The organism is Bacteroides sp. AF25-38AC (assembly GCF_003602995.1).
In the GTDB taxonomy this organism is placed as follows: domain Bacteria; phylum Bacteroidota; class Bacteroidia; order Bacteroidales; family Bacteroidaceae; genus Bacteroides; species Bacteroides uniformis.
Genome location: NZ_QTMD01000026.1, coordinates 1 through 57,671 on the forward strand (window position 1 = coordinate 1; position 57,671 = coordinate 57,671).

Here is a 57,671-nt window from a genome sequence, read left to right on the forward strand (position 1 = left end):
CCTACCCCCATGTGGTATGGTGAAGGCGATGACATGTGGTTCATCGACGGTGAAAAACAAGCTTCCTTGATAGGAACCGGTACGGAAGACTTGTTCAACACCGCCTGGTGTCCGAAAGAGCCCTACCAGCATATCTACTTCGGCTATCCACGTGTGAATAATGATGTCGGATTCTTGGGGCGTACACATGTCTATCGGTTCTTTATTCAGGATCCCGTCTTCTTCGAGAAAGGGCTGAAAGCCACCATCGAGCATGGACACAACAATTGCCTGACGCTCGACCTGGCTACCGTTGCATACTGGTATCAGGACAAGGCGACGGCTGTCCCGGCCATTCCCGACAAGGAGGGCCGTAAGCTGAAGCCGATGGTAAACAATGTGATGATGCACAAATGGCGTCATGAATGGAGAAAGAACAAGGGGAACAAAACGGACCTTTGGGGGGACGAATAATAATTATTATCTATTATAATTTCAAAACATCATGAAACAAAAAATCTTAATGACAATCATGTGCCTTTGCTTGTTTTCTTGGGCAAATTCACAAGAGAAATTTAATGGTATCGATAGCAGTATGGGTAATCTTTACCGCTTATCGGACGCAAAAACACGTTCGATAAGCCCTGAAAATTTTACGGGGGAGAAAGGTAAAGGGGGAATGGCTGACCCTAAAAATGAAGAGCGCAATGTAGCCAACGCACGTCATGCTGCCCGTGATTTGGGACAAGGATGGAAGGTGAACCCGTTCATCATTATCAATCCTAAAGAGACATTCACCTTGGCTGAAATCGATGAATCAGGATGCATCCAGCACATTTGGATGACTCCTACGGGCAATTGGCGTTTTTCTATTCTGAGAATTTATTGGGATGATGAAAAAGAGCCTTCGGTAGAATGTCCGGTGGGAGACTTCTTCGGTATGGGATGGGGAGAGTATGCCCATCTAAACTCACTGGCTGTATGCGTAAATCCGGGAAGTGCGTTCAACAGTTATTGGCAGATGCCTTTTCGCAAAAAATGCAAAATAACGATGGAAAACTTGGCGGATGCCCCGATGAGGCTTTATTATCAGATAGATTATAGCCTGACGGAAGTTCCTGAGGATGCCGCCTATTTCCACGCACAGTTCCGCCGCACCAATCCGGTGCCTTATAAGGATGTCTACACCATTGTAGACGGAATCAAAGGGAAGGGGCATTATGTAGGTACCTATATGGCATGGCAAGTGAACAACAATCGATGGTGGGGTGAAGGCGAAATCAAGTTCTTCATGGATGGTGACAAGCAGTTCCCGACCATTTGCGGTACAGGTACCGAAGATTATTTCTGCGGTTCTTATAACTTCGATCGCGGAGGAAAGTACATAGAGTTTTCCACTCCTTATGCAGGATTGCACCAAGTAATCAGACCTGATGGTACTTATCGCGCCAACCAGCGTTTCGGTATGTACCGGTGGCATATTACTGATCCGATACGTTTTGAAAAGGATTTGAAAGTGACTATTCAAGACCTCGGTTGGAGAGCTGACAGAAGATATTTGGCACAGAGAAGTGACATTTCGTCTGTAGCTTTTTGGTATCAGCAAGAGCCGCATCGGACTTTTCCAGAATTACCTTCCAAGGATGACTTGGAAGTAAATTGAAAAAAGGGTGTAAAGTTGCAATAAGCAAGGTAGACAAACTTTCCAAGGGTTGTATCATTAGGGATACGCCCTTGTTTTTTTATCTGATGATGATATTCTTTAATGTGTCCGATTAGTTAGTTGGATTATAATAGACCTATCCAATCAAGTTATTGGGAAGATATGAAAACCTACGGGGTTTATTTCTCATTTATTTTTTCCTTTCCTGAATTTTACATAGATTTGTAATATCTATTAGATACCTTTGTAATCTAAAACCAAGAAAAAGATATGTACGTAGCAGGACCTCCTAATGATGAACGTTCGCTTGTTCTTCGTTTGATAGACGGAAATGAAGATGCATTTTGCGAACTTTATGCAGCTTATAAGAATCGTTTGATATACTTTGCAATGCGTTTCTTAAAGTCACGTGAGTATGCCGAAGATGTATTTCAAGATGCTTTCACTATTATTTGGCAAGGTCGTCGCTTTATTAATCCGGATGCTTCTTTTTCTTCTTATCTTTATACGATTGTCCGTAACCGAATCTTGAACCAATTGCGTGATTTAGTAAATCAAGACAAATTGAAGGAACAGATTTTACAGCAGGCTGTGGACTATAGTAACGATACCCAAAACGAGATTCTTGCGAATGATTTGAAGCAACTTATTTCATGTGCCATGCAGCAATTGACACCTCGCCAGCGTAAAATCTTTGAGATGAGCCGTGAACAGCAAATGTCTCATAAAGAAATTGCTGATGTGCTGGGCATTTCAGTCAATACTGTACAGGAGTCGATTTCCACTTCACTAAGAACTCTCCGTTTCTATTTAAAGAAGAACTTTATGGTCGGTACAGATCTCATTCTACTGTTCGTCTGCTTGGGATTATAGTGCACTATACGAAAAGCTGGCACCTTATTGACTATAGAAGGAAAGGTTAAAAAAGCACAAATAGACCCTACTCTTTTTTACTTGGTGTGTAATGTATAAACAAGATGTAGCTTTTGATATGTTTACTTCAAATTAAAAAAGAAGATGAAAAAGGCAGATTTATTAATACGTCGTTATTTGGATAATTTGTACACAAAACAAGAAGCTTTCAAACTGATGAATGAAATTCATTCTTCAAAGCATGATAATGCGTTAAAGACATTTGCTTCTGATGTTTGGGAAGAATCTGCTTTGCAACAGACATGTACCGATTTAGAACGTGAGCAATATAAAAAGGAGGCATGCCGGATTTTACAACGTGTAGAACACAGAAAACGTATTTGGTTTCGTCGTGTTGCCACTTATGTAGCAGGCACGGCAGCAATAGTATGTTTACTTTGGGGAAGTATTAAATATTGGAATTATGCGGACGAACAATCTGTGTTCTATATAGAAGCGTTCACTTCTTATGGAGAAAGAAAACACATTTGTCTCCCGGATGGTACACAACTGGTTCTGAATTCATGCTCCCGTATTCGTTATCCTAACCATTTTACGCAGAAAGAACGTAGGGTTGAATTGGAAGGTGAGGGATATTTCCGCGTCCAACATAATAAAAAACAACCTTTCATTGTTGATACACAACGTTTCGATGTTCGTGTATTGGGTACTTGTTTTAATGTGAAATCTTATTTTTCAGATGAAATTGTATATGTAGAAGTAGAAAGTGGTAAGGTACAAGTCGATTTGCCTGAAGCTATGATGCGGCTACAAGCTCAAGAACGGGTCCTTGTTAATACCGTTTCCGGTGATTATAGCAAGGGGCGTGATGGACATTCAGTGGCTTTATGGCGAAAAGGAAGCTTGCGTTTCAGTAGTACTCCAGTACGTGATGTGGCCAAAGAGTTGGAACGTATGTACAATTGCAGGATTACATTTGCTGAAGGACAAGAATTCAATAATTTGATTTCGGGTGAACATGACAACAAAAATTTAGAAGCTGTACTTCAGTCCATTGAATATACCAGTGGTATTCGATATAAGAAAGAAGGAAACCAAGTGTTATTGTATAAATAATAAATATTGTTAATGAAACCCTAGCCCATTTCTGCATTCGTGTATAATAAATATGGATATCCCCAAATAGTTCTCTTGAGAACTATAATGATAAAGAAATAATAATATTGATAAAAATGAAAGCACCTACTTAGCCTTTTCTCCAAAAAATAGGAGCCATCTCTCAGAGCAGCCCCTATTCCCGTAATCCGGACGAATATTCATTTGTCTCGACCCATGTGAATAACGTATCGCGTATTACTCCTTTGTTTTAATTAATCAAATTCAATTACTAAAACGCACAAATTTATGAATAATCTTCCTACATCAAAAGGAAAATGTAAAAATAGCATTCTGTTTTTAGCTTTTTTACTAATATATTGTTTGGGAATATCATCGTTGTCTGCTCAAAATTTGAAAGAGAGTAGCATTACCTTAAAGGTTCGGAATGAGAGTGTTGAAAAAGTATTCAATCAACTTACAGAACTTACAAATTTTAAGTTTTTCTATGATCAAGAAGTCATCAGCAAGGTTCCACAAGTTTCATTAGATGTTTATGACGCAACTTTAACGCAAGTGCTGGACAAAATAACTTCCCAAACAAAATTATATTTCAATAGGGTTAATAATACAATAGCTGTCAGTACTAAAGTAATACCAACTGAGCAGCAGACAAAAACAATATCAGGTATTATATTGGATGAAAAAGGAGAGCCTGTAATTGGAGCCACTGTATCGGTAGAAGGAACCCCGCAGGGAACAAACTAATGTGGAGGGAGAATATATCTTGTCTGGTGTTCCTGCGAATGCTAAAATTACAGTTTCATATATCGGTTACAGAACATTGTACTTGAAAGCCAGCGACAAGGGTTTGTCGAAAATTATATTAGCAGAAGACAGCGAAATGCTTGAAGAAGTTGTGGTTACGGCACTTGGCATAAAACGTTCGGAAAAAGCGTTGGGCTATTCTGTTCAAAAAGTAACAAGTGAAACTTTGCAAAAAGTGGCAGGTGTTGATGTTTCAACTTCTTTGACAGGAAAGGTAGCCGGATTGCTGGTGAAAAATTCCACAGATTTTGCAGCAGCGCCCACTCTTGCAATACGTGGAGAAAATCCTTTGATTGTTATTGATGGAGTACCCTATGCAAATATGACGATGAGGGATATTGTTGCTGACGACATTGAATCCGTTAGTGTTTTGAAAGGTGCAACGGCTTCAGCTTTGTACGGAAACCGGGGAGCAAGCGGTGCTGTGATGATTACAACAAAAAGCGGTGCTGAGAATAAGGAGCCTATCAGTATTTCTTTGGCTTCTAACACAATGTTTTCAGCAGGATTTTTGGCTATACCGGAAAAACAGTCCATGTATGGTCGCGGTACTAATAATAAATATGACAAAGATGCCGGAAATTCATGGGGAGCAGCATTGGATGGTACGATAAGGGAGCAATGGGATCCATATCTTCAAGCGTATCGTGAGTATGAATATACTGCAGTAGGAAAAGATAATTTCAACAATAGTCCGTTAAATTTTTCGTAGGAACACAAGGTTAGAAGCAAGCCACAGAAAGTATCGCGAATAAGATAGGACGTAACAAATAGAAAACAAATGATTTATGTAACAAGATATAACATCTAAAAATCGGCTATCTTGCTGATTTTCAGTAACTTTATAAGTGAAAAACAAACATAAAGTTATGCTGATAACCAACTTGATAAGCCGATATATGGAGCTCTGCAAAGCAGCATTTTTATTCTGTGGTGGGGCGAAGTTAAACAAAAGTATCCAATCAAACATCATGGAGATGCTATTTCTTTTGATGGTAATACCTAGGAAAGTGAATTTTACCCAAATGGGACGCTATGGTAAACGTGGTGAACAATGTTATAGGCAGACCGCCGAACGTAGCGTTGACTGGCTTGAGATGAACATGTGGCTAAGCGCTTACGCTTTCAAAAAAGGAAAGGGACGCAATGCTATAGCCATTGACCCAAGCTACATCAAAAAGTCTGGCAAGTGTACTCCGTACATGGGTTTGTTTTGGTCAGGGTGTGCAGGTGCTGTCAAGAGAGGTCTTGAGATTCTTGGAATAGGTGTTATCGATGTTGACCTACACGAATGCATGATGTTAAAGGCCATACAAACAACATTAGCCAAGGACAAAGAGAATAACGACATGAGTCTATACGATTGGTATGCCAAGGCATTATCAGACAACAAACAAATACTACAACGTATTACAAATGTTCTTGTCGCAGACTCTGCATTTTCAAAGAAGCCATTTATAGACAATATGCTTGGAATAGGTTTTAATGTGGTAAGCCGTCTTCGGCATGATGCTGCATTGTATTATCTGTGGGAAGGCGATCCTACAGGCAAACCCGGGCGTCCACGTGTAAAAGGTGAGAAGATAGACTTCAAAAACATAGACAAATCCAAGGTTGCGATACTTGACACGGACGAGTCTAATGGACAAGTGTATGCCTTGAAAGCATGGTGCAAGTCCCTACATCGAAAAATATCACTTGTCATACACATTTTGCCAAAGGGCGGACATCGGTTGTATTTCTCTACAGATGAAAGCATGAGCGGACGTGATGTCATGGAGTATTACTGTACACGCTTTCAGATTGAGTTCTGTTTCCGTGACGCAAAACAGTTTGTAGGGCTTACTGACTCTCAGGCGCGTGACACGAGAAAACTTGATTTTGCGTTCAACTCCTCATTTACAGCCGTGAATGTTGCGAAAATAATGTGCAGTGAATACAATCTCTCTATCGGGAGGATTAAAGCTCTGATTATCAACGCATACTACGCCCAAAGAATTATTGACGTGTTCGAGAATAACCCGAACACGCAATTAAATCATGAGATAGTGAATGAAATATTTGGATTCGCTGCTGATGCAGCATGAAATTTAACGAAGTATTGTTTTATACTCAAAGCCCAGACTTTCCCAAGCCCGGGCTTTGTTGTTTCCTAAAGTTTTCGTACCTTTAGGCATAAGTTTAAAGTTATGGCAAAGATACACTTTCGTCCTTACACTCCCAACCAAACGGTTCTTTTTCCTCAAAGAATCGATGAGGATATTGCACCGGATGCTCCGGTCCGCATAGTCAATGCGATTGTCGACAGTCTGGATCTTGATAATTTCAGGAGGCTTTACAAGGAAACCGGCCGCTGCCCTTACCATCCCAAAATGATGCTCAAGGCTATTCTCTATGCTTACATGAACAATGTCTACTCTTGCCGCAAGATAGAGCAATTGTTGTTGCGTGACATCCATTACATCTGGCTTGCCGGTTATGAGAAGCCTGATTTCATCACCATCAACCGCTTCCGCAACCGCGTAAAGGATGAGATCAACAACGTCTTCACCCAGTTGGTCCTCATCCTTGCCGACAAAGGCTTTATCAGCCTTGACGTGGAATATGTCGATGGCACGAAGATAGAGTCCAAGGCCAACAAATACACTTTTGTCTGGCGCAAGAGCGTTGAGAGGAACCGGGCAAAACTGATGGACAGGATACGCGTCCTTTTGGAGCAGGTGGATGAGTCCATTGCGCAAGAGAACGCCCCTCAAGACACACCTGTGGAATTTACCCCGGCCATGCTTTCTGAAATAGTGGATGAACTCAAGAATGCCTTGGACCGTGAGCCTGCTCCGGTCAACAAGGAACAGAAGAAGGCCCGCGGTGAAAAGCGGAAAAGGATAAAGGAACTTGAGGCTCATCGCGAGAAGCTGGCTGAATACGAAAAACATCTGAAGATACTGGGGGAACGCAACTCTTATTCCAAGACAGACCATGACGCCACCTTCATGCGCATGAAGGAGGATGCCATGAACAACGGACAGACCAAACCCGGATACAACCTGCAGATAGCCACAGAGGACCAGTTCATTACCGACTTCGCCCTCTTCCCCAACCCGACAGACACACTTACGCTCATCCCTTTCTTCCATTCATTCAGGAAACGCTATGGCAGGCTTCCCGGCACAGGTGTGGCGGATGCCGGTTATGGTTCGGAAGAAAACTACAGGTTCATGCGGGAGAACGGGATAGAGGCCTTCGTCAAATACAACTTCTTCCATAAAGAGCAACGTCCCCGTTATGTTCCCGATCCATTCCATGCGGAGAGCCTCCATTACAATGCGGAAGGGGATTATTACGTTTGCCCCATGGGACAGCACATGACCCGCATAGGAACCAAACGCGGCAAGACAGCCAGCGGGTATATCACTGAAAGTGCTCGGTACCAGGCACAAAGATGTGAAGGGTGTCCTCTGCGTGGCGGTTGCTTTAAAGCCCGGAGGAATCGCATCATCGAAGTGAACCACCGGTTGAACCAATATAAAAGGAAGGCGCGTGAAAGGTTGACTTCGGAAGAAGGGGTCAAGCACAGGGGAAAGCGGTGCATAGAACCTGAGGCCGTATTCGGACAGATGAAATACAACATGGCGTACCGCCGTTTCCGACATATTGGGAAAGACAAGGTCACAATGGATTTTGCCTTCTTTGCCATTGCCTTTGACATCAAGAAAATGTGCGCAAAAATAGCAAAAGAAGCTTCTAAGCTACCCCTTGACCGAATTTGTAGGGGAAACACACGCTTAAGAACAATTTATGGGATGAATTGGGAGTTTTTAAAATCGCCGATGCGGGAAATGGCTGCATAGACAAACTGCCGAACTGTATCTGATATGAAAAGAGGATGTGCCTGTTTTGACACACCCTCATTTATCTTGTATTTATTTTTTTCCTGCCCAATAAACTCCCCCCAATATCAGTATCGCCCCCATCAAAGCAACTATAGTAAGCTGTTCGCCAAGCAGAAAAGCAGAACCTACCAGAGTGAAGAGAGGATTCAGATAAATATAGTTGGAAGCTCTTATCGTTCCCAGCTGTTTTAATACTACGTTCCAGACTACAAAACAAATCAAGGAAGCCAATACACCCAGGAAAAGTAAATTGAACAGAATAGCCGGCTCGAGAAGACGGGCAATGTCGAAATTCCAGGGATGAATCAGAAATGCAGGAAGAATAGTCAATACTCCATAAAAAAATATCTTACGGGTAATGAAAGTTATACCATAACAATTGGACATTTTTCTCATTATCAAGCTATAGAATGCCCAGGAAAAAGCAGCAAGCAAAGTAAGGAAATCACCTAAAGGAGAAATCTTCAATACAAAACTACCATTATAAACCACCAATGCCACACCAACCAATGCCAGCAATGAACCAGCCATCAATCCACGGGTAGCCTTTTCCTTTTTATAAATCCACAAAGAAAGAATGGTGGTGAGCAACGGAGCCGTACAGACAATAAACGACACATTCGTCGCCAATGTAATCTCCAAAGCTGTATTTTCTGTAAAAAAGTAGAATGAACCGCCTGTTATGCCTCCTAAAAACATCCAAAATTCATCTTTCCAATTGTCGGCAAACAGTTTTCGGGGAGAAATAAGCCAAATGCCCATATAAGCTATCAGGAAACGAAGCAAGAATATTTCCTGCGGAGAAAGACCGTGCCCAATCAATACTTTCGTTGAAATAAAGGTCAGCCCCCAAATACCTACCGTAAGGACGGCGACAAGATGATAAGTATAATTTTTCATTGCGTTCATACACTTCCGATAAGTCGCACAAATATACGTACTTTCTTTTTTCAATACAATGAAACCAACCATAAATAATGTTCAGGGAGGATTTACTAAAACTCGAAGGAAGATTTACTAAAACGGGAGGAAAGATTTAGTAAATCTTCCTTCGAGTTTTAGTAAATCTTTAAATCCCTTATTAGAAGCCTATTGAACGAACTCTCATTTATCGGCAGAATAATAAACAACAATCTGCCGAATACACAGACAAAAAACGCGAAGGATGAAATCTTCCCAGACTTCATCCTTCGCTATATCCTAAAAATCTTTTAGTAAATATCCTATTGAATCAATTTAGCTATTATTTGTATTACAAACAAAAAATTAGTTTTAAAAGCACATCACAAATATAAGTAATAAAAAGTGAATTATCAAGCCTTTGCCATTGTTTTTTATGTTACTTCGCTACAAATCTGAAAATAAACCCGTAACTTTGCACCGATATTAACCGGATACTAACCGGTTTTAACCATTGAATAAACAATGTTTTCAACAAAATATTAATAAGTACCACTATGGAATACAATTTCAGGGAAATTGAAAAGAAATGGCAGAAAAGGTGGGTGGAAAACAAAACCTACCAAGTGACGGAAGACGAAACGAAGAAAAAATTCTATGTACTGAACATGTTCCCCTACCCCTCCGGTGCGGGATTGCATGTAGGTCATCCGCTGGGATATATTGCTTCGGATATTTACGCCCGCTACAAACGACTGCAAGGTTTCAATGTACTGAATCCCATGGGATATGACGCTTACGGACTTCCAGCAGAGCAATATGCCATACAAACGGGACAGCACCCTGCAATTACGACCGTCAACAATATCAACCGATACCGCGAACAGTTGGATAAGATAGGTTTCTCTTTCGACTGGAACCGCGAAATCCGTACCTGCGAACCGGAATATTACCATTGGACCCAATGGGCATTCCAAAAGATGTTCAACAGCTACTACTGCAACGATGAAAAGCAGGCACGTCCCATCCAGGAACTGATTGAAGCATTCAGCCAAACCGGTACCGAAGGAATAAACGTGGCTTGCAGCGAAGAACTGAGTTTCACCGCCGCAGAGTGGAATGCCAAGAGCGAAAAGGAACAGCAGGAAATCCTGATGAACTACCGTATAGCCTATCTGGGCGAGACGATGGTAAACTGGTGCCCTCAGCTGGGAACCGTACTTGCCAACGATGAAGTGGTGGACGGCGTAAGCGAACGAGGCGGCTTCCCCGTCATTCAAAAGAAGATGCGTCAATGGTGCCTCCGTGTATCTGCCTATGCACAACGCTTGCTGGACGGACTCGATACCATCGACTGGACCGAATCCCTGAAAGAAACCCAAAAGAACTGGATAGGACGCAGCGAAGGCGCTGAAATAGAATTCAAGGTAAAAGACAGCGATTTGGAATTCACTATCTTCACCACCCGTGCAGATACCATGTTCGGCGTCACCTTCATGGTATTGGCTCCCGAAAGCGAACTGGTACAGCAACTTACCACCGACACACAGAAAGATGAAGTAAACGCTTATCTGGAACGCACCAAGAAACGTACCGAACGCGAACGTATTGCCGACCGTAGCGTTACCGGTGCATTCTCCGGAAGCTATGCCATCAATCCCTTTACCGGTGAGGCAGTTCCTATCTGGATAAGCGACTATGTACTTGCCGGATACGGTACGGGTGCCATCATGGCTGTGCCTGCGCACGACAGCCGTGACTATGCTTTTGCCAAGCACTTCGGTCTCGAAATTCGTCCGTTGGTAGAAGGCTGCGATGTAAGCGAAGAGAGCTTCGATGCCAAGGAAGGCATTGTATGCAACTCTCCACGCGAAGGCGTTACTCCCTATTGCGACCTCTCACTGAACGGACTTACCATCAAGGAAGCGATTGCCGCTACCAAGAAATATGTGAAAGAACATAACTTGGGACGTGTAAAGGTGAACTTCCGTCTGCGTGATGCCATTTTCTCACGTCAGCGCTATTGGGGCGAGCCGTTCCCGGTTTACTACAAGGACAACATGCCTTACATGATTGACGAGAGCGCCCTGCCCTTGGAACTGCCCGAAGTAGCCAAATTCCTGCCTACCGAAACCGGTGAACCTCCATTGGGACATGCCGCAAAATGGGCTTGGGATACCGTAAACAAATGCGTCGTAGAAAACGAAAAGATAGACAACATCACCGTCTTCCCGTTGGAACTCAACACGATGCCCGGATTTGCCGGTTCAAGCGCCTATTACCTGCGCTATATGGACCCGCACAACAACCAGGCACTTGTAGACAAGAAAACGGATGAGTACTGGCACAATGTAGACCTTTACGTAGGCGGTACCGAACATGCCACCGGTCACTTGATATACTCCCGTTTCTGGAATAAGTTCCTGTACGACCTCGGCATTTCCGTAGCCGAAGAACCGTTCCAAAAGCTGGTGAACCAGGGCATGATTCAAGGACGGAGCAACTTCGTCTATCGCATCAAAGATACCAATACATTCGTGTCCCTGAATCTGAAAGACCAGTACGACACTACCCCACTCCACGTGGATGTGAATATCGTATCCAATGATGTTCTGGACCTTGAAGCCTTCAAGGCATGGCGTCCAGAATACGAAACTGCCGAGTTTATTCTGGAAGACGGCAAGTACATCTGCGGATGGGCTGTGGAAAAGATGAGTAAATCCATGTTCAACGTTGTCAATCCCGATATGATTGTCGACAAATACGGTGCCGACACTCTCCGCATGTACGAAATGTTCCTCGGCCCGGTAGAACAATCAAAGCCGTGGGATACAAACGGAATAGACGGTGTGCACCGCTTCATCAAGAAGTTCTGGTCATTGTTCTACGACCGCAACGACAATTATCTGGTAACGGATGAACCTGCCACCAAGGAAGAACTGAAATCCCTCCATAAACTGATTAAGAAAGTGACGGGAGACATCGAGCAATTCTCTTACAACACAAGTATCAGTGCCTTTATGATTTGTGTAAACGAGCTGTTCGGAATGAAATGCAGCAAGAAGGAAATCCTGAACCAGTTTATCATCGTTCTGGCTCCCTTTGCTCCGCATGTATGCGAAGAGTTGTGGGAGACACTGGGCAATGCAGGCTCCGTATGCGATGCCAAGTGGCCGGTATGCAACGAAGAATACCTGGTGGAAGATACGGTCAACTATACGGTTTCCTTCAACGGAAAAGCACGGTTCAACATGGAGTTCCCGGCAGATGCGGCATCGGATGCCATCCAGACTGCTGTATTGGCCGACGAACGTTCTGAAAAATGGATGGAAGGCAAGTCCATCGTCAAAGTAATCGTAGTGCCGAAGAAGATTGTGAACATCGTTGTCAAATAACAGATATGCAAATTACAAAACCAACCAAAGCGGAAGTGACGAGAGAGCTGAAGGATTATATCTTCATCACTCTGGGACTCATCAGCTATGCACTGGGATGGGCGGCATTCCTCATTCCCTATCAGATTACGACCGGAGGTACTACCGGTATCGGTGCCATCATCTATTATGCCACCGGATTTCCCATCCAGTGGTCATACTTCATCATCAATGCCGTACTGATGACTTTTGCCATCAAGATACTCGGACCGAAGTTCAGTATCAAGACTACGTTTGCCATCTTCGGACTCACTTTCTTCTTATGGTTTTTTCAGTTGCTGGTGAACGGTTCGGACGGCGTCCCTCCCCAACTGCTGGGCGAAGGACAAGACTTCATGGCTTGCCTGATAGGTGCGGCAATGTGCGGTGCCGGACTGGGTATCGTGTTCAACTGCAACGGCAGCACGGGAGGTACGGACATCATTGCAGCCATCATCCATAAATACAAGGATGTCACGCTGGGACGCATGATTATGGCTTGCGACTTCATTATCATCAGTTCCTGCTATGTGGTATTCCATGACTGGCGACGCGTGATATTCGGTTTTGTAACTTTGTTTGTCATCGGATTTGTACTGGATTACATAGTCAACAGTGCCCGGCAATCCGTTCAATTCTTTATTTTCTCCAAAGAATATGAAAAGATTGCCGACCGCATCACCAAAGAAACCCATCGCGGTGTAACGGTACTCGACGGTATCGGCTGGTACAGTAAACACAACGTGAAGGTACTGGTCGTCCTTGCCTACAAACGCCAATCGGTAGAAATATTCCGGATGGTGAAAGATATAGACCCGAACGCTTTCATTTCCCAAAGTTCCGTCATCGGTGTATACGGAGAAGGTTTCGACCGGTTGAAAGTGAAATAGGGACTTGTATAAGCCACAAGTATAAGGAGAACATAATATGAGAAAGAAATTTGTATTTGCCACCAACAATTCACACAAACTGGAAGAAGTGACTGCCATTTTGGGAGAGAAGGTCGAACTTCTCAGCATGAAGGATATCAAATGCGATACTGACATTCCGGAAACTGCAGACACACTTGAAGGAAATGCTTTGCTGAAAGCAAGATATATCTTCGATAACTATCATCTGGACTGTTTTGCCGACGATACCGGTTTGGAAGTGGAGGCCCTTGGTGGGGCACCGGGTGTATATTCCGCCCGTTATGCCGGCGATGCACACAATTCGGAAGCAAACATGAAGAAGTTGCTGAAAGATATGGAGGGCATCGAGAACCGGAAAGCGCAATTCCGTACCGTATTTGTACTTATCATCGACGGAAAGGAACATCTGTTTGAAGGCATCGTGAAAGGAGAAATCACGAAAAACAGAAAAGGCGCTTCAGGCTTCGGTTATGACCCCATATTCATTCCCGAAGGATATACGCAGACTTTTGCAGAAATGGGGAATGAACTGAAGAATAAAATCAGTCACCGGGCATTGGCCACTAACAAGTTGTGTAAGTTCTTAATGAGATAATGTTTTTAATGTGCTGATATGCTAATGTGCCAATGTGCTAATTGGCTGCGCTGTCACGCCGAAAGGTCATTGGCACATTGGCATATCAGCACATTATAACCCCAGTTGAGCCGATATTTCCAACATCCTCTTAATCGGTTTCACTGCTTTTTCTGCAATCTCAGCATCCACCTTTATTTCCAGTGATTCGTTTTTCAAACAATCATAAAGCTTTTCCAGTGTATTCAGCCGCATGTAACTGCATTCATTGCAGGCACAAGTGCTGTCGTTGGGAGGAGCCGGAATAAATGTTGTCTGCGGGCATTGTTTCTGCATCTCGTGCAGGATACCGCTTTCGGTAGCTACAATGTAGCTCTTTTCGGGATGTGCCACTGCGTACTTCAGCAAAGCTGCCGTAGAGCCTACCACATCAGCCAGTTTCAAGACTGTACTCTTGCATTCGGGATGTGCCAGTACCACCGCATCGGGATGCTGCCGTTTTATTTCAACAATCTTTTCAATCGAGAATTCCTCGTGTACATGGCATGCGCCATCCCATAATAACATATTTCTTCCGGTAATGGAGTTGATATAATTACCCAAGTTCCGGTCCGGGCCAAAGATTATTTTCTCATCTTTGGGGAAGCTTTCCACAATCTGCTTTGCATTGGTAGAAGTTACCACCACATCGGTCACCGCCTTTACGGCAGCCGTTGTGTTCACATAGGATATCACCGTATATCCGGGATGCTCTTTGACAAACTGACTGAATTTGTCTGCCGGACAACTGTCTGCCAACGAACAGCCTGCCGCCATATCGGGCACCAGTACCTTCTTGTCGGGACAAAGCACCTTCGCCGTTTCTCCCATGAAGTGCACACCGCACATCACGATGATGTCCGCCTCCGTTCGGGCCGCCCATTGCGCCAAAGCCAGACTGTCGCCCACGTAATCGGCTATATCTTGTATTTCACCTTTCTGGTAGTAGTGCCCCAGAATGATTGCGTTCTTCTCCTTCTTCAGCTGCTTGATAGCTTCTATAAGATTATCCATAATTATATTTTTTAATTTCTCTTTCTTCTTTAAAAATCCTTTGATAGTAATGATAGGCTGTTAACAGTGTGGACAAATAAATACGATTTTTCTTGCCTATGAAGTTATTAGTATCAAGCTGAATTTTACTCTTATGCTTATAAACCGGGGTTTTTAAGTTTATCCGTTGATAATAAGACTTCTGCTAAACAGCATTAACATGTTGTTAATAATATGCAAAGTTAATAACTTTAGAGTTATAAACCGATGAAACCAGGCTGAAAAATATGTTGAATGAAGCCTGGAAAATTCTCCTTAACTTTTTTGGTTTGTTCGTTTCACTGCTGTAATATGCAGACCTTTGAATAATGCAAGGATTATTTTTAAAATTGTTTCCCTATTGTATTGACACCTTTTCAACGGTTATTAACCGGGATATAAACGGAAAAAAGTATCTTTGCAGGGAGATTTAAAAGTATATTGTCATGCGTAAACTGAAGATAACTGAACTGAATCGTATTAGTGTAGAGGAATTTAAGGAAGCCGAAAAACTGCCTTTGGTAGTGGTATTGGATAATATCCGCAGTCTCCATAATATAGGTTCCGTTTTCCGTACTTCGGATGCTTTCCGCATCGAGTGCATTTATCTTTGTGGCATTACAGCTATCCCACCCCATCCGGAGATGCACAAAACAGCTTTGGGAGCGGAATTTACCGTAGATTGGAAATATGTTGATAACTCTGTTGAAGCTGTTGATAACCTAAAATCCGAGGGATACATCGTTTATTCTGTAGAGCAGGCAGAAGGTAGTGTGATGCTGGACGAACTGGTGCTGGACAAGACTAAAAAGTATGCTGTGGTAATGGGAAATGAAGTGAAGGGTGTTCAACAAGAAGTGATTGACCATTCGCACGGTTGCATTGAAATTCCTCAATACGGCACAAAGCATTCGTTGAATGTATCGGTTACGGCGGGTATTGTTATTTGGGATTTATTCAAGAAACTGAGATAATAACAGGGCTGTTAATAAGCTGTCAATATATCGGGTTTGTTGGAGCTATAGATCGAACACGGTGCATCTATAGATCCAGCGTGTTGCATCTATAGATCCAATAAACTAGTTCTATATAGGTATGATGAGAGATTTTATGAACAGTGGTTGATTATAAAAATCAACCACTTTATTCATTGTAAATTAATGCTTTATCTCCTACTTTATCCTTTTTGTTAACCATGTATTCAACACATATCGGTTGTATGTGGAAAACTTGCTGTACAGTTGGTGTCTTTTCTTATTTTTTGTATATTTGCTGAATATATATAAATCATATCGATATGAAAAAGATAATATCTTCATGGATAGGCATTTTTGTAGGTTGTACTATTCTGGCAGCAGGTTTTGTTTACTTTATCAATCCTTATAATCTTGTTCCTGGCGGGGTGTATGGAGCTAGTATTGTGCTTCATAATCTGTTCCCTTCTATTCAGGTAGGTACTTTCGGTTATATGTTTGATATTCCTTTGCTTATCATTTCCGTGCTGGTACTGGGAGCAAAATTGGGAGCACGTACTATCGTGGCGGCACTATTCACTCCGCTTGCCATGAATGTGCTGTCTCTCCTCTCCTATCCTTCTGAAGAAGCGCTCCATCAGTTGGACCCTACACAGTTGCTGGGTGGCAGTCTGAATATGTCCGACCATTTGATGCTGACTTCTGTGATTGGTGCGGTGGTTATCGGTATAGGCTGTGGTATTGTAGTGCGTAGCCGGGCTACTACAGGAGGTACGGATATTGTGGCAATGATATTGCAGAAATATTGCCATATACGTTTTTCAAAGGCGATACTGCTGGTAGATGGCATTGTGGTGGGATTCGGCCTATTGGTTATCGGTTTCGGTATCGGAAATCCGGATGATGCTACACAACCTTCGTGGCATTTGTCTTTCTATTCACTGATAGCTATTTTTGTCACTTCAAGGGTATTGGCCTATGTGATAAATGGGGAGAAGAATGACAAGATACTGTTTGTCATCAGTGATATGCGCCTTACCGCTTTGCACGACTATATTCTTAAAGATTTGGACCGTACAGCCACTTGCATCAAAAGTAGTGGTCTTTATACCAATGTAGACAAGGAAATGCTGTTTCTTGTGGTGAGTTACAAGGAAGTGGTAGGTATCAAGCAGAAGATAAGGGAAGTAGACCCAAAGGCTTTTGTAGTGGTTACCGATGCTTATGATGCATTTGGTGAAGGTTGGAAAGAGCTTCCGATGGCAGGAGAGGTACAACCCGAATAGGTAGTAATAAACAATTATTCATTCTGTTATTAACTGAATATATAGCTTAATATCAATTGTTTAATAACTGATTATTTATGTTGCTAACATAGTTTTCAACATGGTGTTAACGATAAGTTTTTTGTTTGAATGAACGGTATTGTTGCGAAGTCGATGATGTGGAACTTATGGCATGGTTGCCATAAATTGAGTGCAGGTTGCAAGCATTGTTATGTTTATCGTGGTGATGCCCGACGAGAGGTGGACAGTTCGGTGGTGGTGCGGACAAAAAACTTTGACCTGCCTTTGCGTAAAAAGCGTAACGGAGAATTCAAGATACCACCTGGAACATTTGTCTACACCTGCTTTACTTCCGATTTCTTTGTGGAAGATGCTGACAAATGGCGGGCCGAAGCATGGGAGATGATTCGTTGTCGCAGTGACCTGCATTTTATGATGATTACCAAGCGTATAGACCGTTTTTCTGACTGTCTGCCCGATGATTGGGGAGACGGATATGATAATGTAACCATTTGTTGTACGGTTGAAAACCAGACTTGCGCCGATTATCGCTTGCCCATCTATAGGAGGGCTCCCATAAAGCATAAGATAATAATCTGTGAACCGCTGCTGGAAAGGATAGATTTAAGTACTTATGCTGTTGGCGAATGGATTGAACAGATAGTTGCAGGGGGAGAATCCGGTTACGAAGCCCGCCCTTGTGATTTTGAATGGGTGATGGACCTTCGCAGAATTTGTGTGGAAAATAAAGTGGACTTCTGGTTCAAGCAGACCGGTTCTAAGTTCGTCAAAGACGGAAAGACATATAATGTGAAACGCCAATTTCAACATTCGCAGGCACGCAAGGCGGGAATAAACATCAGTTTATAATTGTCCGCTTTCTACCATCAATATCACCCGTTCGGTCAATGCATCGTCTCCCATAGGGTCGTATTGTTTTTTTAGACTGGCGCCGAAGAGTGCGGCAAAAGTCTGGTAGAAACCGGCTTTGAAAGGGCCCATAAAAGCTTTTACCAGTTCATATCCGGTGGAGTTGGTCTGTCGGTCTACCAGTTTTATTAACAGTTTGCCTTGGGCAAAGGTAAGTTTCTTCATGCGGGGAGTGTATTGCTCCTTCAAGCTTTTCTCTACTGCTTTCATGTGTTTCTGGCGGGCTTTCTCGGTGGGCAGGGTCATCATGTATTCGTAGGTTTCAATGATGGCACGGTTAATCTCCTTGGAGATGGGAAGTACCTTCTTTACGTCACGAATGAGTTTGTAGTACTTGTTCATGTCGCGCTTGTTCTTGAATTTAAGCGGCTTGAAGATGTAGACAGTGGGGAGCTTGACATAAGGGATGGTATCTCCTTCGTAAACGCACATGGGAGTAAGATAGACACTCTTTTGCGCAGCAGACTGTGGTTGCTGCTGTGCAAAGCATTTCAGGCTTCCGAGAGAAAGAAACATGATGAGTATTACTATGTTAAGCCTTGCGTTCATGTTGCAAAAGTACACCATTCTGTGTAATGTTGTTGCATCATGTTGATTTTTCCTTGCTCAATTAACTTATTTAAGGTAACTTCGCTTCCCAAAACATGAAAGTGACCTACTATTAATGGAATTACTCAAGATAGGAGTTTTTGTAAGTATGCTGTCAATGACTCCTATGCTTGAAGCTCAAAATATATCCGGCCTTCAGAAAGAACAGCCTTTACTTCTTTTGGAAGAAAATTTGGAACAACTTTCCATCGGGAATGAGGAAAAATACGGTTGGGAAGATGAATTGGAGGAGTTGTCCCGACGTCTGCAAGAGCCTGTCAACCTCAATGCCGCCACTAAACGGCAATTGGAGCAGTTTCCTTTTCTTACGGATATACAGATAGAGAATCTTCTGGCTTATGTCTATATACACGGACAGATGCAGACCATTTATGAATTGCAACTGGTGGAGGAGATGGATAAACGTACCATCGACCTACTGCTGCCCTTTGTCTGTGTGCGGGCAGTGAAAGCGGGTAGGGGGTATCCTGCTTTAAAATCTATACTGAAATACGGGAAACACGAAACATTGGCACGTTTGGATGTACCGTTCTATATCCGTAAAGGATATGAGAAGAATTACCTGGGACCTTCCCTTTACCATTCTTTGCGCTATAATTTTCATTATGGAGATTATCTCCAAATAGGCGTGACGGGAGAGAAGGATGCCGGAGAACCCTTCTTTGCCCTGCACAACAGAAAAGGCTATGATTACTATTCTTTCTATTTTCTGATAAAGAATCTGGGGCGGCTGAAGGCTTTGGCATTGGGCAATTACCGTCTGAGCTTCGGGCAGGGACTGGTATTTAGTACGGATTTTCGTTTAGGAAAAACATTCTCTATGTCTACAACAGAATATCGTACCGGAGGCATCCGTAAGCATAGTTCTACCGATGAGTACAATTATTTCCGGGGAGTGGCGGCAACGGTGGGAGTATTGCCTTACTTGGATATTTCGGCTTTCTATTCGCATCGCTCCATGGACGGTGTGGTGGAGGATGGCGAGATAACTTCCATTTACAAGACGGGATTGCATCGCACGCAGAAGGAGGCAGATAAAATGAATGCCTTTGCCTTGCAGGTGATAGGTGGAAACATGACCTATGAAAAGAACTCTCTGAAGGTGGGAGTGACGGGGATTTACTATTTTTTCAACCATCCTTACAAGCCTCGGTTGAACAAGTATGCAAAGTACAATCTTCATGGAAGTGATTTCTATAATGTGGGCATGGATTATAGGTATCGTCTGGGCCGTTTTGTCTGGGTGGGGGAAGCGGCAACCGGCAGTAAAGGCTATGCGTTGCTGAACCGGCTGAAGTATAATCTTTCTTCCGATTATCATCTGCTACTTGTTCACCGGTATTATTCATATGATTATTGGACTTTGTTTGGGCGTTCCTTTGGCGAAAGCAGTATGCCGCAGAATGAGAACGGATGGTATCTGGCAGCAGAGGCCACACCTTTCGCCCGGTGGAAGTTTTTCACTTCACTGGATGTGTTTTCTTTTCCTTGGTGGAAATACCGTATAAGTAAGCCCTCAAAGGGAGTGGATGCCATGTTTCAGGTTACTTATACTCCTCGAAAGAGCCTTTCGATGTATTTTAATTATCGGTACAAACAGAAAGAAAGAGACGTGACGGGTACAAGCGGTGCAGTTATCGAACCTATCTATCACCATAAACTCCGTTATCGGCTGACCTATATGCCGGGAAGATATATCTTTCGTACTACAATAGATTATAACCACTTCCGTCAGCAGGATGGGGAAGGGTATCGCTTTGATAGACGGCAAGGTTATCAGTGTACTCAATTTTGCTCGTACACTTTCCCCTTCCCTCTGTCAGTTTCCGTGCAGGGAACCTGGTTTCATACGGACGATTACGATTCGCGTGTTTACGCCTCCGAGCGTGGATTGTTATATACTTTCTATACCCCTTCCTTCTATGGCAAAGGGTTCCGTTACTCCGCTCATCTGCGATATGATTTGAGTAAGAACTTCATGTTTCTTGCCAAATTCGGACAGACGGTTTATCAGGATAGGGAGACGATTGGTTCGGGCAATGATGAGATACCGGGAAATAGGAAAGCGGACTTGCAGATGCAACTGCGTATCAAGTTTTAGAAACTGTTTTAATTTTATTTTTCAGGTTGCCTCAGAAGAAAACTGAAATAAAATTAAAACAGTTTTTTAGAGTCTTCTCTTTATCTGTCACTTTCTTCCAACATGAAAATTTCATTTACAGTCTTTCCGAATATCTCTGATATTTTCAATGACAGCAAGGTGGAAGGGACATACTTTCCCGATTCTATGGCATTGATGGTTTGCCGGCTCACTCCTATGGCTTCAGCCAATTGCTGTTGGGTCATATGCTTGATGGCTCTTTCTACCCTTAATGTATTAGTCATTGTTGCTCCTCCTAAATTTATAAAGTTCAATGTTGTACTTTATGATGAACAGAAACAATATCATGAACAAGTCTATAAATACAAAATTAAGATATTGCATGTCATAAATCAGCATAGTGCATACTATCAGTAGGGAATACGCTGTTATGGTAGCCCAGATAAGAGAGTTTGAACGAATATTGGCAATGCATTCATCTTCGTCCTTTTCTTTTGAGAAAGCTATGAACAAGAGTGAAACCGTAAGCCCTATCATACTCAACTCGTCGAATAAAGAGTTCTTGATAATACCCCAGGGAATTACTGACAACGCGTTTACCTTCAACCAATCTTCATTGCTGCCGTCGAAAAGACAGATGAAGGACGTGATGGCGAATGGGACAAATAAACACCAACCTATCTTTCTGAAAGTGGTTGGAAATAAATAGTTCTTTCTCATAATACTATGCATTTAGATGTTATCTGCAAATGTAATGTATACTTTACATATAAACAAGTAAAATAGATAAAATGTAATGTATGATTTACTTTTTTAACATGAGATGTATGCTTTATAAAGGGAATATTTTCTTTTATGGGTAAACTTTTGCAAGCCGAACATTGCCAGATACCATAGTTTTCACTTAACTTTGGAGCGGTAAGATTGTTTAAGCATTAATCAAACCGTAAATCGTCAAATCATAAATAGTATGACTGTCATTTATCCATCTCCCATATTCGGTCCCGTTCATTCTCGCCGTCTGGGAGTATCTTTGGGAATAAATTTATTGCCGGCAGACGGCAAAGTATGCACTTTCGACTGCATTTACTGTGAATGTGGTTTCAATGCCGACCATCGTCCCAAACAGCCGCTGCCCACACGCGAAAAAGTCCGTTCGGCCCTTGAAGCCCGCCTGCGGGACATGCAGCAAAACGGACCTACACCGGATGTTCTGACTTTTGCCGGTAATGGAGAACCGACGGCACATCCCCGTTTCCCCGAAATCATAGAAGATACACTTGCCTTGCGCGACAAGTATTTTCCGAATGCAAAGGTGAGCGTACTGAGCAATTCTACCTTTATTCATCGTCCTGCCGTATTCGAGGCTTTGAACAAGATTGACAACAACATCCTTAAACTGGATACGGTGGATGAAGAGTATATCCGTGTACTTGACCGTCCTACCGGACATTACTCCATCCGGGAGATTATAGAAGGGATGAAAGCGTTCAAAGGGAACTGCATTATCCAGACCATGTTTCTCAAAGGAAGTTATAAAGGACAAGATATGGATAATACATCCGATAAATTTGTTCTTCTCTGGCTGGAAGCTGTCAAGGAGATTGCTCCCCGCCAAGTGATGATTTATACCATCGACCGCGAAACGCCCGACCATGATTTGCAGAAGGCCACTCATGAGGAACTGGATCGCATTGCGGAACGGATACGTGAAACGGGTATACCGGTAAGTGTTTCTTATTAATAATATACTTATGAAATCAATAGCAATTAAAGATTTAAGTGAGAACTTCTTCGAAGTGATAGGCAAAGAGTGGATGCTGGTTACGGCAGGCAGTAAAGAACATTTCAACACCATGACTGCCAGTTGGGGAGGTATTGGCTGGCTTTGGAACAAGCCGGTGGTGTTTGTCTTTATACGTTCCGAGCGCTATACGTATGAGTTTATGGAGGAGAACGAATATTTCACCCTTTCTTTTTTAGGAAAGGAAAATCGGAGCATTTACAATCTTTGTGGCAGTAAATCGGGTAGGGAAGTGGATAAGGTAAAGGAAACTGGGCTGAATCCTATTGTTACCGAACGGGGAAACATTCTCTTTGAGCAGGACCGCCTGGGATTGGAGTGCCGCAAGCTTTTCATTACCGATATGAAAGAAGAACTCTTCCTCGACCATTCCGTCTACGAACGTTGGTATGGCGGTGACCACGGCGGATTGCACCGGGTTTATGTAGCCGAGATTGTAGATGCCTGGGTAAAGGAATAACTCCTTTACCACAGTTTCAAGTCATATTCGGCTTCCACCTTCTCTTCTATTTCATCCGGAAGGGTAGGGAAAAAGTCTATACCTGTAATTCGTTCCACTTCGTCCACTGTATTGACGTAGCTGTCCAACGGATGATTGCCCGATGCATTCTTATAAATGAAGCCGATGGCTTTGGGGGGATTGCTGTCTGCACACAGAACGACCTTGAAGAATGCTTCGGGCACTGTAATCTTGTGCTTCTTGCCGATAGTGCGGTGACGTTGGTCATAGAGAATAGGACCGCATACAATGTATATCTTGCCTTCTTCTTGTGCCCAACGGCGGCATGACTCTTCCAGTTCTTTCCAGTCGCCACGGTTCAGATTGTGGTTCTGCGGGCAAATGTTTGTCATGTAAAAGCTCTCTTGCATGGCTTTCCAGTGCCAGCGGTTGTCACCGGCGGGACACATATGTCCGCGGTCCATGCCGGCTCCCTTGTAATCATCGGTGGTTACTGCCTCGTGCTCAGGCAGGTCGGGGTCGGGCAAGAACTTGTCTGTACGGCTTTCACGCTCCACCAGTTTTTCGGGAGTGAGTTCCCAGGCTACCCAGTTGGGTATCTTTAAATCCTTGTTGTAGGATACTGTGTAGCCTTTCCGCTGGAGAATCTGTTCGGAGACGTTCTTCAGCTTTGCTGGTATTTCAAGGCGTGTGCCTGCTGTGAGTTCTATCTTGGCAGGCGTAGAATTCTTTTGCCTGGCATCCGAAAGTATCTTTGCAACGGGTTCATAGGCAAGGCAGACTGCACATATAAACAATATAAGATAATAGACGCCCTGCGATTGTTTCTTTTTTTTTCGTGCCATGCCGGGATTAGTGTTGGATAATCATTTTGGCCCTTTCCAGTGCCACATTTATGTTCGGACAGATATTTTCTTCGCCCAACAGCTCATAGAAGCCCGATTTTTCCAGTACCTTATGTACCTTTTCATTGACACCGGAGAGCACAATGGTTATTTTTTCCTTTTGGGACATCTCACAAAGGCTTGTCAAGTTATGGATACCGGTAGAATCGATGAACGGAACTTTACGCATGCGGATGATGCGCACTTTGGGGCGGTCGCCCAGCCGCGCCATGATTTCTTCGAATTTGGTGGCGATGCCGAAGAAGTAAGGACCGTTTATTTCGTATACTTCCACATCCTCGGGGATTATCAGGTGCTCGTCATTGCTTGCAATGTCCGATTCTGCATTCGGGTCTATTTCATCTTTGATGACGGATATTTCGGTAGTCTCCATGACGCGGCGCATAAACAGCACGCAGGCAATCACCAGACCTACTTCAATGGCAATAGTCAGGTCGAAGATGACGGTCAGGAAGAAAGTAATCAGCAGTACCGTGACATCCGATTTAGGATTCTTCAATAATGCCTTGAACGTACGCCAACCACTCATGTTATAGGATACTATGACCAGTACACCCGCCAGGCAAGCCATTGGGATATACTGTGCCAGCGGCATGAGGAACAGTAGGATAAGCAGCAATACCACTGCATGCACCATGCCTGCTACGGGAGTTTTTCCTCCGTTGTTGATGTTTGCCATGGTACGCGCGATGGCTCCGGTGGCAGGGATACCGCCAAACAGCGGGGTAGCCATGTTGGCAACACCTTGTGCTATCAGTTCCGTGTTGGAATCGTGTTTGTCGCCTATCACACCATCGGCCACGGTGGCAGACAGCAAAGATTCGATGGCACCCAGTACAGCGATTGTAATGGCTACGGGGAACAAGTTCTTTATCGCTTCCCAATCCAGGGCAGGCATCACGGCATCCGGCAGTTCGGCACGGATGCTGAAACGGTCGCCGATGGTATCGATACAATCAATGCCTCCATATACTTTCATCAGCCAGACTGCCACTGTCACCACGATGATGGCAATAAGTGACCCCGGAATCTTCTTCGAGAACCGCGGTGTAATGGCAATGATGAAGATGCTGACAATACTTACAATCGTGTTCCACCAGTTTACGGTATCGAAATGTCGGAAATAAATCATCCATTTTCCTACAAAGTCTCCCGGAACTTTCTCTCCTCCGAACGTCAACCCGAAAATATCGGCAATCTGCGTAGTGAAGATGGTGACGGCAATACCGCTTGTAAAACCTACGATGATGGGATAGGGGATAAACTTAATGACAGCTCCCAGTTTGAAAACTCCCAGCAGGATGAGCAGTACGCCTGCCATCAGTGTGGCGACAATAAGCCCCGATTCACCGTATTGCTGGATGATGCCATAGATAATGACGATGAACGCACCGGTCGGTCCTCCAATCTGTACCTTGCTCCCACCCATCAGGGAGATGATGAAACCGGCTATGATAGCCGTAATGATACCTTTCTCCGGTGATACGCCGGAGGCGATACCGAATGCAATGGCAAGCGGGAGGGCAACGATACCTACAATGATACCTGCCATCAGGTCTGCCATGAACAGTTCTTTAGAGTAATTTTTTAAAGCCGTGTATAGCTTTGGTCTGAATCCGAACGCTTTCATTATAATCTACTTTTTTATACGTTTTTTTATACAGAATGTAATGTATATATTGCAAATTGCCTGCAAAAGTAGATAAAATAATGGATATTAGTGAACACAACTGTGATGTATTTTGTTTTCCTTATCAGATATGTGCTATTAATTATGTCTGAAATACCTCTTCGGGTTATCGGTGAAGATAGATTCTTTCTATAAGACGATAAATAAATCCGATGGGGCAGAGGTGTGATTATTCCAAACTAAATTCGTAATTTTGTGTTGTTTATAAACAGTACGAACGACATTTATACGTAATTATATTAACTAATAAAAAAAGAGACTATGGCTAAAAGTGTTAAAGGAACTCAGACTGAGAAGAATCTGCTGACTTCATTCGCTGGTGAATCACAAGCAAGAATGCGTTACACTTATTTTGCAAGTGTAGCCAAGAAAGAAGGTTACGAACAAATCGCCGCTATTTTCACAGAAACGGCTGACCAGGAAAAGGAACACGCTAAACGTATGTTCAAGTGGCTGGAAGGCGGTATGGTGGAAATCACCGCTTCTTATCCTGCAGGTGTTATCGGCACTACCCTGGAAAATCTTCAGGAAGCTGCTGCCGGCGAACACGAAGAATGGTCATTGGATTATCCTAAGTTTGCTGATATTGCAGACGAAGAAGGTTTCCCCGAAATCGCTCTTATGTACCGTAACATCGCCATTGCCGAAAAGGGACACGAAGAACGTTATCGCGCTTTTATCCAGAATATAGAGACTGCCAGCGTATTTGCCAAGGAAGGCGAAGTGGTATGGCAGTGCCGCAACTGTGGTTTCATCTACACCGGTAAGGAAGCTCCTCAGGTATGCCCGGCTTGCTTGCATCCGCAGGCTTACTTCGAAGTAAAGAAGTCAAACTATTGATGATAATTTCCTCATAGAGAGAACAAAGTCCCGCAGAGCGAAAGCAAGCTCTGCGGGGCTTTTTGTTTGCTGTGACAGTCATATAGCTTGTAATTGCTGCACATTTGCTGCAGCGTCACTGCAAACAAATTGCAGTGCGACTGCAAAACTGTTGCAGTGCTGTTGCAAATCAATTGCAGTGCTGCTGCAAACCGGTATGCAGTGACGCTGCAAAAAGTATGCAGTCGTTTTGCAGTGGCTGTACAGTACGACAGCAAGCTGTGTATGGCGATGCTGCAGCGGGCAGAGAAGGATTAATAGCCGGTTGTTGGAGATGTAGGGGGATTAATGGTTGCTTGGAACACTATTGAAAGTGCTTCATAACTGTTGGCAGCATCGGTTATTTCAAGCAGTTTCTCCCAGTTGGCTACCGGTTCCGTCTTGTGGTTGATGCGTTTTTCGGCTTTTATTCTTAATGTTCCGTCTTCAGTGGTGGCTTGGACAATGAAAGCGCCGCAGTCGTTTTCTACTTTTACGTTCAGTCTTTCCAGGCCTTCGGGAGAAATTCGATAACCTTCCGGCAGATTGACTGTGATGTCCCATTGGTAACAACGGGGCATCTCCCAATAAATGTCCTCCTTGCGCAGGCGTTGTTCGCCTTTCAGCTCTGGCTGTGACCCTATCAACCGACCTACGGAGAGAACAAAGTTTGTACCCGCTTTCTTTACGTATCCGTCCAGTACATAGTCCACTTGATAGGCAAGTGCCGCACTGTCTGCCCGGTTTCCGATGCTGAAAAGCTGGTAGCCGAGGAGTGTTTCCAGTCCTTCTTCCGAGCCATGATAACCGATGATTTCATTACGGTAACGCTCTTTCTCCTGCTCCCGTTCACGGCGGTAACTTTCGCGCAGGTCGGCATGGAATTTTTCTTTGGTTTCGTCGTAGATGGTGGCTGTAATACCCAGTTGGCGACGAACGGAGTTGTAAAGGTCCTCATCCATAATGAGGTAGGGTTGGAAGTGTTCTTTCAGTGCACCGCTCATCTCTTCCCGGCGGCTGATGTGGAGAGTGGTGCCGCTTATAGAAGCGTTTATGGTAGCCATATCCCGGTTGTCTTGGGGGGTGGTGGAGGGAAGGGTAAGGCATGTGTTGTCTTCCAGTATGGCTTCTTCGCCTTGCAGGCTGGCAGGCACTTCACCGGGAACAGCATAGCAGGCCGGTGGAGTATAGCATTTTCCGTTGGATTCCAGATAGATAAACCAAGTGGTATTGCTGTAGTTGATGAGCTGGTCCAGAGGCTCCCGGGTATCTTTGGTCGTGATTCCTGTCCGGTGGGGAATACCTGCTTTTTCCAGAAGTTCGTGCATCAGCAGGATGAAACTGGCGGGAGTATAGTCTGCACCGTTTTCCATATACCGGTAATAGCAGTATTGGTAGAGGTAGTCCATCAGTTTCTTATCGCTCCATCCTTCGGCTTGACGGGCTTTGAGGGCTTTGGATATTTCGCCTTTCCGTCCGCTGCGCAGACCGGACCAGTTGGTGCCGGGAGCCTTCATGGAGGCACGTGTGTCATCTGTCATCAGTTTTGGATTGGGGTTGGCATATAGTCCCGGCTTGCGGGCGCTGGGTGGCATCCAGGCATAGGGTGTCTTGCTGTTGTAGATGTACATCAGAATCATGGGCGTTTGCCGGGCACTGTTGTACCAGAAGTCGGGAATGACACGTCCGGAGTCTCCGGTATGCAAGTCGAGGATATGGTTTCCTTCGGTATCGGTGCTATGGTCGAAGTTCCTTGCTCCGTTCAGGCAACGGTAGAAAGTGCTCAGCTTGGGGTCTATCTCGCAATGGACGGAATAGGCAAGCAGAGGATAGCTGTCCATAAAGTAAAAACCGAAAGGTTCGGGGTTCTGGTTGTTCAGTATGGTGTATCGTACGAAGAACAAGTCGATGATGTCTCCGATTTCCAGTCCGGGTACGGCCAGCTTGTTCCATTTCTCTTGGATGTTGTGGCTACGTGGGTGGCCGCCTTCATCGGTTTCCATGTACTCCTGCGGGGCTGTTTCCTGAATTGTTCCGTCCGGTTTGATGATGCGCACACCCAGTATACGCTGTTGTTCATTGCGGGTGTAGCGTTCTTTTTCCTGGGAAAGGAAGCTGAACTGTGACATCTCTTCCAGTGCACTTTGGCTGTTGATGTATACCATTTGGCGGTAGATGCTGCGGCAGGTTATCTGTTGTTTGGTCAATCCCATTCCCCACCAGTCCAACTTGGTTTTCCGGGTTACCTCCAGACGGCTGTGTGCGGCAAGGATAACGGCGGGTTCGTTTCTGTATTTCTCGGGTACAGTCATATTTTTAAAGTCGGGCAGGTTCAGCGACCATACTTCATTGCGCACTTCGCTTACGAGCGCAGCATATTTGTCTTCTTCCTTTTGGGCATTTAGTCCCGAAGTGGCAAGTAACATCAGCAGCAGTAGGAAAGAACGTGTTGTTTTCATGGTGATGGCGTTTTATGTTCAATTATTTGTTTAAAGGGTGCTTTGCCGGATTACTATCTGTTCGTTGCAGGCTTTTTTCCATTGTCGCAGGGCATCATTCCAAGCAGGGATAAGAGCAAGTGGAATACGTTTTCTGCGTATCTCCATCACTTTTCGGAAGTGGATATATCCTGCTCCGGCGCGGTAGGAGCAACTGAGGATGCCCTGATTCGTTTCAATGTGAAAGTCTGCAGGCAAATAAGACACGGCATATCCTTGTGGAATATCAATCGTTACCTCGCGTACAATACGGCATCTCCACGGCAGTAGGTAATCCTGCTTGCGGCGGGTGGTGTCAATGGGCTGGTGGAAGAAATCTTCGTGCGGGTCTGCTTCGAGGCAGTACTCTCCATCGGCCGATTGTACGGCAGCGGTATTGTTTATCTGATTGTTTAGCAGGTCTGTCTGCTTCTCCTTGGGGGTGTCATGGTAGAGACTGAGCAGGTATTCCTTGTATTCGCCCGTACTTACGCGGGTGGCGGTGCCTTTCAGGGTAGGGGGATTGCTGTCCGTCATCAAGCGATAGTGATAATTGAGACTGTCCGTAGAGGCGGAGGCATCCTGCTGGGGAAGAGTCAGTATCAGGCAGCTGTCTCCGTTTTCTACCAGTGCTTTTCGGCCTTGTATACCTTGGGGGATGTCTTCGGGCGGTAGGTATCGGTAGGTGGCATCCAGGCAATATCTTTTCCCTTGATGGAAAAGAAGGCAGAAGGCATGGTTGATGGCAGCCAGTGTCGGCACTTCGTCGGGAGAACTGGCGATGTCGTCCGTACCGATATAGGCCATTCGGGCATCGAATCCTTGGGCTTTCAGCAATGTGCGCAGCAGGAGTGCCATTCCCTTGCAGTCGCCGTAACGCTTGCGCAGCACTTCGGCAGGCCGGTCGGGCCGATGTCCTGCCAATCCGTTTTCAAAGGCGATGTAGCGTATGTTCTGCTGTACGTAGGCATAGGTGCGGCGTATCTTCTCCAGTTCATCGGTGCATCCGGCAGTAATTTCATCCGTCAGCATTTCGGCTTGGGGGAGAGTGCAGTCCACCTCGGCCAGTCCGTTCAGCCAGCGGTACATGGCCTGTACATCGGCAAAGGGACCGGTCACCAGCAGATGGGGATAGAGGCAGTTGTCTGCGGGAGCAGCTTCTTCCTTTCGGGTGGCAGGCACTCCTTTTAAGGTGTAGACAAAAAGGGAATCCCCTTCCTTATTCACGCTCTTTTCACACCGGATGCCGGGACCGAAGTTCTTCTCCACCAACCGGAAACGGGACAGTGCGGCAGGAATGGTGACGGTGATACGTTTCTTGCGGATGAAGTATTCCTCCGGAAAGTAGATGCGTGTAAAGTAGCGCAGGTCATGGAAGGTACGGCTGAACTGTACGGCCGCCTTTTTCCCCTGCCGGCTTAGGGAGAGGTTGAAGTAGCAGATGCGGGTATCGTCGAAGAATACATTTTCCGGTGTGGCATGGCGGTGGATGGCTTTGGGGGCAAGTACTCCCTTGGCTTTGGCTTCGTCCAGGGAGATGAATTCGCCATAGAACATATGAGGTTGTACGGTAGCTCCCATCCGCAAGGCTTCATATTCGGTCTTTCGGGTGTTTTGTACGATGGGGTTGTCTCCTGGTCCTTCTTTGAAAACATAGCTGTCTTCACAGCAGTTGATGATGATATTGTCGTCCATCGTCTGACTGTAGAGACAGCTTGAGAAAATATACAAAAAAATGAAAGAGAAATATTGTTTCCTCATGATGGAGAGGATTTATGTTTATTTCTTGGCGTGCGGATAGTCTATCGTGTAGTGCAGTCCGCGGCTTTCCTTGCGTTCCATGGCTTGCTTTGTTATCAGGTATCCTACGTTTATCATGTTGCGCAGTTCGCACAGCTCTCGGGTAGCCTTGCTCCGCTTGAAGAGTGCTTCTGTCTCCTCGTAAAGTATGTCCAGTCGGTTCCAGGCACGTGTCAACCGGGTATTGCTGCGGACAATGCCTACGTATGCCTCCATAATCTGGTTCACTTCCTTCATGCTTTGTGTGATGAGGACACGTTCTTCGGTGGAAATGGTACCTTCGTCGTTCCATTCGGGAATGTCTTCGTTGAAGTCATAACGTTCCAGTACGCTCAGCGCGTGTTTGGCTGCCGCGTCGGCATAAACCACGGCTTCAATCAGTGAGTTGCTTGCCAGACGGTTGCCGCCATGCAGTCCGGTGCACGAACATTCGCCGATGGCGTACAGGCGGCGGATGCTGCTCTGTCCGTCCAAATCCACCTTGATGCCACCGCAGAGATAATGGGCGGCGGGGGCTACCGGTATGTATTCCTTTGTAATGTCTATACCGATGCTGAGGCATTTCTTGTATATGTTAGGGAAGTGCTTCTTGGTTTCTTCGGGGTCTTTGTGGGTGACGTCCAGATACACATGGTCCTCACCGCGCTGTTTCATTTCGTTGTCGATGGCACGCGCCACGATGTCACGCGGGGCCAGTGAGAGTCGCGGGTCGTACTTCTGCATGAATTCTTTTCCGTCTTTGGTACGCAGCACGCCGCCATAACCGCGCATGGCTTCGGTGATGAGGAACGAGGGGCGGTCTCCCGGATGGAAAAGGGCTGTGGGATGGAACTGGATGAATTCCATGTCTTTCACTGCTCCCTTGGCACGGTAGACCATGGCAATGCCGTCTCCCGTGGCCACCAGCGGGTTGGTGGTATGGCGGTAAACGGCTTCGCAACCGCCCGTTGCCATGATGGTGACTTTGGAAAGGAAGGTATCCACCTCGCCCGTCGCTTCGTTCAGCACATAGGCACCGTAGCACTTGATGCCGGGGGTGTGGCGGGTAACGATGATTCCCTGGTGATGCTGGGTAATGATTTCCACAGCGTAATGGTCGGTCAGTACGGTGATGTTGGGGTGTTGCTTCACAGCTTCAATGAGGCTGGTCTGTATCTCTGCACCCGTATTGTCCTTATGGTGGAGGATGCGGAATTCGGAGTGGCCGCCTTCTTTGTGCAGGTCAAACTCTCCGTCCTCCTTTTTGTCGAAGTTCACTCCCCATTTGATAAGCTCCTTGATTTGTTCGGGGGCATTGCGCACCACCTTCTCTACGGCTTCACGGTCGCTTATCCAGTCACCCGCAATCATGGTATCTTCGATATGCTTTTCAAAATTGTCTACGGCCAGATTGGTGACAGAGGCGATACCTCCTTGTGCAAAATAAGTGTTTGCCTCTTCCAAACCTGCCTTACAAATGAGGGCTACTGTTCCTTTATGCGCTACTTTCAGCGCAAAACTCATACCGGCAAGTCCGGAGCCGATAACGAGAAAATCGAACTTTCTTACCATAGGTTTTGTGTATTAAACGCCGCAAAGATAGTGTAAACCAAACGTAGAGCAAAATAAGCGGGCTTATTTTTATTTGTTATGTAAGGTATTGTTTCAATACTTCATCCAGGGATTTTTCTTTGGGCAATTCCATGTTCTTGCGCATGCGCGAACGGACTACGTTTACACTATTCCGGTTGATTCCCATGATAAGGGCTATTTCGTCGGTACTTTGGTTCATGCAGATGAGCATGGCCAGCAATTCTTCGTTGCGGGTCAGTTGAGGATAACTTTCGCGGAGCTTGGGCAGATAAGAAGGATGTATGGTGGCAAACGACCGGCGGAATGTGTTCTCATCTTCCCTGCTGAGCAGGCTTTGCACGGTGAGCTGGCGAATGGAGTTGAGGTTATTGGTAGCCATGGCCCGTTCTATTTCTTCCGTCAGTTGTTCGTTGCGGCGGTTCAGGTCTTGCTGCCGGGTAATGAGGGTCTGTATTTCCCGTTTGTTGTTTTCTATAAGCTGGTGGTTGGCCTTCCTTCGGATGATGAAATAGGCTGTAGTGGTGATAAGTAGCAACAGTAATGTAATGGAGATGCAGATGTTGTAGAACAACTGCTGTTGCTGCCATTGCACTTGTGCCGAGAGCAGTTTGTTTTCTTTCTCTTTTTGGTTGGCATCAAACCGGATGTTGGCTGCTGCCACAGCACGTTTCTTTTCGTTATTGTCCAGAGAATCGGCAAACTGTCGGTTACGGATGTAGCAACGAGCAAAATCGTCGTTCATGCCTTTGGCCAGATAGTAATCCATTAATATCTCGTTGGCATCGCGGCCTTCCATGAACTTCATGTTGATGAGGTCTTGTGCAGCCCGGTCTATCAGGTGTATGCCGTTTTGCTCCTTCCCGGTTTGCAGTAAGGCCCGGCCTAGGTGGAGGTTGAGTTGGTATTTGGCCCATTGGGGCATCCGCACGGTATCGGGACAGATGCTAAGGGCAAGTTGCAGTGCTTTTTCCAAAGAGTCGGGATAGTCCAGATAACTGTTTACCGTTTCTACTTTGTTTACGAATACGCCCTTAAAGCTGTTTTGTATCATTGACAACTTTTCTCCCAGCCTGAGGTAGTGGAATACAGAGTCCTTTTGATTCATGTTACGAAAGATCTGGGCACGGTAGCGGTACAAGTCTCCCAGTCCGAAGCTGTCTTTCAGCATGGAGTAGTATTGGGCTTTTTTGTTCATTTCCAGGGCCTGGTCGTACATACCCAGTTCGGCGTAGAGATTAGCTTGTTCTCCGTAGGCAATCACTACATTTCCAGGTGCTATGCTGTCGTTGTAAGTGGCTATGGCCTCTTGGTTAGTGGCTATAGCTTTCTCGTATTCACCACTGAGGTGGTAATAGATGCCCAACCGTGACATTATCCGCAGCATGTTCGGGAAGTTTCCGCCTTTCCGGTAGACATCTATTGCTTTTTCCAAGATTTGGATGGCTTTGGGTAGATTGTTTCCGGAGTACATGTAGACACCGCTTATGATTTCTGCCTGCCGGATAAAGTCATTGGCACTGGTACAGACCGGTAACTGGAGGTAGTCTTCTGCCAGTCGGACAGCTTCCGGGTTATTGCCATACAGTTGGTTCAGTCCGGCCTTGAAGCTCAGCAGTTCGTGCGGGCAATGTTCGCGGATGAGGGGATGGTTCCCAATGCTGTCCATATAGTCGATGCCGTCTTTGTATTGTTTGGTGTTTATGTAATTGTTCCCGCAGGCATTAAATATCTTGCGGGCATAGTAAATCAGGGTATCTGTAGTTCCGTTTTTTTCTGCCGATTCCAGGATTTCGGGCAAGGTCTGTTTGGCAAGATCCAACGTTTGTTGCGCTTTGTTTTCGAGTAGTAAGGCATTGATTTGTTGAAGGACATTGTTCCAATGCCTCATTTCGTCTTGTTCCGAAGAGGTGGAGCGGTTGGTGCAGGCTACAGCTACGAGAATCAGAAGTAAAAATGAAAGTTTTTTGGCATTCATATTTTGTGGACTGTTTGTTTTGTAAGGCAAAGATATAATTTCTTAATTTAAAATTTACAACAATAGACTTGTTTTTTGTTTCTTGTTAATTATTTGATAATAAATATAATATGAAATTGTATATCAGATTGTATATCGTATTCTTATGGTTAGGTTGTGCATATTTTGCAAATTTGTATCAAAACGATTGTAAATATGTATAATGGTGAGATAAGATACAATGAAAACAAAGAAAACAGTGACACCTTTTAATATGCAGGAGATTGCCAGAGCTTTGCGCGAAATGATTTCGGAAGATTCTCCCAATGCTTCGGAGGCTTTGTTGTCCGGAACTCGTGAGGCTGTATTCCGTGAAATCTTTATTTTTCATTATCCTTCTTTTTTAGAGAAACTTTATCAGTCTATTCCGGAGGTGGATAAGGATGAAGAACTGATATGTATGCTGGTAGCTCTTGGACAGTCTGTAAAGGAGATTGCAGAACTGATTTATTTTTCGCCGGAACGGGTAGAATTGTTATGTGCTTCGGTCTGCCGCAAGCTGAATGTGACGGAAGTTCGAAAAATGGAGATACTAATGAAGAAGTTGTTATCATAAAAATACGTACCTTAGCGGCAAAAATCAGATAAAATGAATCGAATCTTTCATGCGCGCATTGCTATGGGGCAGTATCTGTTTCTCATCCTGATAGGTATTCTCGCCGTCTATATGCTTTGGTACAAGTCTCCGTTCCTGGCTGCTATTTTCATGCTTTGGCTGGTGGTTATTATCGAGAAGCTGATTCATACCACCTATACCGTAACGCCCGACGGGAAGTTGGTGCTGTCCTTCGGCCGTTTCTCCCGGAGTAAGGAAATTCTGATGAAAGACATCACTTCTGTGGAGCGTGCTTCTTCCATGCAGGTAGGGCGGTTTGCGGTGATGCGCTATGTGCTCGTGAAATATGGCGAGGGCAAGTGTGCAGTGCTTCTTCCCGTCAAGGAGGAGGAGTTTATCCGGTTACTGGAGGAACGGAGAGGGTGAGCAATAGGGTGTGCCCACGTATGCGATTCCGTTTTAATCTGCCGTTATCGGTTCCATGGTAATGTCTCCTGTGTAGCTTTCCGGAGTTGTTTGTATGAACTTTCCCTTTATCTGTTTTTCCGTTTTTGTATATTCACCTGCGAATGTCAGCGTATAGGTAGCTACAAGCTTGCTGTAGTGTAGTGTTCCTTTTATGATGAGCCGACAGTGAGGTTGTATGCTGATGGTGGAAGTACTGCTGTTTGGACCTTTGGCTTTTGTTGTTTCGCTGCCATATTTTATGGTTGCCCCACTTAACAATAGTTCATCTCCAAACATGTAAGGGGTATTGACGAACACATCTTCTTCCCCCATCCATACAAATGCTTCGGGGTCGTTGCTCTGAAAGGTGGTTTCCTGCCATGTGTCTTCGAAGGGGGAGTTTGTGGTGGTGATACTATTGTTTAAATTGTTTTCCATGATGAAGGGCAGGAGCTCTACATCATACGTACTGAATCCATCCCCTTCTTCAAAAGAGTATTGAATATCTTTGAACAGATATTTTTCAGCATCTTTAATTTCGTCTTTATCATAACAGCCGGTCGTGCAAACAATCAGCATGGCGGACAATACGAGGTGGAATAGTTTCTGTTGTTTCATAGCCTTTACTTTTTGTGGGGATGTACATGCAAAGATAAGTTTATTTTTTGAAACTGTTCATAATAAGCACTTTATTTTCCTGATAATATAGTCTTTCCGTAGAGGCAGATTGTTTTTGAATCATAAATAAAGCTTAATTTTAGCTCTTCTGTTTGCAGTTTTTCGGATATGGCAGCGTCCATTATGTAAAAGAGAAACGAATATGAATTTGAATTGCGCCATTTTACATGCAGACCCGGAGATTGCCGGAAGGTTGGAAGAGTATATCGACAAGGTTCCTTTTCTCTCTTTGCACGGAAAGTACGGCAATCCTCTTGAAGCGCTGAAGGATTATTATGAGACAAAAGTGGAAGTTTATTTTATCGGCATCTATCCGGTGGAAGAAGGTGAAATCAACGGAATGGATTTTTGCAGGCTCTTGTCCTCGTCCACTCGTGTCATTTTCATTACAGACACCGACCGCTATGCTGCCGAATGTTTCCGTCTGGATGCGTTGGACTATCTGATGGACGGGCTCAATTTCTCCACGTTTTTCCAGTCTGTCAGCAAAGCGGCACGCTGGTTCTCTTTGCAGGATGCAGGTACGTCCGACTCCAAACACAGGCAAGGTCCGGAAGAGGTTCCGAAGGTGATTTACATGCGGTGTGACAACCGCATCATGCGGCTCGACCTGGAACGGATAAACTATATAGAAGGTATGGGCGATTATGTGAAGATTTTCTGTAAAGATTCCCCTAAGCCTATCTTGAGCTTGTGCAGTATGAAGTACATGGAGGAAAAACTTCCGGCGAACGAATTTATCCGTGTGCACCGTTCTTTTATTGTCCGCATGGACTGCATCAGCGCCATCGGGCGCAGCACATTGCTCATCGAGCAGAAGGATGTCCCCATTGGCGATGCTTACCGCGAAAGGGTGAAAGGGTATGTGTCCAGGCTGGCAGTGTTGTAATACCCTGTTTTCAGATACTATATACTTTGTTTGTTGGATCTATAGTTCCAGCGTGCTGCATCTATATATGCAACGCGTTGCATATATAGATCCAACAAATGATAATCATTCTGTGTAAAATCCGTGTAATCTGTGGTGAACCGGAACCTTGTATTACTTTAGTTTTGCCCTCGAAATCCTTTCCCCGAACGTCAAGTTCAGATTCAGGCTGAATCGGCTTTCCTGCATCAGATTGCTGCGTGTGTTCAGTTGTTTCCGCCAGGTGGCGCCCAGCGAAAGATAGGAGTACCGGATGGGGAAGCTCGCCCCTACACTGGCTTCCAGATACTGCATCTTCCCGCCTTTCAGGTTGATATAGGAGTTGCCGAAACCTATTCCGCCCATCAGCTCGGTGGAACGTGCCAGACGTGGCTTGGTAATGTAGCTGCCTCCCAGGTTCACTTTGTGCTGGTTCTCGTATTTCATGGAAGTGTAAGAGGAGGAGTTGCGGCTCCAGTCCAGGTAGTTGTAGTCGGCGGTCAGCACCCAGCGTTCGGTGACCATGCTGAGGCCGGTGCCGAGGTGCATGGGCAGATATTGTGTACGGCTGTGGTATCCTTTATCGAGGTTCTCGCTGGTAGATGAGTTGCTGTAAGTCAGTGTATTGTCGTGGCTGATGGGAAGGGAGGGAGCAAATACCAGCCCTGCCGCCCACTTCCGTTGTCCGGTCGCACCCCATTCGTAATGTATGCCGAAGTCCGCATAAAAGGCCCGTTTAGAAGATTCGTACTTTACGACGGCGCTTTCCTGCGTTTCGCTTTGCGTCACTGTGCCCGCTATCATCCCCAGGTTGATGCCGACCGACAGTTGCCTGCTCAGTGCAAAGGCATTGGTGACGTAGCACCGGTATAGTCCGCCCGTACCCTCAAAGAGCGAGTAGGTGTAGTTGCCGGGCATTCCCTCTATCTCTTCTTCGGTCTGGATGACATAGCCCACACTGCTGTATGGTGCTGCACCTACAAGGGCATACCAGCGCGGCAGGACACGGAAGCCCATGCTGATGCGGTTGGGGTTGCCGGTGAAGTTGGAGCTGTGTTCGCTCAGGAAGGAGTAGCGGGCATATGAGGCAGATGCACCCACATCGAACGTGAAGCAGGCGGTGTCCATGCGGGTGATGGCTGCGGGGTTCAGCGTGTTCAGAAATCCGGTACGGTTCAGGGCGATGCCCGTGTTGCCCATGCCGGCATAACGTCCGCCGTCACCGGCACTCAGTTCGCCCACTCCGTACATGGAGGTGGGCAGGTTGGTGGTGTTTTGTGCCACGGCGGTGAGGCTTGCCGTACACAGACTGCACAGCAGAAGGGGAATCCGGTAATGGCGTTTCATTGCTCGTTGTATATTTTGAATCTTACGTCTAATCTGCATTGGTTTTCTTGTTCGGGGTCGTTGGTGAAGATGACCTGGTTGAAGGTGGTGGTGCTTTCTTCGTCTGTCAGACTCATCAGCAGTTTCTGCCGCTTGATGCCCGAAGTGCCGTAGTTGTTGCGGATGAATTCGGTGAGGTCGAAGGAGTAGTAGGTCTCTTTCCCGTACATCTCGTCGATGGTCAGGTCGCCGGTCTGTACGGTTACGCCGTCACTGCCGTATACGTAGTCCTCCAGCACATTGTTCTCGTCCGTGATATAAAGGCGGATGTCATTGGGAAGCTGGCTCACTTCGTTGTAGCTCCGGGCCAGAGGATAGAGGTAGAGTGTGGCGCTCTCTATGGAGACTATCTGTCCGGCACTTCCGAGGCTGTTGAGGTAGGGGAATTCCAGTTGGTTGTAGTAACCCGTCAATCCCTGCATATAGGCCAGGCAACCCATGTCGCTGGAGTGGACGAGGTTCTCTATTCCGCTTTTCAGGGAAGCAAGGTGGGTGCCGGTGGGGTCGTGCCGGATACCGGTATAGGCATAGTCGGTGTTTACGCTGAAAGTCAGCACTTGTCCGGTCCGCTGGTTGGAGACTTCCTGGTAGTGGAGGTTGATGCTCATGGCAGAATCATTCACCATGAATCCGGTGATACACTGCCCGTCGTTTTCGGGAACAAAGACCAGTCCGGGGAATTTCTTCTTGAACTTGTCTTGGGTATCGAAGTAGTCATCTTGGGCCACGAGGTCATTCAGCAGTTGTTGTCCCCATGAGTCGGGCAGGCGGACGCTTACTTCCTTCTTCCGCCCCGGGCAGGGGGTGAAGGTAAAGCTGAAGAGTGGGGCATCTTCCGTCGGGAGTACGGTGCTGTTGTAAAGGTCCTCGTCGTTGTCCAGCACGATAGGGCTTTTCAGCCGGTAGATGGAGATGCGCTGTTGCGTCAGGGTATCTCCCCAGAAATGGCCCGAAGGTATCATTCGCAGTACGAGGGAGTCGAGGGTATAGGTATAGTCTGTGTTGGGGGTGAAGTCGGACGTGGAGTATTCGGCATAGTAGGTGGCGGATACTTCTCCCCAGGCGCTGCTCCGGTAATGTCCTAGCTGGCAGATGCTGTCGCCCCGGGTCTCTATGGAGTCTAGCAGGATGGTGCTGATGTCTACCGAGCAGGTGTCTGCGTATACATTATAGAAGGAGCTTTCCACGAGGCTCTTTCCAAGCTGCGAGTTCTCGTCCTGGCAGGCGCAGAAGATAGCGAGGACTGCGAATAAGCTGTACAATGACTTCTTCATTTCTGTTCTTTTAGTTGGCGGCAAAGGAAAGGCAAAACTTTTATATCTTCCTACAAAAATCGGCGTTCGGACGGTTTTTATCGGTAAAGGCGTTTAACGGGAATTTCGGACTGTTCGTCGGTTATTTTTGTCGGTGTGGTTGCGGTGGTTTACTTTTGCGGACAGACAAAAAGGACCTCCCGCAGCTTCTTGTTTTGGAAAGTGGGAAGTATAAAGCTTAATCATTAAAAAAACAATAAACAATGAACAGACTATTGGTAGGAATAATGTTGCTGGCCATCGTGTGCATTGCCGGCAGTTGTACGGACGAGGATGAATACACTCAGGGGCAGTGGATGAAGAAAGCCAGCTATAACGGTGTGTACCGCGCTTATGCCTCCGGCTTCACCATCGGCAATTATGGATATTTGTGTGGCGGCTTCTACGGAGCGAACAAGGATTACCTGAACGACCTTTGGGAGTATGACATGAGCCGGAACAGCTGGACGCAGTGTGCCGACATGCCCGTTGCCGGGCGCAAGGCTGCCGTGGGCTTTGCCGTGAATGGCAAGGGATACATTACGACCGGTTCCGTAAAGGACGGCTCCTCGTCCTACTGTGTAGCAGATACCTGGGAGTATGACCCTGCCACGGATACCTGGACACGGAAAGACGACTTCAAAGGTGGAGTACGCGATGGTGCCCTGGCTTTCAGTATAGGCGGATATGGCTATGTCGGTACGGGCTGCAACAGCGACGCTACCGGCAGCGAGAGTGCCTACAAGATGGACTTCTACCGTTTCAACCCCAATGGCGCCGAAGGTTCGCAATGGGAAGCGGTGAGCGGGTATGGAGGCGAGAAGCGCTACTTCGGTACGGCATTCGTCATCGATGAGGTGGCCTACATCTGTTGCGGGCGAAACAACAGTACCGATCTGGTGGATTTCTGGAAGTTCGACGGAAGCAACTGGACCCAGTTGCGTGACATTGCCGATACGGACTCCGACAATGACTATGACGATGACTACGCCATCACACGGTCCGAAGCCGTATCCTTCGTCATCGGTGGAAGGGGATTTGTGGCTACGGGAATACGTAACAGCACTTCCTTGAGCAGCGACTACTGGCTGTACGACCCTGACAAGGACTTATGGTACGGCGATTCCGATGACGACTTTACCCCCATTACAGATGTACATAATTATCCTTCCGGTGCTTCTTCGCGCAGGGCTGCCGTTGGTTTCTCTACCGGCGAACGTGGTTTTGTGCTGACGGGAACAAGTGGTACCAGCTACTTTGATGATGTGTACGAACTTCTACCCGATGAGGAAGAGGAAGTCTGATTCGCCCCATAATTGAACGGAACTTATGAAGCTGATGTTTATTATGATAAAGATAGGTGTACCGGCTGTGATGGCGGTATGCCTTTCTTGCTGTTCGGGTCATACTGCCGGCGGTGGCAATGAGTTGAAATGCCGGGTGATGGAGGTGGAAGGCGGTTACGGCTACGTGGTGCTGCATGGAGCCGATACCCTGATATATCAACCTTTTATACCTGCTTTGAGCGGTCGCCTGCCATTTGCAACAAAGGTGGAAGCGCTGGCGGCCGGTCGGCTGGTATGCCGTAAGCTTGCCGATGGGCAAGCTCCGGCATTGAGCAGGGAGGAGGTGGAGTCTTGTCTGACAGACACTGGACTCTAATCTTCTAAAGAATCCTTTACTTCGTGATGTATTTCCGAGCAGTCATAAGGGTATCTCTGCATGAATTTACCCTTGAGTACCTTCTTTGTATCGCTATCGGGACGTGAAAGGGTGGCGGTGAATGTCACTTGAAGCCGTTTGTAGTAGATGGTTGAAGTGTATATGTTCCATTTCATGCCCACTATGTCTACTTCAAAATGTTTATATCTCAGTTCGTCTTCTTTGTAATACTTGCCTTGGTTGATGAAGAATAACAGTTGTTGTCCCATGATTATTTTTCCGTCTTCTATGTGGTTGGGCAGATAGATGCTACGTTTCTCCGGGTCTATGCTTTTGAAGGTTTCATCAGAGTGCCCATCGGGTATGAATGCGTATTCTGTCCATTTATTGATGAATGGATAGTAGTCATGCTTGTCGGTTGTGTTTCCCAGATTTTCATTTTTATAGGTACTCTTATCAGGTCCTGTTCCGGCTTCTTTCACTCCGTCACCTTCTTCCACGCTGTATTCGATGGACTCTATCTGATAGAAGTTAGTGCACGGTTCTTGGTGTATGATGATTTGTTCCTTGTAGAGTCCCGTTTTCATCTCAAGGTTGATGATGAGGCTACGGGATTCATCTAAGTCAAAGTTGTCTTTAAAGTGCAGGATGAGATGGCTGTCGGTGTCCCGTTCCAAGTCCCACCATTTATAATGCAGGCTTCCCGTACCTTCCAGTTGTGGGAGCTTGTTGCCATCCATCATGAGGTCTCCCCATGGGGTGGTGATGGAGGTTATGCGCCAGTCGCCGCGTGTTAGGTCTATCTGCAGGGTAGAGGCTTCGCCCTTCACGGTAGTTTCCTGAAAGGGCGAGAGGCGGATTTCATCGCTATCATTGCAAGCCGTCAGGCCGCAAAGGAAAAGAGCGAACAAAAGGATGGATTGGAATAAGTCAGTCGTTTTCATGTTGGTTATTATTTGATTATGTCCATTGGACGTGGCATTCTTTGTAAATGCTGCACGACAAAGATAATTATTTCCTCTTTACGCTGTATTCTCCGAAAGAAAGAAGTACTCTTTTTTGCCGGATAATACGGGTTTTATTAACTTGCGCACAAATTATCGCTAATCATTAACCACTAACCATTAATTCCATGAAATACCAAGTTGCCATTATCGGTGGAGGTCCTGCGGGATATACTGCTGCCGAAGCTGCCGGAAAAGCAGGATTGAGTGTCGTACTATTTGAGAAGCAGAGTCTCGGTGGAGTGTGCCTGAATGAAGGGTGTATCCCTACCAAGACCTTGTTGTATTCGGCCAAGACCTATGACGGAGCCCGCCATGCTGCAAAGTATGCGGTCAGTGTGCCCGAAGTATCGTTCGATTTGCCCAAGATTATTGCTCGCAAGCAGAAGGTAGTGCGCAAGCTGGTATTGGGAGTCAAAGGAAAGCTGACTGCCCATGGTGTGACGATTGTCAGCGGAGGGGCCACAGTGACGGACAAGAATCATGTGGAGTGCGGCGGAGAAACCTACGAATGCGATAACCTGCTGCTCTGCACCGGTTCCGAAACCTTTGTCCCTGCCATTCCCGGCATAGACAAAGTGTCCTATTGGACTCATCGTGATGCACTGGATAACAAGGAACTGCCCGCTTCGCTTGCCATCATCGGCGGCGGTGTCATCGGTATGGAGTTCGCTTCTTTCTTCAACAGCCTGGGAGTGCAGGTAACCGTCGTCGAGATGTTGGACGAGATACTGGGAGGCGGTATGGACCGAGAGCTGGCGGGTATGCTCCGTGCAGAGTACGCTAAGCGGGGAATCAAGTTCATGCTGAGTGCAAAAGTGGTATCTGTTGCACAGGATGCTGCCGAAGCTTCTTCCCTTATCCAGGTGAATTATGAAACTGCCGACGGTCCCGGTTCTGTCGTTGCCGAAAGGCTTCTGATGAGTGTCGGGCGCCGTCCGGTAATGAAAGGCTTCGGATTGGAGAATCTGGGCTTGGAAAGAACGGAACGCGGAAATGTCTTTGTCAACGGACAGATGCAGACCTCCGTTCCCGGAGTATATGCTTGCGGTGACTTGACGGGATATTCCTTGCTGGCGCATACAGCCGTCCGCGAGGCGGAAGTAGCCATACATTCCATCATTGGCAAGAAGGATGCCATGAGCTACCGTGCCATCCCCGGCGTGGTATATACCAATCCCGAAATAGCCGGTGTGGGCGAGACGGAAGAATCCCTTCAGAAGAAAGGCGTAGCCTACCGTGCAGTGAAGCTGCCGATGGCGTACAGCGGTCGTTTCGTCGCCGAGAACGAAGGTGTGAACGGTGTCTGCAAGTTACTGTTGGGTGGCGACGATACCGTATTGGGGGCACATGTTTTGGGTAATCCCGCTTCGGAAATCATCACGCTGGCAGGCATGGCCATCGAGCTGAAACTTACTGCCGATGGATGGAAGAAGATTGTCTTTCCGCACCCCACGGTGGGAGAGATATTCAAGGAGGCATTGTAGAACCCATGACTATTGTTTCATATAAACATAAAAGATGAAAACCGTAAAGCTAATCACCTGCGACGATGCCTTCCAGGCACACGTCATTCAGGGTGCCTTGAAGAATGAGGGCATTGCGTCTGTTTTGCATAATGAAAACATGTCTTCCGTGATGCGCGGATATGTCCGTGATGTCACGGGAGTGGATATATTTGTTTATGAAGATGAATATGACAATGCCCTCCGCCTGCTTGAACGGAACCAGATGATTCCGGAACAGTTGAGGTACTGCCCCCATTGCGGTTCGGATGAGATTAAGTTTGTGCTGAAGAAGAGCCATCGGGTGCGTGCTGTGGTGGCTGCTGTTATTGCGGCATTGTCGGCCGCACCTCCGGGCACTGAGCATTGGGAGTATGTATGCAGGAAGTGCGGCACTCATTTTGAGAAGCCGGTGGCGAAAGGAACAGTTGAAGAATAATTAGGTGTTTATTCTTTTAACCGCTTTTCAATCCAGACCCGGTTTTTACGTCCCAATCGGCTTTCCGCAAAATCCAGGAAAGCCGATGTGTCTGTTATATGGGCTTGGATGACACCTGCCAGAAAGTTGAAGAAAGGTTCTTCACCCACCCGGACAAGCAGGTCGGCGAGTAGTACTGACCCTTTCCTATAGAGGGCAAGATGCGCTTCGCGGTCGTTGCGGTCAATACCCCAGATAGGACGGATATGGCGTGTTTCCTTACGGTAGGCGTCGATGTAAGCGGCATAGGCTTTTTCGCCGCGGGCGTGGCGTATGTATTGCAAAGCACTGAATTCGGCAAAAGATTCGTTCAGCCAGTCGTGCCAAGATTCCACCGGAGCCTTGTTCCACCAGAAGTGGCCGATTTCGTGGGCGGTGTTCTTGAGTACATATTCATTGAATGTTCGGGAACTGAGCATAATGAAATTTTTACGGCTGTACCCTCCTGAGGTGCCGGAAGCTGAAAGCAGGAATTTCATGTAAATATCCTCATCTCCCGCAATTTTATAAAGGCGTCGGAAGAATTTCAAGGCATTGTGGCAACATTGAAGTGCCGAGTCTGCACCGGCATCCGGGAAGTCTGTATAGATAAGTTCAATGGTAGTTCCGTTATCATTGATGCGGCGGCTTTTCAGCATGGGTGAAGCCAGGATAACATTGTCGAAATTCTCCCAAGGTTGCTCCATTTCCCATATCCCTTCTTCTGTATGGGAAATAATACCTGAGCCGCTCACCGTATAACCGTCAGTGATGCCGATTCGTAAGTGCGAATAATCTGCCCGGTTACCGTTGCAGACAGGATACCATCCCGTATAGTAACCAAGTTCAATCCAATGGTCATTGAATGATTTTGCAGGGCCCTGCACTTCCTGCATGTAGAGTGTGTAACGGGTATTTATGCGGCAGCGGTCATCGGCTCCTGCCGGCCGGTAGAGGGTCAAGGTCCGTCCGTCGGGAATGAATTGGGCAGGTGCCGGGGCAAGCGTATCGAAACGGTAGGTTATCTCCCGGCTGCTGTGGCGTAGTGTGTCGATACGGGCATGGCGCCATAGTACCAACGAGATTGAGTCACTGTCCTGGAAATCGACTTCAAACGAACCGCCAACTTCGACTTGTCGGTTCGGTACATCAATCTGTACGGTTAAGTCATAACTGACAATGCGCGGAGATTCTTGTGCCCGAAGCATGGGGGAGAAAAGGAGGCATATTGTAAAGCTGGCAATTGTAAGTTGTAGTTTCATGGTACATCAATTTTAGAGTGATAGTAACTGGGAGATTTTGCCTATGCAATCTATGCAAAAGTAGTATTTTTAAAGGAATATTAAGATGGATGGCTGGATATAATTTATGAAAAGACTACCTCGTTGTTGTTCATTTGTAAGATTGTCGTACTTTTGCCTTTAAAGATAAATATATTTATGAAAAGGATATTGTTGCTGTTAATTTTATCCGTCTGCCTGCTCCCATTGTGGTCCCAAGAGACGGTAACTCCGGTGAAGCCGCTCTCTGCGCGGATTGATGCGTTGATAGAACACAAACTTCCCGCAGGCTCTAATGTGGCCATTTCGGTCTATGACCTGACTGCCGGCAAGCCCTTGTACGGCTATCAGGCGGACAAGCTTTCCCGTCCCGCTTCCACTATGAAGCTGCTGACCACCATTACCGCCCTTTCCCGTCCCGAAGCCGACGAGCCGTTCCGTACGGAAGTGTGGTATCAGGGAACCATTGAGCGCGATACCTTGCAGGGGGATATGTATGTGATAGGCGGTTACGACCCGGAGTTTGATGAAGAGGCATTGGATTCCCTGGTGGCTGCCGTGGCCCGTTTCCCCTTCTCTGTCATCAAAGGCAAGGTGTATGGAGATGTTTCCATGAAAGACTCCTTGTACTGGGGCAGCGGCTGGTTGTGGGATGATACTCCCTATTCCTTCCAGCCCTACCTCTCACCGCTGATGCTGAATAAAGGAGTGGTGAAGGTTACCGCCACACCCGGCGAACGGGGCGACAGCGCACGCCTTGAATGCACTCCCGCCTCTTCCTATTATACACTGACGAACAAGACCCAAAGCCGTACCCCTTCTGCCGGACGTTTCCGTGTGTCGCGCGACTGGCTGGTGAACGGGAACAACATCACCGTGACGGGCAACGTCGATGCCCGCCGTGCAGGTACGGTCAATATATTTTCTTCGCAGGACTTCTTCATGCATACCTTTATGGAACGGTTGCAGGCACGAGGCATCCGGTGCATTCCGGCGGCAGAAGCGGAAAGTCCGGAGAATGAAGTAGCGGAATCCGAAGCTTTTGAAACGGGTAAGCCCTCTTCCACTGCTTCTTCTTACCTCTTCGGTGAGTTCCGGCAAGACAGCCTCTCCGTACGGATGGCTTCCTATGAAACTTCCGTGCAGGATGTGGTGAAACAGATAATGAAGGAGAGCGATAATCTCAATGCCGAAGCCATGCTCTGCCGGTTGGGTGTGCAGAGCAGCAGAAAGAAGCGTGTCTCTGCCGAGGACGGGCTTTCTGCCATCCGCATGCTGATAAAAGAGATGGGATATAACCCCGATAGGTATAATCTGGCAGATGGTTGCGGCCTTTCCAATTACAACTACATTTCACCGGAACTCTTGGTTTCTTTCCTGCGATATGCCTACTCGCGTACGGATGTTTTCCAGAAACTTTATAAGGCTTTGCCCATTGGCGGCGTGGACGGTACACTGGAGTTCCGCATGAAGAAAGGCACCCTTTCCCACAGAAATGTACATGCCAAGACGGGTTCCTTTACCGCCATCAACTGCCTGGCCGGCTACCTTAAAGCCCGCAACGGACACGAGATAGCCTTTGCCATCATGAACCAGAATGCACTGTCGGGCAGGGAAGCACGCGCTTTCCAGGATGCGGTGTGTGATGAAGTGATACGTTGAGGTTTAGCCATCGTAAAGTTGACCTTTAGCGTCGTAAAGTTAAGGTTTAGCTTCCTAATGCAGACCTTTACGGAGTGAGCCCCAAGAGTAGGGGAAATCATTCCTCTTTCGTATTGCGGTAGCGTGCCGGAGACATACCCAGATAAGACTTCACATACTTCCCGAAGAAAGACTGGTTGGGGAAATTAAATTCTTCTGCAATCTCCTTGATGGACTTGTCCGAATGCTTTAGCCGGTACTTGATGTGTTCAATGGCATTCTCGTTTATCAAGTCCAGCGGTGTACGTCCGCATGCCTGCTTGATGACCTTCGAAAAGTGTTTGGGGCTATAGCAGAGTGCATCGGCATAATATCCTACAGAACGGTGTATGCCGTTGTCTTTGGACAACATCTCTATAAACTTACGCAGGATATAGTCGGACTGTTTGATGCTTTCTTTTGTATCGACTGTCATTTCTGAAGGGTTCACTTCTTTGTTGAGGTGTCCCAACATCTCACAGAAAATGGCAGAAAACAAGTATTGCATCACTTCCCTGTGATAGTGATGAGGCTCGTCGTTTATCTTTGCCATAAGCAGTTCTCGGTAGAATTTGAAGATTTCCTTGTCCCCTTCCTCCCCGACAGACTTTATGGGATTGTTGTGGATATGCATAACGGTATTCCATGTATCCTTCTCCATCTTGACCACGCGTTGTAGGAACTGTGTGGAGAATGCGGCAAGCCTTATCTTGTGCTTCGGGCTTACCATCGCGTGGCTGATAATGGTATTGGGAAGGCCGAGCAGTAAGTCGCCTGCTTCCAGTTGGTAGGTTTTGTAGTTGACGTCCAACTGGATGCAGCCTTCTAGACAGATAGCGATAAGGAAGCATCCCAATCTTATTGTATCTTCATTGTAGGGGCTTCCCTCCAGACTGTTGATTATGACAAAGTCATTGTCTACATAGTCAAGGACATGTTCGCTGTTTTTAAAGTCCGCGATTTCTACGATTTTTATGTTCCCTTTCTCCATATTCTTCCTTTTTCGTTTTGCAAAGTTGGTGAATAATGGGAAATATGGGATGTTCCATTATGCGGCTTTCTTGTTCTATATGTCATTTATAGACAATTCATTAGCCTTAAAAAAGATGAATGTCGAAAAAGGAACATCTTTGGAGTGTAATTGGTCATTATGGCGTTGTTCCTTTCTCCTACTTTTGCCACCAGTTTTAACAAAAAGACAATGAGAAAAAGTATGATTACATTGAACAGGAAATGGATACGGCTGATAGGGATTGTCGGTTGTACAATGTGTTTGGCATCTTGCAAGCAGGCATCGGATGCTTCCGGAATGAAACCTTCTTATGCTACCATGAAAGTGGAGGCGACGGACAAAGAGCTTTCCACTTCGTACTCAGCAACGATACGCGGACGGCAGGACATAGATATTTATCCGCAAGTGTCGGGTACCATCGAGAAGTTGTGTGTGACCGAGGGGCAGAAGGTGCGCCGGGGACAACTGCTTTTCATCATCGACCAGGTTCCCTACAAGGCTGCACTCAAAACGGCCGTTGCCAATGTGGAAGCGGCACGTGCCGCACTGGCTACTGCCGAACTGACTTATAACAGCAACAAGGAACTGTATGCGCAGAAAGTGGTTTCGGAATTCAGCCTGAAGACTGCCGAAAACAGCTACCTTACTGCCAAGGCACAACTCTCGCAGGCCGAGGCCCAGGAGATAAGCGCACGCAACAACCTCTCCTATACGGAAGTGAAGAGTCCCAGCGACGGGGTGGTGGGGGCATTGCCCTACCGTGCAGGGGCATTGGTCAGCCCCAGCTTGCCGCAACCGCTGACAACGGTCAGTGACAACAGCGACATGTACGTTTACTTTTCCATGACCGAGAACCAGTTGCTCGCCCTGACACGCCAGTACGGCAGCATGGACGAGGCGCTGAAGAACATGCCGGCGGCAGAGCTGCGTCTGAACGACAATTCCGTCTACGACAAGAAAGGTACCATCGAGTCCATCAGTGGTGTCATCGACCGCCAGACGGGTACGGTAGTGGCACGCGTGGTCTTCCCCAACGAATCGCGCCTGCTCCATAGCGGGGCATCGGGCACGGTGGTGGTGCCTGCCACGTATAAGAACTGCATTGTGATTCCGCAAGAAGCCACCGTACAGTTGCAGGACAAGACGTTGGTATACAAGGTAGTGGATGGCAAGGCCGTCTCTGCCCTGATTACCGTGGCAGGAATAAATGACGGACGCGAATACGTGGTGCTGGACGGACTGAAAGTGGGTGACGAGATTGTTTCCACAGGTGCCGGACTGCTGCGCGAAGGAACGCAAGTGAAATGATGATTGCTATTTTATCAACTATCAATGACCCATTAAGATGAAAGGAAACATATTTATAAAACGGCCGGTGATGGCTATCTCCATCTCCGTACTGATTCTGGTGATAGGGCTCATTTCGCTCTTTACGCTGCCGGTGGAACAATATCCTGACATTGCGCCTCCTACGGTATATGTCAGTGCCAACTACACCGGCGCCGATGCCGAAGCCGTGCTGAACAGTGTCATCATGCCGTTGGAGGAGAGCATCAACGGTGTGGAGAACATGATGTACATCAGTTCTACCGCCACCAATGCCGGTTCTGCCACCATACAAGTCTATTTCAAGCAGGGCACGGACCCCGACATGGCTGCGGTGAACGTACAGAACCGCGTATCCAAGGCGCAGGGACTGCTGCCCGCCGAAGTGACGAAAATCGGTGTGACTACCCAGAAGCGGCAGACCAGCTTCCTGCAAATCGGCGCTTTGGTGAGCACCGACGGGCGCTACGACCAGACGTTCCTTGCCAATTACCTCGACATCAACGTGATTCCGCAAATCAAGCGTATCGAAGGTGTGGGTGACGTAATGGAGCTGGGTGATACCTACAGTATGCGCATCTGGCTGAAACCGGAACGGATGGCGCAGTATGGACTGGTCCCTTCGGATGTGACCGCCGTATTGGGCGAGCAGAACATCGAAGCGCCTACCGGTTCGCTGGGTGAGAATTCAAAGAACGTGTTCCAGTTTACGATGAAGTATCGCGGACGTCTGAAGAGTGTGGAGGAATTCCAGAACACAGTGGTACGCTCGCAGAGTGACGGTTCCGTGCTCCGTCTGAAGGACGTGGCGGATGTGGAGCTGGGTACGCTGACCTATAGTTTCCGCAGTGAGATGGACAGCAAGCCGGCGGTACTTTTCATGATGTTCCAGACGGCAGGCTCCAACGCAACCGCTGTCAACAAGCAGATTACCGCACAGATAGACGAGATGAGGAAGAGCCTGCCCGAAGGGACGGAATTTGTGACGATGATGAGTTCCAACGACTTCCTCTTCGCTTCCATACACAATGTGGTGGAGACACTGGTCATTGCCATTATACTGGTAATTCTGGTGGTGTATTTCTTCCTGCAGGACTTCAAGAGTACGCTTATACCCTCCATTTCCATTATCGTGTCGCTGGTCGGCACGTTTGCCTGCCTGGTGGCTGCGGGGTTCAGTCTCAATATCCTGACGCTGTTTGCGTTGGTGCTTGCCATCGGTACGGTGGTGGACGATGCCATCGTGGTGGTGGAGGCGGTGCAGTCCAAGTTCGATGCCGGATACAAGTCCCCTTACCTTGCCACGAAGGATGCGATGGGCGATGTGACGATGGCCATCATCTCTTGTACCTGCGTGTTCATGGCGGTATTTATCCCCGTGACGTTTATGGGCGGTACTTCGGGCGTGTTCTATACGCAGTTCGGTGTCACGATGGCAACGGCGGTGGGCATCTCCATGATTTCGGCATTGACGCTTTGCCCCGCCTTGTGCGCCATCATGATGCGTCCGTCGGACGGTACGAAGAGTGCGAAGAGCATCAACGGACGGGTGCGTGCGGCATACAATGCCTCGTTCAACGCCGTGCTGGGCAAATATAAGAAAGGTGTGATGTTCTTCATCCATCACCGCTGGATGGTGTGGACTTCATTGGCGGCTACCGTCGTATTGCTGGTTTACCTGATGAGTACCACCAAGACGGGGCTTGTGCCGCAGGAGGACCAGGGTGTCATCATGGTGAACGTCAGCACGTCTCCGGGAAGCACGCTGGAAGAAACCACGAAGGTGATGAACAAGCTGGAGGACATCCTGAAAAACACTCCCGAGATAGAACACTATTCCAAGGTGGCAGGATACGGACTGATGTCCGGTCAGGGCACTTCCTACGGTACCATCATCATCCGTCTGAAGGACTGGGGCGAGCGGAAGGGGAGCGAACACACGTCCGACGCTGTGGTGGCCCGTCTCAATGCACAGTTCTACGGCGTGAAAGAGGCGCAGATATTCAGCTTCCAGCCGGGTATGATTCCGGGCTATGGTATGGGTAACTCCCTGGAGCTGAACCTGCAGGACAGAACGGGTGGTGACATGGCTACGTTCTACGAGGCAGTGATACAGTTTCTGGGTGCGTTGAACCAGCGTCCCGAAGTGGCTATGGCGTATACCTCTTATGCCATGAATTTCCCGCAGGTATCGGTAGATGTGGATGCTGCCAAGTGCAAGCGTGCGGGTATCTCGCCGGGTGCGGTGCTCGACGCATTGGGCAGCTATTGCGGCGGTGCCTATATTTCCAACTACAATCAGTTTGGCAAGGTGTACCGCGTCATGATGCAGGCATCGCCCGAATATCGTCTGGACGAACAGGCACTGGGTAATATGTTTGTGCGCAACGGTACGGAGATGGCTCCGGTCAGCCAGTTCGTGACGTTGAACAAGGTGCTCGGTCCGGAGACGGCAAACCGTTTCAATCTGTACAGCGCTATCGCCGCCAACGTGAATCCGGCGGAAGGATATTCGTCCGGTGAAGTGCAGAAAGTGATTGCGGAAGTGGCAGAACAGACATTGCCGCTGGGCTACGGTTACGAGTACGGAGGTATGGCACGTGAGGAAGCCAATACTGGTGGTGCGCAGACTGTCTTTATTTATGCCATCTGTATCTTCCTTATCTATCTCATCCTGGCATGTCTTTATGAGAGTTTCCTGATACCGTTTGCGGTCATCTTCTCCGTACCGTTCGGGCTGATGGGTTCATTCCTCTTTGCCAAGGTTCTGGGATTGGAGAACAACATCTATTTGCAGACGGGTGTGATTATGCTGATTGGCTTGCTCGCCAAGACGGCCATCCTGATTACGGAGTATGCCATCGAGCGGCGCCGCAAGGGAATGGGCATTGTGGAATCAGCTTATTCGGCCGCCCAGGTCCGTTTGCGTCCTATCCTGATGACGGTGCTGACGATGATATTCGGTATGCTTCCGCTGATGTTCTCGAGTGGTGCGGGCGCCAACGGTAACTCTTCGCTGGGTACGGGCGTAGTAGGCGGCATGCTCATCGGAACGCTAGCGCTGCTTTTCGTCGTTCCGGTGTTCTACATCATCTTCGAGTACTTACAGGAGAAGGTTCGTCCGCCAATGGAGGAAGAAGCCGATATGCAGGTATTGCTTGAAAAGCAGAAGAGTGAGGCAGAACGGGCGAAAGATTGAGGAAAATAAAATAAAAACAGATTGGAACAATGAAGAAACATATCATCCTATTGTCCGCCGCCGGTTTGCTGTTCAGCAGTTGCGGCGTGTACACCAAATACAAACCCGCTACCGAGGTCCCCGACGGCCTCTATGGGGAAGAAATGGCAGCTTTTACGGAGAGCCTCGCCGGTTCTCCGGCTGCCACCGAAGACAGCCTGGACCTTGGCCTGGGCGGCATGGACTGGCACGAGCTTTTCACCGACCCGCATCTGCAGGCACTCATCGGACAAGGGTTGCAGAACAATACCGACTACCAGTCGGCACAGCTCCGCGTGGAAGAGGCCGAAGCCACCCTGCTGTCCGCAAAGCTTGCCTTCCTGCCCTCCTTTGCCCTTGCGCCGCAGGGCACGGTGAGCAGCTTTGACAGCCGCAAGGCCACACAGACCTATTCGCTGCCCGTCACTGCCAGTTGGGAGCTGGATATTTTCGGCCGCATGCGCAATGCCAAGAAACAGTCGAAGGCGCTCTATGCGCAGAGTCAGGACTATCGCCAGGCCGTGCGTACCCAGCTCATTGCCGGGATAGCCAATACTTACTATACCCTGCTGATGCTGGACCAGCAGCTTGCCATCTCCAGGCAGACCGAAGAGACGTGGCGGGAAACCGTTGCTTCCACCCGTGCCCTGATGAATGCGGGCATGGCGAACGAATCCGCCGTGTCGCAGATGGAGGCCACGTACTATCAGGTGCAGACTTCCGTGCTCGATTTGGAAGAACAGATAAACCAGGTGGAGAACAGCCTTGCGCTGTTGCTGGCAGAGACGCCCCGTCATTACGAGCGCGGTGTGCTGGCAGAGCAGCAGTTCCCCGTGGGCTTTTCTATAGGGATTCCTGTTCAGATGCTTTCCTGCCGTCCTGATGTCCGTTCGGCTGAGCGGACACTGGAAGCGGCGTTCTACGGCACCAATGCGGCGCGCTCTGCCTTCTATCCCTCCATCACGCTGGGCGGGAGTGCGGGCTGGACCAATTCTGCCGGTTCAATGATTGTGAATCCCGGCAAGTTCCTGGCTTCGGCAGTGGGTTCGCTGACGCAGCCGCTCTTTGCCCGCGGGCAGGTCATTGCACAGTACCGCATAGCCCGTGCCCAGCAGGAGGAGGCTTCCCTTGCCTTCCAGCAGACATTGCTGAATGCAGGCAGCGAGGTGAACGATGCCTTGACTGCCTGGCAGACAAGCCTATCCAAAAGCGAACTGCTGGACAAGCAGGTAGCTTCCTTGCAGACAGCTGCCCGCAGCACTTCCCTGCTGATGGAGCATGGCAACACCACCTATCTGGAGGTGCTTACCGCCCGGCAGACATTGCTCAACGCACAACTGGCACAGACGGCAAATCGATTTTCTGAAATACAAAGCCTGATTAACCTCTACAAGGCGTTAGGGGGAGGTCAGGAATAGAGTGTCATCATACTACTCTCTCTGCATCTTCATTTTAAATGTGAAGGAAGGGCTGTCTGGGAAGTGATTCCGGGGCAGCCCGCTTTCAATGAATAGGAGGGATTAAATGGAGGCAAGTATTTCTCTAGACAAATTATTGCAGTTTTTCACTCAATGCGAACGATAAGTGTTGGCTCGGTGAGAGATCGATTGAAGAAACTGAAAAGGAAACTGAAGCAAAAGATAGTGAGTTTACCGGTAAGAAGGAGGTTTTGCCAGGAATTGATGCAGGGATGTAGTAGGTACTGAAATAGCTTGTTGTTGGAACTATAGATGCAGCGTGTTCCATCTATATATGCAACGCGTTGCATATATAGATCCAGCAAACCGGAAATATACATGCAACGCGGTATATCTTTCGGGCGGTTTTTCTCCGCCTTTTTAGGGAGCAGTTTATTTATACTGTGCCCAGTCTACATTCTTCATGTCTCCACTTTTGGCCAGCTCAGCGTGCATAGCCAGTGCGGCGCGCAGGGCATGGGGAGTCTGTGACTTGCCGTCGGTCAGTTTCAGGTAATCCCACAGAATGTTCTTGTAGTCCGGATGAACACAGTTTTCGATGATGGCTTGTGCACGTTCTTTCGGACTCTTGCCGCGGAGGTCGGCCACACCTTGTTCGGTGATGATGATATTGACATCGTGTTCCGTGTGGTCCATGTGCGAAACCATCGGCACGATAGCCGAGATTTTACCTTCCTTGGCAACGGACGGACAGGTGAAGATGGAGATATAGGCATTGCGGGTGAAGTCACCGCTTCCACCGATACCGTTCATCATCTTCGTACCGCCGATGTGCGTGGAGTTCACGTTGCCGTAGATGTCGGCTTCGATGGCGGTGTTGATGGAGATAACACCGAGTCGGCGCACCACTTCCGGGCTGTTGGAGATTTCCGACGGACGGAGCACCAGCTTGTCGCGGAAGAAGTCCATATCCTGGTAGATGCCTTCCAGGCAGTCGTTCGTTACGGTCAGTGAGCAGGCGCTGCCGAATTTCACGCGGCCTTCGCGGATAAGTCCGATAACAGAGTTCTGGATGACTTCTGTGTACATTTCAAAAGCGGGGATGGTCTTGTCACGTCCCAAAGCACCCAATACGGCATTGGCAATGTTGCCCACACCGGATTGCAGCGGCAGGAAGGTAGGCGGAATGATTCCGCGTTTCATGTCGGCGGCAAGGAAGTCGGCCACGTTCTGTCCGATTTTGTCGGTCAGCGGGTCGGCGGCGGCAAACGAACGTGCCTCGTCCGGCCAGTTAGTCTCCACTACGCCGACAATCTTTTTCGGGTCTACCTGGATGTAGGGCAGGCCGATACGGTCACTCGGTTTGTAGATGGGGATTTCGCGGCGGCAAGGAGGGTCGAGGGGTTCGTAGACGTCGTGCAGACCCATGGCACTCTTGCTGTGGGCGGCATTCAGTTCCACGATAATCTGGTCGGCCAGGCGGCAGACAGTCGGAGCGATACCGCCGGCAGCCGTCAGGTAGATTTTACCGTCGGGAGTAACCTCGCATGCCTCGATGATGGCAACATTCACTTTTCCCATGAAACCGTAACGGACTTCCTGAGCCATCTGTGAAAGGTGGATGTCGTTGTAGGCTATTTCACCGTTGTTCACGGCTTTGCGGAAATCGGCGTTGGTGGTGTAAGGAGCACGGTAGCGGATGGCCTTGACGCGCGAGAGCACACCGTCGCAAGAGTCTCCGGTAGAAGCACCGGTGAAGATACCTATCTGAAACGGGTTTCCTTTTGCATGTTCTGCTTCCGCGATTTTTGCTAATTCAGCCGTAACGGCTTTGGCTGTTCCTGCGGGAGTAAATCCGCTCAAGCCGATGTTGTAGCCATGTTTAATCAGGCTCGCAGCTTCTGCTGCCGAAATGTAATTGAGTGCCATAATATAAATAGTTATTTTTTCGTGTAAAGATTCTGAAGGGGCTCGTAATTGGTTCTGCAATTATCGACTGTCTTTAATATTTCCGTTGAAGTATTTCTGACCAGATGATGGCTTTCCTCGCTTCTTCTGCCGAGTGGATGCCGTATTCGGACGTTACTTCATCGGATTCCTGCGGACGGGATGCCGGGGAGGGAGGGGAAGCCTTTATGGAAGTGTGCTTGGATTTGGCAGACGGTTTGGATACCGGCTTGGGCTTTTCTGCCGGCTTGGGGCCTTCGGGAATAAAGCCTCCGTAAGTATCTCCGCCCCAGTATTCGGGCAGTGGGTTGTCAACGTCGGGCATAGGTATGTCGGGACTCTTGTCAGCATTTTTATTTGCTTCTTTCTTAAACTGCTTGACGAGTCCGATTACTATGACAGCCGCAACTAACAGAAACTTGAAGACATCTTCCATATTCTTTTTGATTTTCCACCCAAAGATAGTGCAATTATCTCTTATCTTTGCTTTTGGGCAAAGTTAATTATTTAATCTGATTACAGCCAAGGAATTGGTAATAAAAAAGGGCAGCTTCACAGCTCCCCTTAATTTTTTTAACCTAAACCTTAACTATGAAAAAATCTAATGTTTCTTTCATTCCACAAATTTGTGAATTAATTTGCTCTATGCCAAATTAACACTCGGAAAATGTTTGCTCTCTTAACATAAATTAGCTGATAAGGCGCAGATTGACAACTTGTAATGGCATTTTTCTTTCATTTCATCCGTTTATTGGGAGGGAAGAAGTATCTTTGCGCTCCGGATGACAGATACCAACTTATGATATAAACTGATTTTAAACGAACTGATTATGGAAAAAGTAACGGGAGCAGACTTTAAATCTGCAACTGCTGATGACAACAAGAAGTTGTTTATCGAGACTTACGGCTGCCAGATGAATGTGGCCGACAGTGAAGTGATTGCATCCGTCATGCAGATGGCGGGATATTCGGTGGCCGACACCCTGGAGGAAGCCGATGCAGTGTTTATGAACACCTGCTCCATCCGCGACAATGCGGAGCAGAAGATTCTGAACCGTCTGGAGTTCTTCCACTCGCTCAAGAAGAAGAAACGCGGCCTGATAGTGGGTGTGCTGGGCTGTATGGCAGAGCGTGTGAAGGACGACTTAATCACCAACCATCATGTGGACCTGGTGGTGGGGCCGGATGCCTACCTTACTCTGCCCGAACTGATTGCC

At 47.1% G+C, this 57,671-nt stretch carries 49 protein-coding genes (1 of these 49 running past the window's edge); 30 read left to right on the top strand and 19 right to left on the bottom strand.

Annotated elements, in window-relative coordinates:
- The 8 genes from DWY55_RS16090 to DWY55_RS16125 all read left to right on the top strand — a co-directional run.
- The coding region (locus DWY55_RS16090; RefSeq protein ID WP_120178154.1) for a DUF2961 domain-containing protein at positions 1–453 on the top strand (453 nt) is incomplete at its 5' end.
- Positions 454–484: 31 nt separating this feature from the next.
- Positions 485–1,642, top strand: a complete 1,158-nt coding sequence (locus DWY55_RS16095) for a glycoside hydrolase family 172 protein (protein ID WP_117704160.1) — start codon at positions 485–487, stop codon at positions 1,640–1,642.
- Between the two features lie 270 nt (positions 1,643–1,912).
- Positions 1,913–2,515: an RNA polymerase sigma-70 factor gene (locus DWY55_RS16100; protein WP_117704161.1), complete on the top strand. Its 603-nt coding sequence runs from the start codon at positions 1,913–1,915 to the stop codon at positions 2,513–2,515.
- 144 nt (positions 2,516–2,659) lie between these two features.
- Positions 2,660–3,631: a FecR family protein gene (locus DWY55_RS16105; protein ID WP_117704162.1), complete on the top strand. Its 972-nt coding sequence runs from the start codon at positions 2,660–2,662 to the stop codon at positions 3,629–3,631.
- Between the two features lie 288 nt (positions 3,632–3,919).
- Positions 3,920–4,378 (top strand): STN domain-containing protein, encoded by a 459-nt coding sequence (locus DWY55_RS16110; RefSeq protein ID WP_117704163.1) that lies wholly within the window; start codon positions 3,920–3,922, stop codon positions 4,376–4,378.
- Between the two features lies 1 nt (position 4,379).
- On the top strand, positions 4,380–5,150 hold the full coding sequence (locus DWY55_RS16115) for a TonB-dependent receptor plug domain-containing protein (RefSeq protein ID WP_117704164.1): 771 nt from the start codon (positions 4,380–4,382) through the stop codon (positions 5,148–5,150).
- 157 nt (positions 5,151–5,307) lie between these two features.
- Positions 5,308–6,525 carry a transposase gene (locus DWY55_RS16120; RefSeq protein WP_117878832.1) on the top strand — a complete coding sequence of 406 codons (1,218 nt, stop codon included), beginning with the start codon at positions 5,308–5,310 and terminating at the stop codon, positions 6,523–6,525.
- Positions 6,526–6,627: 102 nt separating this feature from the next.
- Positions 6,628–8,289: an IS1182 family transposase gene (locus DWY55_RS16125; protein ID WP_117878833.1), complete on the top strand. Its 1,662-nt coding sequence runs from the start codon at positions 6,628–6,630 to the stop codon at positions 8,287–8,289.
- 72 nt (positions 8,290–8,361) lie between these two features.
- Here DWY55_RS16125 and DWY55_RS16130 read toward each other — a convergent pair whose 3' ends face one another.
- Entirely contained in the window at positions 8,362–9,240 is an 879-nt protein-coding gene (locus tag DWY55_RS16130) for a DMT family transporter (RefSeq protein WP_034525442.1), read from the bottom strand.
- A 548-nt stretch (positions 9,241–9,788) separates the two neighbouring features.
- Between DWY55_RS16130 and leuS the strand changes: the two genes are divergently transcribed.
- Genes leuS through DWY55_RS16145 form a run of 3 tightly spaced genes read left to right on the top strand, consistent with a single transcriptional unit; the run spans position 9,789 to position 14,150 of the window.
- Complete coding sequence (leuS, locus tag DWY55_RS16135; RefSeq protein WP_117878835.1) at positions 9,789–12,626, top strand: leucine--tRNA ligase; 2,838 nt, start codon at positions 9,789–9,791, stop codon at positions 12,624–12,626.
- Positions 12,627–12,631: 5 nt separating this feature from the next.
- The gene (locus tag DWY55_RS16140; RefSeq protein ID WP_005825197.1) at positions 12,632–13,534 is read left to right on the top strand and encodes a YitT family protein; all 903 of its coding nucleotides are present in this window, start codon (positions 12,632–12,634) and stop codon (positions 13,532–13,534) included.
- A gap of 37 nt (positions 13,535–13,571) precedes the next feature.
- Positions 13,572–14,150: a non-canonical purine NTP diphosphatase gene (locus DWY55_RS16145; RefSeq protein WP_005833965.1), complete on the top strand. Its 579-nt coding sequence runs from the start codon at positions 13,572–13,574 to the stop codon at positions 14,148–14,150.
- 93 nt (positions 14,151–14,243) lie between these two features.
- Here DWY55_RS16145 and nadA read toward each other — a convergent pair whose 3' ends face one another.
- Positions 14,244–15,182, bottom strand: coding sequence for a quinolinate synthase NadA (gene nadA / locus DWY55_RS16150; protein ID WP_120178155.1), 939 nt, complete (start codon positions 15,180–15,182; stop codon positions 14,244–14,246).
- Positions 15,183–15,646: 464 nt separating this feature from the next.
- On the opposite strand from nadA, the gene DWY55_RS16155 reads away from it, so the two are divergent.
- The 3 genes from DWY55_RS16155 to DWY55_RS16165 all read left to right on the top strand — a co-directional run bounded on the left by DWY55_RS16155 (position 15,647) and on the right by DWY55_RS16165 (position 18,330).
- Positions 15,647–16,174 (top strand): RNA methyltransferase, encoded by a 528-nt coding sequence (locus DWY55_RS16155; RefSeq protein ID WP_009037513.1) that lies wholly within the window; start codon positions 15,647–15,649, stop codon positions 16,172–16,174.
- Between the two features lie 323 nt (positions 16,175–16,497).
- The gene (locus DWY55_RS16160) at positions 16,498–17,460 is read left to right on the top strand and encodes a YitT family protein (protein ID WP_005825206.1); all 963 of its coding nucleotides are present in this window, start codon (positions 16,498–16,500) and stop codon (positions 17,458–17,460) included.
- A gap of 129 nt (positions 17,461–17,589) precedes the next feature.
- Positions 17,590–18,330, top strand: coding sequence for a DUF5131 family protein (locus DWY55_RS16165; protein WP_005825207.1), 741 nt, complete (start codon positions 17,590–17,592; stop codon positions 18,328–18,330).
- Here the strand turns inward: DWY55_RS16165 and DWY55_RS16170 are convergent.
- A complete protein-coding gene (locus DWY55_RS16170) occupies positions 18,325–18,957 on the bottom strand; it encodes a DUF4294 domain-containing protein (RefSeq protein ID WP_005833968.1) in 633 nt (210 codons plus the stop codon). The genes DWY55_RS16165 and DWY55_RS16170 overlap by 6 nt on opposite strands.
- Positions 18,958–19,054: 97 nt before the next feature.
- Between DWY55_RS16170 and DWY55_RS16175 the strand changes: the two genes are divergently transcribed.
- Positions 19,055–21,100, top strand: a complete 2,046-nt coding sequence (locus DWY55_RS16175; RefSeq protein ID WP_117878840.1) for a helix-hairpin-helix domain-containing protein — start codon at positions 19,055–19,057, stop codon at positions 21,098–21,100.
- 80 nt (positions 21,101–21,180) lie between these two features.
- On the opposite strand, the gene DWY55_RS16180 is transcribed toward DWY55_RS16175, so the two are convergent.
- Both DWY55_RS16180 and DWY55_RS16185 read right to left on the bottom strand, forming a co-directional pair.
- A complete protein-coding gene (locus DWY55_RS16180; RefSeq protein WP_008662275.1) occupies positions 21,181–21,384 on the bottom strand; it encodes a helix-turn-helix transcriptional regulator in 204 nt (67 codons plus the stop codon).
- Positions 21,377–21,820, bottom strand: coding sequence for a hypothetical protein (locus DWY55_RS16185; RefSeq protein ID WP_117588639.1), 444 nt, complete (start codon positions 21,818–21,820; stop codon positions 21,377–21,379). The genes DWY55_RS16180 and DWY55_RS16185 overlap by 8 nt, the downstream gene beginning before the upstream one ends.
- Before the next feature lie 250 nt (positions 21,821–22,070).
- On the opposite strand from DWY55_RS16185, the gene DWY55_RS16190 reads away from it, so the two are divergent.
- Together DWY55_RS16190 and DWY55_RS16195 are read left to right on the top strand one after the other, a co-directional pair.
- Entirely contained in the window at positions 22,071–22,844 is a 774-nt protein-coding gene (locus DWY55_RS16190) for a radical SAM protein (RefSeq protein WP_117878842.1), read from the top strand.
- A 10-nt stretch (positions 22,845–22,854) separates the two neighbouring features.
- Entirely contained in the window at positions 22,855–23,364 is a 510-nt protein-coding gene (locus DWY55_RS16195; RefSeq protein ID WP_009037517.1) for a flavin reductase family protein, read from the top strand.
- Between the two features lie 5 nt (positions 23,365–23,369).
- Here the strand turns inward: DWY55_RS16195 and DWY55_RS16200 are convergent, their stop codons facing one another.
- Together DWY55_RS16200 and DWY55_RS16205 are read right to left on the bottom strand one after the other, a co-directional pair.
- Positions 23,370–24,209, bottom strand: coding sequence for a DNA/RNA non-specific endonuclease (locus tag DWY55_RS16200; protein WP_057259077.1), 840 nt, complete (start codon positions 24,207–24,209; stop codon positions 23,370–23,372).
- A gap of 7 nt (positions 24,210–24,216) precedes the next feature.
- Positions 24,217–25,899, bottom strand: coding sequence for a SulP family inorganic anion transporter (locus DWY55_RS16205; protein ID WP_005825218.1), 1,683 nt, complete (start codon positions 25,897–25,899; stop codon positions 24,217–24,219).
- A 321-nt stretch (positions 25,900–26,220) separates the two neighbouring features.
- Between DWY55_RS16205 and rbr the strand changes: the two genes are divergently transcribed.
- Positions 26,221–26,799, top strand: coding sequence for a rubrerythrin (gene rbr / locus DWY55_RS16210; RefSeq protein WP_005825226.1), 579 nt, complete (start codon positions 26,221–26,223; stop codon positions 26,797–26,799).
- Between the two features lie 293 nt (positions 26,800–27,092).
- Here the strand turns inward: rbr and DWY55_RS16215 are convergent, their stop codons facing one another.
- The 4 genes from DWY55_RS16215 to DWY55_RS16230 form a co-directional block, all read right to left on the bottom strand.
- Complete coding sequence (locus DWY55_RS16215; protein ID WP_009037520.1) at positions 27,093–29,276, bottom strand: DUF3857 domain-containing protein; 2,184 nt, start codon at positions 29,274–29,276, stop codon at positions 27,093–27,095.
- A gap of 30 nt (positions 29,277–29,306) precedes the next feature.
- Positions 29,307–31,055, bottom strand: coding sequence for a transglutaminase domain-containing protein (locus DWY55_RS16220; protein ID WP_118264310.1), 1,749 nt, complete (start codon positions 31,053–31,055; stop codon positions 29,307–29,309).
- 18 nt (positions 31,056–31,073) lie between these two features.
- A complete protein-coding gene (gene nadB, locus DWY55_RS16225) occupies positions 31,074–32,645 on the bottom strand; it encodes an L-aspartate oxidase (protein WP_005825234.1) in 1,572 nt (523 codons plus the stop codon).
- A 76-nt stretch (positions 32,646–32,721) separates the two neighbouring features.
- Entirely contained in the window at positions 32,722–34,641 is a 1,920-nt protein-coding gene (locus tag DWY55_RS16230; protein ID WP_035447449.1) for a tetratricopeptide repeat protein, read from the bottom strand.
- Between the two features lie 220 nt (positions 34,642–34,861).
- Here DWY55_RS16230 and DWY55_RS16235 point away from each other — a divergent pair, with 220 nt between their 5' ends.
- Together DWY55_RS16235 and DWY55_RS16240 are read left to right on the top strand one after the other, a co-directional pair.
- Positions 34,862–35,236, top strand: coding sequence for a helix-turn-helix transcriptional regulator (locus DWY55_RS16235; protein WP_009037523.1), 375 nt, complete (start codon positions 34,862–34,864; stop codon positions 35,234–35,236).
- Between the two features lie 33 nt (positions 35,237–35,269).
- On the top strand, positions 35,270–35,662 hold the full coding sequence (locus DWY55_RS16240) for a PH domain-containing protein (RefSeq protein ID WP_005833977.1): 393 nt from the start codon (positions 35,270–35,272) through the stop codon (positions 35,660–35,662).
- 33 nt (positions 35,663–35,695) lie between these two features.
- Here DWY55_RS16240 and DWY55_RS16245 read toward each other — a convergent pair whose 3' ends face one another.
- Positions 35,696–36,301 (bottom strand): hypothetical protein, encoded by a 606-nt coding sequence (locus DWY55_RS16245; RefSeq protein ID WP_005833978.1) that lies wholly within the window; start codon positions 36,299–36,301, stop codon positions 35,696–35,698.
- A 202-nt stretch (positions 36,302–36,503) separates the two neighbouring features.
- Between DWY55_RS16245 and DWY55_RS16250 the strand changes: the two genes are divergently transcribed.
- Positions 36,504–37,250, top strand: coding sequence for a LytR/AlgR family response regulator transcription factor (locus tag DWY55_RS16250; protein ID WP_008662289.1), 747 nt, complete (start codon positions 36,504–36,506; stop codon positions 37,248–37,250).
- Between the two features lie 153 nt (positions 37,251–37,403).
- Here DWY55_RS16250 and DWY55_RS16255 read toward each other — a convergent pair whose 3' ends face one another.
- Together DWY55_RS16255 and DWY55_RS16260 are read right to left on the bottom strand one after the other, a co-directional pair.
- Positions 37,404–38,615: a hypothetical protein gene (locus DWY55_RS16255; RefSeq protein WP_117878846.1), complete on the bottom strand. Its 1,212-nt coding sequence runs from the start codon at positions 38,613–38,615 to the stop codon at positions 37,404–37,406.
- Positions 38,612–39,928, bottom strand: coding sequence for a DUF4270 family protein (locus tag DWY55_RS16260; protein ID WP_117878848.1), 1,317 nt, complete (start codon positions 39,926–39,928; stop codon positions 38,612–38,614). Before DWY55_RS16260 ends, DWY55_RS16255 begins: the two co-directional genes overlap by 4 nt.
- A gap of 242 nt (positions 39,929–40,170) precedes the next feature.
- Between DWY55_RS16260 and DWY55_RS16265 the strand changes: the two genes are divergently transcribed.
- Both DWY55_RS16265 and DWY55_RS16270 read left to right on the top strand, forming a co-directional pair.
- Positions 40,171–41,250 carry a Kelch repeat-containing protein gene (locus DWY55_RS16265; protein WP_005825248.1) on the top strand — a complete coding sequence of 360 codons (1,080 nt, stop codon included), beginning with the start codon at positions 40,171–40,173 and terminating at the stop codon, positions 41,248–41,250.
- A gap of 25 nt (positions 41,251–41,275) precedes the next feature.
- Positions 41,276–41,608, top strand: coding sequence for a DUF4907 domain-containing protein (locus DWY55_RS16270; RefSeq protein ID WP_005825250.1), 333 nt, complete (start codon positions 41,276–41,278; stop codon positions 41,606–41,608).
- On the opposite strand, the gene DWY55_RS16275 is transcribed toward DWY55_RS16270, so the two are convergent.
- A complete protein-coding gene (locus DWY55_RS16275) occupies positions 41,605–42,552 on the bottom strand; it encodes a hypothetical protein (protein ID WP_120178156.1) in 948 nt (315 codons plus the stop codon). The two genes, DWY55_RS16270 and DWY55_RS16275, sit on opposite strands and share 4 nt — an antisense overlap.
- A gap of 188 nt (positions 42,553–42,740) precedes the next feature.
- On the opposite strand from DWY55_RS16275, the gene lpdA reads away from it, so the two are divergent.
- Both lpdA and DWY55_RS16285 read left to right on the top strand, forming a co-directional pair.
- Positions 42,741–44,099 (top strand): dihydrolipoyl dehydrogenase, encoded by a 1,359-nt coding sequence (gene lpdA / locus DWY55_RS16280; protein ID WP_005833983.1) that lies wholly within the window; start codon positions 42,741–42,743, stop codon positions 44,097–44,099.
- 34 nt (positions 44,100–44,133) lie between these two features.
- Positions 44,134–44,556 (top strand): DUF2007 domain-containing protein, encoded by a 423-nt coding sequence (locus DWY55_RS16285; protein ID WP_005825260.1) that lies wholly within the window; start codon positions 44,134–44,136, stop codon positions 44,554–44,556.
- 8 nt (positions 44,557–44,564) lie between these two features.
- Here DWY55_RS16285 and DWY55_RS16290 read toward each other — a convergent pair whose 3' ends face one another.
- Positions 44,565–45,836: a M1 family aminopeptidase gene (locus tag DWY55_RS16290; protein WP_117878850.1), complete on the bottom strand. Its 1,272-nt coding sequence runs from the start codon at positions 45,834–45,836 to the stop codon at positions 44,565–44,567.
- Between the two features lie 177 nt (positions 45,837–46,013).
- Between DWY55_RS16290 and DWY55_RS16295 the strand changes: the two genes are divergently transcribed.
- The gene (locus DWY55_RS16295; RefSeq protein WP_117713778.1) at positions 46,014–47,516 is read left to right on the top strand and encodes a D-alanyl-D-alanine carboxypeptidase/D-alanyl-D-alanine-endopeptidase; all 1,503 of its coding nucleotides are present in this window, start codon (positions 46,014–46,016) and stop codon (positions 47,514–47,516) included.
- 97 nt (positions 47,517–47,613) lie between these two features.
- On the opposite strand, the gene DWY55_RS16300 is transcribed toward DWY55_RS16295, so the two are convergent.
- Positions 47,614–48,525 carry a helix-turn-helix domain-containing protein gene (locus tag DWY55_RS16300; protein WP_022400615.1) on the bottom strand — a complete coding sequence of 304 codons (912 nt, stop codon included), beginning with the start codon at positions 48,523–48,525 and terminating at the stop codon, positions 47,614–47,616.
- Positions 48,526–48,747: 222 nt separating this feature from the next.
- Between DWY55_RS16300 and DWY55_RS16310 the strand changes: the two genes are divergently transcribed.
- Genes DWY55_RS16310 through DWY55_RS16320 form a run of 3 tightly spaced genes read left to right on the top strand, consistent with a single transcriptional unit; the run spans position 48,748 to position 54,507 of the window.
- Positions 48,748–49,854 carry an efflux RND transporter periplasmic adaptor subunit gene (locus tag DWY55_RS16310; protein ID WP_117589775.1) on the top strand — a complete coding sequence of 369 codons (1,107 nt, stop codon included), beginning with the start codon at positions 48,748–48,750 and terminating at the stop codon, positions 49,852–49,854.
- Between the two features lie 37 nt (positions 49,855–49,891).
- Positions 49,892–53,071, top strand: a complete 3,180-nt coding sequence (locus DWY55_RS16315; RefSeq protein WP_005825274.1) for an efflux RND transporter permease subunit — start codon at positions 49,892–49,894, stop codon at positions 53,069–53,071.
- 29 nt (positions 53,072–53,100) lie between these two features.
- Positions 53,101–54,507, top strand: a complete 1,407-nt coding sequence (locus DWY55_RS16320) for a TolC family protein (RefSeq protein ID WP_117719978.1) — start codon at positions 53,101–53,103, stop codon at positions 54,505–54,507.
- A 432-nt stretch (positions 54,508–54,939) separates the two neighbouring features.
- Here the strand turns inward: DWY55_RS16320 and DWY55_RS16325 are convergent, their stop codons facing one another.
- On the bottom strand, positions 54,940–56,436 hold the full coding sequence (locus tag DWY55_RS16325) for an acetyl-CoA hydrolase/transferase family protein (RefSeq protein WP_117878851.1): 1,497 nt from the start codon (positions 56,434–56,436) through the stop codon (positions 54,940–54,942).
- Positions 56,437–56,509: 73 nt separating this feature from the next.
- On the bottom strand, positions 56,510–56,890 hold the full coding sequence (locus DWY55_RS16330) for a hypothetical protein (RefSeq protein ID WP_005825277.1): 381 nt from the start codon (positions 56,888–56,890) through the stop codon (positions 56,510–56,512).
- A 394-nt stretch (positions 56,891–57,284) separates the two neighbouring features.
- On the opposite strand from DWY55_RS16330, the gene miaB reads away from it, so the two are divergent.
- On the top strand, positions 57,285–57,671 hold the 5' portion of the coding sequence (gene miaB / locus DWY55_RS16335; protein ID WP_008662310.1) for a tRNA (N6-isopentenyl adenosine(37)-C2)-methylthiotransferase MiaB. Its footprint extends 987 nt past the window's final position; 387 of the gene's 1,374 nt are visible here — the first part of the coding sequence; its start codon is at positions 57,285–57,287; its stop codon lies beyond the right edge, outside the window.

Coding starts and splice junctions, on each gene's coding strand:
- DWY55_RS16095 (WP_117704160.1), top strand. CDS start 485: ATGAAACAAAAAATCTTAATGACAATCATGTGCCTTTGCTTGTTTTCT.
- DWY55_RS16100 (WP_117704161.1), top strand. CDS start 1,913: ATGTACGTAGCAGGACCTCCTAATGATGAACGTTCGCTTGTTCTTCGT.
- DWY55_RS16105 (WP_117704162.1), top strand. CDS start 2,660: ATGAAAAAGGCAGATTTATTAATACGTCGTTATTTGGATAATTTGTAC.
- DWY55_RS16110 (WP_117704163.1), top strand. CDS start 3,920: ATGAATAATCTTCCTACATCAAAAGGAAAATGTAAAAATAGCATTCTG.
- DWY55_RS16120 (WP_117878832.1), top strand. CDS start 5,308: ATGCTGATAACCAACTTGATAAGCCGATATATGGAGCTCTGCAAAGCA.
- DWY55_RS16125 (WP_117878833.1), top strand. CDS start 6,628: ATGGCAAAGATACACTTTCGTCCTTACACTCCCAACCAAACGGTTCTT.
- DWY55_RS16130 (WP_034525442.1), bottom strand. CDS start 9,240: ATGAACGCAATGAAAAATTATACTTATCATCTTGTCGCCGTCCTTACG.
- leuS (WP_117878835.1), top strand. CDS start 9,789: ATGGAATACAATTTCAGGGAAATTGAAAAGAAATGGCAGAAAAGGTGG.
- DWY55_RS16140 (WP_005825197.1), top strand. CDS start 12,632: ATGCAAATTACAAAACCAACCAAAGCGGAAGTGACGAGAGAGCTGAAG.
- DWY55_RS16145 (WP_005833965.1), top strand. CDS start 13,572: ATGAGAAAGAAATTTGTATTTGCCACCAACAATTCACACAAACTGGAA.
- nadA (WP_120178155.1), bottom strand. CDS start 15,182: ATGGATAATCTTATAGAAGCTATCAAGCAGCTGAAGAAGGAGAAGAAC.
- DWY55_RS16155 (WP_009037513.1), top strand. CDS start 15,647: ATGCGTAAACTGAAGATAACTGAACTGAATCGTATTAGTGTAGAGGAA.
- DWY55_RS16160 (WP_005825206.1), top strand. CDS start 16,498: ATGAAAAAGATAATATCTTCATGGATAGGCATTTTTGTAGGTTGTACT.
- DWY55_RS16165 (WP_005825207.1), top strand. CDS start 17,590: ATGAACGGTATTGTTGCGAAGTCGATGATGTGGAACTTATGGCATGGT.
- DWY55_RS16170 (WP_005833968.1), bottom strand. CDS start 18,957: ATGGTGTACTTTTGCAACATGAACGCAAGGCTTAACATAGTAATACTC.
- DWY55_RS16175 (WP_117878840.1), top strand. CDS start 19,055: ATGGAATTACTCAAGATAGGAGTTTTTGTAAGTATGCTGTCAATGACT.
- DWY55_RS16180 (WP_008662275.1), bottom strand. CDS start 21,384: ATGACTAATACATTAAGGGTAGAAAGAGCCATCAAGCATATGACCCAA.
- DWY55_RS16185 (WP_117588639.1), bottom strand. CDS start 21,820: ATGAGAAAGAACTATTTATTTCCAACCACTTTCAGAAAGATAGGTTGG.
- DWY55_RS16190 (WP_117878842.1), top strand. CDS start 22,071: ATGACTGTCATTTATCCATCTCCCATATTCGGTCCCGTTCATTCTCGC.
- DWY55_RS16195 (WP_009037517.1), top strand. CDS start 22,855: ATGAAATCAATAGCAATTAAAGATTTAAGTGAGAACTTCTTCGAAGTG.
- DWY55_RS16200 (WP_057259077.1), bottom strand. CDS start 24,209: ATGGCACGAAAAAAAAAGAAACAATCGCAGGGCGTCTATTATCTTATA.
- DWY55_RS16205 (WP_005825218.1), bottom strand. CDS start 25,899: ATGAAAGCGTTCGGATTCAGACCAAAGCTATACACGGCTTTAAAAAAT.
- rbr (WP_005825226.1), top strand. CDS start 26,221: ATGGCTAAAAGTGTTAAAGGAACTCAGACTGAGAAGAATCTGCTGACT.
- DWY55_RS16215 (WP_009037520.1), bottom strand. CDS start 29,276: ATGAAAACAACACGTTCTTTCCTACTGCTGCTGATGTTACTTGCCACT.
- DWY55_RS16220 (WP_118264310.1), bottom strand. CDS start 31,055: ATGAGGAAACAATATTTCTCTTTCATTTTTTTGTATATTTTCTCAAGC.
- nadB (WP_005825234.1), bottom strand. CDS start 32,645: ATGGTAAGAAAGTTCGATTTTCTCGTTATCGGCTCCGGACTTGCCGGT.
- DWY55_RS16230 (WP_035447449.1), bottom strand. CDS start 34,641: ATGAATGCCAAAAAACTTTCATTTTTACTTCTGATTCTCGTAGCTGTA.
- DWY55_RS16235 (WP_009037523.1), top strand. CDS start 34,862: ATGAAAACAAAGAAAACAGTGACACCTTTTAATATGCAGGAGATTGCC.
- DWY55_RS16240 (WP_005833977.1), top strand. CDS start 35,270: ATGAATCGAATCTTTCATGCGCGCATTGCTATGGGGCAGTATCTGTTT.
- DWY55_RS16245 (WP_005833978.1), bottom strand. CDS start 36,301: ATGAAACAACAGAAACTATTCCACCTCGTATTGTCCGCCATGCTGATT.
- DWY55_RS16250 (WP_008662289.1), top strand. CDS start 36,504: ATGAATTTGAATTGCGCCATTTTACATGCAGACCCGGAGATTGCCGGA.
- DWY55_RS16255 (WP_117878846.1), bottom strand. CDS start 38,615: ATGAAACGCCATTACCGGATTCCCCTTCTGCTGTGCAGTCTGTGTACG.
- DWY55_RS16260 (WP_117878848.1), bottom strand. CDS start 39,928: ATGAAGAAGTCATTGTACAGCTTATTCGCAGTCCTCGCTATCTTCTGC.
- DWY55_RS16265 (WP_005825248.1), top strand. CDS start 40,171: ATGAACAGACTATTGGTAGGAATAATGTTGCTGGCCATCGTGTGCATT.
- DWY55_RS16270 (WP_005825250.1), top strand. CDS start 41,276: ATGAAGCTGATGTTTATTATGATAAAGATAGGTGTACCGGCTGTGATG.
- DWY55_RS16275 (WP_120178156.1), bottom strand. CDS start 42,552: ATGAAAACGACTGACTTATTCCAATCCATCCTTTTGTTCGCTCTTTTC.
- lpdA (WP_005833983.1), top strand. CDS start 42,741: ATGAAATACCAAGTTGCCATTATCGGTGGAGGTCCTGCGGGATATACT.
- DWY55_RS16285 (WP_005825260.1), top strand. CDS start 44,134: ATGAAAACCGTAAAGCTAATCACCTGCGACGATGCCTTCCAGGCACAC.
- DWY55_RS16290 (WP_117878850.1), bottom strand. CDS start 45,836: ATGAAACTACAACTTACAATTGCCAGCTTTACAATATGCCTCCTTTTC.
- DWY55_RS16295 (WP_117713778.1), top strand. CDS start 46,014: ATGAAAAGGATATTGTTGCTGTTAATTTTATCCGTCTGCCTGCTCCCA.
- DWY55_RS16300 (WP_022400615.1), bottom strand. CDS start 48,525: ATGGAGAAAGGGAACATAAAAATCGTAGAAATCGCGGACTTTAAAAAC.
- DWY55_RS16310 (WP_117589775.1), top strand. CDS start 48,748: ATGATTACATTGAACAGGAAATGGATACGGCTGATAGGGATTGTCGGT.
- DWY55_RS16315 (WP_005825274.1), top strand. CDS start 49,892: ATGAAAGGAAACATATTTATAAAACGGCCGGTGATGGCTATCTCCATC.
- DWY55_RS16320 (WP_117719978.1), top strand. CDS start 53,101: ATGAAGAAACATATCATCCTATTGTCCGCCGCCGGTTTGCTGTTCAGC.
- DWY55_RS16325 (WP_117878851.1), bottom strand. CDS start 56,436: ATGGCACTCAATTACATTTCGGCAGCAGAAGCTGCGAGCCTGATTAAA.
- DWY55_RS16330 (WP_005825277.1), bottom strand. CDS start 56,890: ATGGAAGATGTCTTCAAGTTTCTGTTAGTTGCGGCTGTCATAGTAATC.